This is a genomic window from Streptomyces sp. NBC_00414, assembly GCF_036038375.1.
Classification (GTDB): Bacteria; Actinomycetota; Actinomycetes; order Streptomycetales; family Streptomycetaceae; genus Streptomyces.
Map to the genome: position 1 here is coordinate 9,171,195 of NZ_CP107935.1, position 56,142 is coordinate 9,227,336.

51 protein-coding genes and 1 pseudogene (2 of these 52 running past the window's edge) are annotated in these 56,142 nt (G+C 71.7%); 26 read left to right on the forward strand and 26 right to left on the reverse strand.

Annotation, left to right across the window (positions count from 1 at the left end; translation table 11 throughout):
• Positions 1 to 149: the start of a lysophospholipid acyltransferase family protein gene (locus OHS59_RS39370; protein ID WP_328498102.1), read on the reverse strand. The gene continues 580 nt to the left of window position 1, outside the view; 149 of the gene's 729 nt are visible here — the first part of the coding sequence; it begins with the start codon at positions 147 to 149; its stop codon lies off the left edge, out of view.
• A 191-nt stretch (positions 150 to 340) separates the two neighbouring features.
• Positions 341 to 757, reverse strand: coding sequence for a DUF4395 domain-containing protein (locus OHS59_RS39375; RefSeq protein ID WP_328498103.1), 417 nt, complete (start codon positions 755 to 757; stop codon positions 341 to 343).
• A 74-nt stretch (positions 758 to 831) separates the two neighbouring features.
• Between OHS59_RS39375 and OHS59_RS39380 the strand changes: the two genes are divergently transcribed.
• From OHS59_RS39380 to OHS59_RS39395, 4 genes are all read left to right on the forward strand, one after another.
• Positions 832 to 1,254 carry a TlpA family protein disulfide reductase gene (locus OHS59_RS39380; protein ID WP_328498104.1) on the forward strand — a complete coding sequence of 141 codons (423 nt, stop codon included), beginning with the start codon at positions 832 to 834 and terminating at the stop codon, positions 1,252 to 1,254.
• Positions 1,255 to 1,572: 318 nt separating this feature from the next.
• Entirely contained in the window at positions 1,573 to 2,082 is a 510-nt protein-coding gene (locus OHS59_RS39385; protein ID WP_328498105.1) for a flavin reductase family protein, read from the forward strand.
• A 243-nt stretch (positions 2,083 to 2,325) separates the two neighbouring features.
• A complete protein-coding gene (locus OHS59_RS39390; RefSeq protein WP_328498106.1) occupies positions 2,326 to 3,111 on the forward strand; it encodes an electron transfer flavoprotein subunit beta/FixA family protein in 786 nt (261 codons plus the stop codon).
• 107 nt (positions 3,112 to 3,218) lie between these two features.
• A complete protein-coding gene (locus tag OHS59_RS39395) occupies positions 3,219 to 4,193 on the forward strand; it encodes an electron transfer flavoprotein subunit alpha/FixB family protein (RefSeq protein WP_328498107.1) in 975 nt (324 codons plus the stop codon).
• A gap of 72 nt (positions 4,194 to 4,265) precedes the next feature.
• On the opposite strand, the gene OHS59_RS39400 is transcribed toward OHS59_RS39395, so the two are convergent.
• Positions 4,266 to 5,168, reverse strand: a complete 903-nt coding sequence (locus OHS59_RS39400; RefSeq protein WP_328498108.1) for an endonuclease/exonuclease/phosphatase family protein — start codon at positions 5,166 to 5,168, stop codon at positions 4,266 to 4,268.
• Positions 5,169 to 5,509: 341 nt separating this feature from the next.
• Between OHS59_RS39400 and OHS59_RS39405 the strand changes: the two genes are divergently transcribed.
• Positions 5,510 to 6,814: a DUF6986 family protein gene (locus OHS59_RS39405; RefSeq protein WP_328498109.1), complete on the forward strand. Its 1,305-nt coding sequence runs from the start codon at positions 5,510 to 5,512 to the stop codon at positions 6,812 to 6,814.
• Between the two features lie 96 nt (positions 6,815 to 6,910).
• Complete coding sequence (locus OHS59_RS39410) at positions 6,911 to 8,761, forward strand: protein kinase domain-containing protein (protein WP_443061574.1); 1,851 nt, start codon at positions 6,911 to 6,913, stop codon at positions 8,759 to 8,761.
• 63 nt (positions 8,762 to 8,824) lie between these two features.
• Here OHS59_RS39410 and OHS59_RS39415 read toward each other — a convergent pair whose 3' ends face one another.
• A complete protein-coding gene (locus OHS59_RS39415; RefSeq protein WP_328498110.1) occupies positions 8,825 to 9,862 on the reverse strand; it encodes a LacI family DNA-binding transcriptional regulator in 1,038 nt (345 codons plus the stop codon).
• 220 nt (positions 9,863 to 10,082) lie between these two features.
• Here OHS59_RS39415 and OHS59_RS39420 point away from each other — a divergent pair, with 220 nt between their 5' ends.
• Positions 10,083 to 11,042, forward strand: coding sequence for an ROK family protein (locus tag OHS59_RS39420; protein ID WP_328498111.1), 960 nt, complete (start codon positions 10,083 to 10,085; stop codon positions 11,040 to 11,042).
• Positions 11,043 to 11,395: 353 nt separating this feature from the next.
• Here OHS59_RS39420 and OHS59_RS39425 read toward each other — a convergent pair whose 3' ends face one another.
• Positions 11,396 to 13,483 carry an NPCBM/NEW2 domain-containing protein gene (locus OHS59_RS39425; protein WP_328498112.1) on the reverse strand — a complete coding sequence of 696 codons (2,088 nt, stop codon included), beginning with the start codon at positions 13,481 to 13,483 and terminating at the stop codon, positions 11,396 to 11,398.
• A 370-nt stretch (positions 13,484 to 13,853) separates the two neighbouring features.
• Between OHS59_RS39425 and OHS59_RS39430 the strand changes: the two genes are divergently transcribed.
• Both OHS59_RS39430 and OHS59_RS39435 read left to right on the forward strand, forming a co-directional pair.
• Complete coding sequence (locus OHS59_RS39430; protein ID WP_328498113.1) at positions 13,854 to 14,057, forward strand: hypothetical protein; 204 nt, start codon at positions 13,854 to 13,856, stop codon at positions 14,055 to 14,057.
• 168 nt (positions 14,058 to 14,225) lie between these two features.
• The gene (locus tag OHS59_RS39435) at positions 14,226 to 15,269 is read left to right on the forward strand and encodes an NUDIX hydrolase (protein WP_328498114.1); all 1,044 of its coding nucleotides are present in this window, start codon (positions 14,226 to 14,228) and stop codon (positions 15,267 to 15,269) included.
• Positions 15,270 to 15,425: 156 nt separating this feature from the next.
• Here the strand turns inward: OHS59_RS39435 and OHS59_RS39440 are convergent, their stop codons facing one another.
• Positions 15,426 to 16,784: a dipeptidase gene (locus OHS59_RS39440; RefSeq protein ID WP_328498115.1), complete on the reverse strand. Its 1,359-nt coding sequence runs from the start codon at positions 16,782 to 16,784 to the stop codon at positions 15,426 to 15,428.
• Between the two features lie 176 nt (positions 16,785 to 16,960).
• Here OHS59_RS39440 and OHS59_RS39445 point away from each other — a divergent pair, with 176 nt between their 5' ends.
• The 3 genes from OHS59_RS39445 (at position 16,961) to OHS59_RS39455 (ending at position 20,333) form a co-directional block, all read left to right on the forward strand.
• Positions 16,961 to 18,163, forward strand: coding sequence for a geranylgeranyl reductase family protein (locus OHS59_RS39445; RefSeq protein WP_328498116.1), 1,203 nt, complete (start codon positions 16,961 to 16,963; stop codon positions 18,161 to 18,163).
• A 152-nt stretch (positions 18,164 to 18,315) separates the two neighbouring features.
• Entirely contained in the window at positions 18,316 to 19,671 is a 1,356-nt protein-coding gene (locus tag OHS59_RS39450; RefSeq protein WP_443061575.1) for a sensor histidine kinase, read from the forward strand.
• Positions 19,668 to 20,333, forward strand: a complete 666-nt coding sequence (locus OHS59_RS39455) for a response regulator transcription factor (RefSeq protein WP_328498118.1) — start codon at positions 19,668 to 19,670, stop codon at positions 20,331 to 20,333. The genes OHS59_RS39450 and OHS59_RS39455 overlap by 4 nt, the downstream gene beginning before the upstream one ends.
• Here the strand turns inward: OHS59_RS39455 and OHS59_RS39460 are convergent.
• Positions 20,294 to 20,578 (reverse strand): DUF6332 family protein, encoded by a 285-nt coding sequence (locus OHS59_RS39460; protein WP_328499531.1) that lies wholly within the window; start codon positions 20,576 to 20,578, stop codon positions 20,294 to 20,296. The genes OHS59_RS39455 and OHS59_RS39460 overlap by 40 nt on opposite strands.
• A gap of 136 nt (positions 20,579 to 20,714) precedes the next feature.
• On the reverse strand, positions 20,715 to 22,232 hold the full coding sequence (locus tag OHS59_RS39465) for an MFS transporter (RefSeq protein ID WP_328498119.1): 1,518 nt from the start codon (positions 22,230 to 22,232) through the stop codon (positions 20,715 to 20,717).
• An 85-nt stretch (positions 22,233 to 22,317) separates the two neighbouring features.
• On the opposite strand from OHS59_RS39465, the gene OHS59_RS39470 reads away from it, so the two are divergent.
• Positions 22,318 to 22,728 carry a MarR family winged helix-turn-helix transcriptional regulator gene (locus tag OHS59_RS39470; RefSeq protein WP_328498120.1) on the forward strand — a complete coding sequence of 137 codons (411 nt, stop codon included), beginning with the start codon at positions 22,318 to 22,320 and terminating at the stop codon, positions 22,726 to 22,728.
• A 55-nt stretch (positions 22,729 to 22,783) separates the two neighbouring features.
• Here the strand turns inward: OHS59_RS39470 and OHS59_RS39475 are convergent, their stop codons facing one another.
• Complete coding sequence (locus OHS59_RS39475) at positions 22,784 to 23,707, reverse strand: NAD(P)-dependent oxidoreductase (RefSeq protein WP_328498121.1); 924 nt, start codon at positions 23,705 to 23,707, stop codon at positions 22,784 to 22,786.
• 182 nt (positions 23,708 to 23,889) lie between these two features.
• On the opposite strand from OHS59_RS39475, the gene OHS59_RS39480 reads away from it, so the two are divergent.
• A complete protein-coding gene (locus OHS59_RS39480) occupies positions 23,890 to 24,135 on the forward strand; it encodes a hypothetical protein (protein ID WP_328498122.1) in 246 nt (81 codons plus the stop codon).
• Between the two features lie 45 nt (positions 24,136 to 24,180).
• Positions 24,181 to 24,927 (forward strand): carbonic anhydrase, encoded by a 747-nt coding sequence (locus OHS59_RS39485; RefSeq protein ID WP_328498123.1) that lies wholly within the window; start codon positions 24,181 to 24,183, stop codon positions 24,925 to 24,927.
• A 104-nt stretch (positions 24,928 to 25,031) separates the two neighbouring features.
• On the opposite strand, the gene OHS59_RS39490 is transcribed toward OHS59_RS39485, so the two are convergent.
• The 4 genes from OHS59_RS39490 to OHS59_RS39505 form a co-directional block, all read right to left on the reverse strand.
• A complete protein-coding gene (locus OHS59_RS39490; protein ID WP_328498124.1) occupies positions 25,032 to 25,871 on the reverse strand; it encodes a PRC and DUF2382 domain-containing protein in 840 nt (279 codons plus the stop codon).
• Between the two features lie 104 nt (positions 25,872 to 25,975).
• A complete protein-coding gene (locus OHS59_RS39495) occupies positions 25,976 to 27,487 on the reverse strand; it encodes a tripartite tricarboxylate transporter permease (RefSeq protein WP_328498125.1) in 1,512 nt (503 codons plus the stop codon).
• 1 nt (position 27,488) lies between these two features.
• Positions 27,489 to 28,025, reverse strand: coding sequence for a tripartite tricarboxylate transporter TctB family protein (locus tag OHS59_RS39500; protein WP_328499532.1), 537 nt, complete (start codon positions 28,023 to 28,025; stop codon positions 27,489 to 27,491).
• Between the two features lie 17 nt (positions 28,026 to 28,042).
• Entirely contained in the window at positions 28,043 to 29,026 is a 984-nt protein-coding gene (locus OHS59_RS39505; protein ID WP_328499533.1) for a Bug family tripartite tricarboxylate transporter substrate binding protein, read from the reverse strand.
• Positions 29,027 to 29,373: 347 nt separating this feature from the next.
• Here OHS59_RS39505 and OHS59_RS39510 point away from each other — a divergent pair, with 347 nt between their 5' ends.
• Positions 29,374 to 31,236 carry a sensor histidine kinase gene (locus OHS59_RS39510; RefSeq protein ID WP_328498126.1) on the forward strand — a complete coding sequence of 621 codons (1,863 nt, stop codon included), beginning with the start codon at positions 29,374 to 29,376 and terminating at the stop codon, positions 31,234 to 31,236.
• Entirely contained in the window at positions 31,233 to 32,006 is a 774-nt protein-coding gene (locus OHS59_RS39515; RefSeq protein ID WP_328498127.1) for a response regulator, read from the forward strand. Before OHS59_RS39510 ends, OHS59_RS39515 begins: the two co-directional genes overlap by 4 nt.
• 81 nt (positions 32,007 to 32,087) lie before the next feature.
• On the opposite strand, the pseudogene OHS59_RS39520 reads toward OHS59_RS39515, so the two are convergent.
• The 3 genes and pseudogenes from OHS59_RS39520 to OHS59_RS39530 all read right to left on the reverse strand — a co-directional run.
• Positions 32,088 to 32,294 (reverse strand): annotated as a pseudogene (locus OHS59_RS39520) (alkaline phosphatase); the annotation flags it as partial.
• Positions 32,295 to 32,310: 16 nt separating this feature from the next.
• Entirely contained in the window at positions 32,311 to 32,640 is a 330-nt protein-coding gene (locus OHS59_RS39525) for a hypothetical protein (protein WP_328498128.1), read from the reverse strand.
• Positions 32,637 to 33,416: a phytanoyl-CoA dioxygenase family protein gene (locus tag OHS59_RS39530; RefSeq protein WP_328498129.1), complete on the reverse strand. Its 780-nt coding sequence runs from the start codon at positions 33,414 to 33,416 to the stop codon at positions 32,637 to 32,639. The genes OHS59_RS39525 and OHS59_RS39530 overlap by 4 nt, the downstream gene beginning before the upstream one ends.
• 197 nt (positions 33,417 to 33,613) lie before the next feature.
• Here OHS59_RS39530 and OHS59_RS39535 point away from each other — a divergent pair, with 197 nt between their 5' ends.
• Positions 33,614 to 34,411: a helix-turn-helix transcriptional regulator gene (locus OHS59_RS39535; protein WP_328498130.1), complete on the forward strand. Its 798-nt coding sequence runs from the start codon at positions 33,614 to 33,616 to the stop codon at positions 34,409 to 34,411.
• A 6-nt stretch (positions 34,412 to 34,417) separates the two neighbouring features.
• On the opposite strand, the gene OHS59_RS39540 is transcribed toward OHS59_RS39535, so the two are convergent.
• On the reverse strand, positions 34,418 to 35,575 hold the full coding sequence (locus OHS59_RS39540) for a methyltransferase (protein ID WP_443061576.1): 1,158 nt from the start codon (positions 35,573 to 35,575) through the stop codon (positions 34,418 to 34,420).
• A gap of 96 nt (positions 35,576 to 35,671) precedes the next feature.
• Between OHS59_RS39540 and OHS59_RS39545 the strand changes: the two genes are divergently transcribed.
• From OHS59_RS39545 to OHS59_RS39565, 5 genes are all read left to right on the forward strand, one after another.
• Entirely contained in the window at positions 35,672 to 36,349 is a 678-nt protein-coding gene (locus OHS59_RS39545) for an alpha-ketoglutarate-dependent dioxygenase AlkB family protein (RefSeq protein ID WP_328498131.1), read from the forward strand.
• Positions 36,350 to 36,443: 94 nt separating this feature from the next.
• A complete protein-coding gene (locus OHS59_RS39550) occupies positions 36,444 to 37,685 on the forward strand; it encodes an ROK family protein (protein ID WP_328498132.1) in 1,242 nt (413 codons plus the stop codon).
• 262 nt (positions 37,686 to 37,947) lie between these two features.
• The gene (locus OHS59_RS39555; RefSeq protein WP_328498133.1) at positions 37,948 to 38,265 is read left to right on the forward strand and encodes an SHOCT domain-containing protein; all 318 of its coding nucleotides are present in this window, start codon (positions 37,948 to 37,950) and stop codon (positions 38,263 to 38,265) included.
• Positions 38,262 to 39,152 (forward strand): ABC transporter ATP-binding protein, encoded by an 891-nt coding sequence (locus OHS59_RS39560; RefSeq protein WP_328498134.1) that lies wholly within the window; start codon positions 38,262 to 38,264, stop codon positions 39,150 to 39,152. The genes OHS59_RS39555 and OHS59_RS39560 overlap by 4 nt, the downstream gene beginning before the upstream one ends.
• On the forward strand, positions 39,149 to 41,710 hold the full coding sequence (locus tag OHS59_RS39565; RefSeq protein WP_328498135.1) for an ABC transporter permease: 2,562 nt from the start codon (positions 39,149 to 39,151) through the stop codon (positions 41,708 to 41,710). The genes OHS59_RS39560 and OHS59_RS39565 overlap by 4 nt, the downstream gene beginning before the upstream one ends.
• Positions 41,711 to 41,913: 203 nt before the next feature.
• Here the strand turns inward: OHS59_RS39565 and OHS59_RS39570 are convergent, their stop codons facing one another.
• Positions 41,914 to 42,465: an ATP-binding protein gene (locus OHS59_RS39570; protein WP_328498136.1), complete on the reverse strand. Its 552-nt coding sequence runs from the start codon at positions 42,463 to 42,465 to the stop codon at positions 41,914 to 41,916.
• Positions 42,466 to 42,682: 217 nt separating this feature from the next.
• Entirely contained in the window at positions 42,683 to 43,006 is a 324-nt protein-coding gene (locus OHS59_RS39575; protein ID WP_189774020.1) for a hypothetical protein, read from the reverse strand.
• Positions 43,007 to 43,403: 397 nt separating this feature from the next.
• Here OHS59_RS39575 and OHS59_RS39580 point away from each other — a divergent pair, with 397 nt between their 5' ends.
• Positions 43,404 to 44,537 carry a PLP-dependent cysteine synthase family protein gene (locus tag OHS59_RS39580; protein ID WP_328498137.1) on the forward strand — a complete coding sequence of 378 codons (1,134 nt, stop codon included), beginning with the start codon at positions 43,404 to 43,406 and terminating at the stop codon, positions 44,535 to 44,537.
• Between the two features lie 57 nt (positions 44,538 to 44,594).
• Here OHS59_RS39580 and OHS59_RS39585 read toward each other — a convergent pair whose 3' ends face one another.
• Both OHS59_RS39585 and OHS59_RS39590 read right to left on the reverse strand, forming a co-directional pair.
• Positions 44,595 to 45,080 carry an SRPBCC family protein gene (locus tag OHS59_RS39585; protein ID WP_328498138.1) on the reverse strand — a complete coding sequence of 162 codons (486 nt, stop codon included), beginning with the start codon at positions 45,078 to 45,080 and terminating at the stop codon, positions 44,595 to 44,597.
• A gap of 128 nt (positions 45,081 to 45,208) precedes the next feature.
• Positions 45,209 to 46,051 carry a DeoR/GlpR family DNA-binding transcription regulator gene (locus OHS59_RS39590; RefSeq protein WP_328498139.1) on the reverse strand — a complete coding sequence of 281 codons (843 nt, stop codon included), beginning with the start codon at positions 46,049 to 46,051 and terminating at the stop codon, positions 45,209 to 45,211.
• A 317-nt stretch (positions 46,052 to 46,368) separates the two neighbouring features.
• On the opposite strand from OHS59_RS39590, the gene OHS59_RS39595 reads away from it, so the two are divergent.
• Positions 46,369 to 48,726 carry a hypothetical protein gene (locus OHS59_RS39595; RefSeq protein ID WP_328498140.1) on the forward strand — a complete coding sequence of 786 codons (2,358 nt, stop codon included), beginning with the start codon at positions 46,369 to 46,371 and terminating at the stop codon, positions 48,724 to 48,726.
• An 18-nt stretch (positions 48,727 to 48,744) separates the two neighbouring features.
• Here OHS59_RS39595 and OHS59_RS39600 read toward each other — a convergent pair whose 3' ends face one another.
• The 4 genes from OHS59_RS39600 to OHS59_RS39615 form a co-directional block, all read right to left on the reverse strand.
• Complete coding sequence (locus OHS59_RS39600; protein ID WP_328498141.1) at positions 48,745 to 51,180, reverse strand: right-handed parallel beta-helix repeat-containing protein; 2,436 nt, start codon at positions 51,178 to 51,180, stop codon at positions 48,745 to 48,747.
• 179 nt (positions 51,181 to 51,359) lie between these two features.
• On the reverse strand, positions 51,360 to 51,965 hold the full coding sequence (locus OHS59_RS39605) for an Rv1733c family protein (RefSeq protein WP_328498142.1): 606 nt from the start codon (positions 51,963 to 51,965) through the stop codon (positions 51,360 to 51,362).
• 161 nt (positions 51,966 to 52,126) lie between these two features.
• Positions 52,127 to 52,951: an MOSC domain-containing protein gene (locus OHS59_RS39610; RefSeq protein ID WP_328498143.1), complete on the reverse strand. Its 825-nt coding sequence runs from the start codon at positions 52,949 to 52,951 to the stop codon at positions 52,127 to 52,129.
• Positions 52,952 to 52,997: 46 nt separating this feature from the next.
• Positions 52,998 to 53,435 carry a DUF6643 family protein gene (locus tag OHS59_RS39615; protein WP_328498144.1) on the reverse strand — a complete coding sequence of 146 codons (438 nt, stop codon included), beginning with the start codon at positions 53,433 to 53,435 and terminating at the stop codon, positions 52,998 to 53,000.
• A gap of 293 nt (positions 53,436 to 53,728) precedes the next feature.
• Between OHS59_RS39615 and OHS59_RS39620 the strand changes: the two genes are divergently transcribed.
• The gene (locus OHS59_RS39620; protein WP_328498145.1) at positions 53,729 to 55,021 is read left to right on the forward strand and encodes a TerD family protein; all 1,293 of its coding nucleotides are present in this window, start codon (positions 53,729 to 53,731) and stop codon (positions 55,019 to 55,021) included.
• A gap of 19 nt (positions 55,022 to 55,040) precedes the next feature.
• Here the strand turns inward: OHS59_RS39620 and OHS59_RS39625 are convergent, their stop codons facing one another.
• A protein-coding gene (locus OHS59_RS39625; RefSeq protein ID WP_328498146.1) for a glycosyltransferase crosses the window boundary here: on the reverse strand, positions 55,041 to 56,142 show its 3' portion. It continues 71 nt past the right edge of the window; the window shows 1,102 of its 1,173 coding nt (coding positions 72-1,173); the start codon falls outside the window, past its right edge; its stop codon occupies positions 55,041 to 55,043.

Sequence of the window (56,142 nt, forward strand, 5' to 3'; positions counted from 1 at the left end):
AAGTCGAGATAGCTGATGTGGTTGCTCACCAGCACCGCACCGCCCGTGCGCGGGATGTTCTCCGTCCCCTTGAGATCGATCTTCAGGTCCCAGGCCTTGAACAACGTCTGGGCGAGACCGATGGCGGGACGGTAGGCAAGCTCAGCCATGAACGGAGTGGACCCTTCTCTCTGTTCTGCCTGGGAAGGGGTGCTCCCGGCGGGAAACTTACGCTGCCGTAGGTTTACGGCATTGCGCAGATCGTGCCCGAAGAACGGACGAGTGACCAGTCCTGGTGCCGCAGATTGGCGAGATCCTCGTCACGTCACCCCTTGATCCACCTCGGCGTTTTACGTCGCCTTTACTCTGCGCGAACCGCCACCCGCCGTACGAGCAGGTACATCTCGCACCCGAGGCAATACCCGAACGCCGCGTTGAGAAACGCCGCCGCGAGCGCCGCCGCGGTCGCGGCGAGCCCCAGCCATTCGGGGCCCACCGTGTAGCCGAGAAGACCCACCACCGCGAACCCGAGTCCGACCGCCTGGGCGAACCGCGGCGGCTCGGGCGCCTCGAACTCCGTCGGCGGCCCGATCCGCGGACGGACGACCTTGCGGAACAGCAGGCCGTACGGGGAACGGCCGACGCCGCCCACCGCGCCGAGCGCGAACGCCAGTGTCTGCCAGGCCAGCAGCCAGGCGCTGCCGGTGATCAGTACGGCCGCCAGGACCACGGTCGTCACGGCAGCTCCGAAGCGCGGCCCTCGTGCGTCTATGTTCATGAATCAAGTATTCCGCAGGGAGGACTTCCGGGGGCACGGGAATCTTTGCAGCCTCGTGAATGCTGAAGTCGGGGATGACCGGACTTGTGGTGTGTGTGCTGGTGCTCGCGGCGGCGAGCGCCTACGGAGTGCTGAACCGACGGCGGAGCGGGAGAGTCGGAGTGCGTGGGCGGGACGGTGGAAAGCGGCTGGGTGCGGCCGAGTTGGGCGAGGACCTGGGCGAGCGGGCCACCCTCGTCCAGTTCTCCAGCGCATTCTGCGCACCCTGCAGGGCGACCCGCAGGGTGCTCGGCGAGGTGGCCGAGCTGGTCCCGGGCGTGCGGCACGTCGAGATCGACGCCGAGGCCCGCCTCGCACTCGTCCGCGAACTGGACATCCTCAAGACGCCGACCGTGCTCGTGCTCGACGCCGACGGTCACATCGTGCGCCGCGCGACCGGGCAGCCGCGCAAGGCGGACGTGATCGCCGCGCTCGGTGAGGCGGTCGGAACCCCCTGACCGTCCGGAACCCCCTGACCGGATCGTTCGGAACCCCCTGACCGTTCAGAACCCCCCTGATCACCCGGAAGTCCCTGATCATGAGGCTGGAGGCCATCGGTGACGCATCTCCCATATGGCGGGACGCACTTGACTGCATCCACCACCTATCGTCAGTCTGACCGTATGTCCACGGAACTCCTTCTTTCCGGGCTCTCCGAGCCCTTCGAGTGCGAACGCCTTCGGACCGGGGCTCCCGTCCGTAGCGCGAGCGGGCGCTGTCCGGGCTGCTGAACAGCCCAGGACCCCGCCGCCGGCTTCGCGCAGAAGGACGACCCCATGACGGCCACGCCCGATCTCAGCACTTCCCGACTCGCCTCCCCGGACCTGCTCCGCTCCGTCTTCCGGCAGCACGCGGCCGGTGTCGCGGTGATCACCGCGCGCGGCGACGAGGGTCCCGTGGGCTTCACCGCCACCTCGCTCGCCTCGGTGTCCGCGGAGCCCCCGCTGATCTCCTTCGGTATCGGCACCGGCGCCTCCAGCTGGCCGGCGATCTCCCGGACGGACCATGTCGGTGTCCACGTACTGGGCGAGCACCAGCAGGAGCTGGCGGCGACCTTCGCGCGCAGCGGCGCCGACCGGTTCGGCGAGCCCACCGCCTGGCGGGAGGGCCCCGAAGGCGTTCCCGTCCTCGACGACGTCCTCGCCTGGCTCGTGTGCCGGATCGTCACCCGCGTGCCCGCCGGGGACCACCGTGTCGTCCTGGCCGAGGTGCTGCTCGGGGACCCCGCCGGTGCCGGGCGCCCACTGCTGTACCACCAGGGGCGGTTCAACGCGCTGCGGGAATGACGTGCCGGGCCGTCCGGCCCACCGCGTCTGCGCGGACGTCGAGTTCCGATTACGCTGCGTTGCGAAGGTCACAGTTCAAAGCGCTTGCTTAGAGGGAACCAGCTACGGGAGCGTAGAAGCGCGTACTGGCGAGTAATATTTCGCTCGGAGCGCGGGTCGCCCCCACCGGGAACGGCCGCTTCAGGCGCCTATGCTGCCCGTAGGCAGGCAGCCCAGAAAAGACGATGCAGTAGGAGAGCCGGCGTGAGCTTGAGGATCGTTGTCACTGTTAAGTACGTGCCCGACGCCACTGGCGACCGGCACTTCGCCGAGGACCTGACCGTCGACCGTGACGACGTGGACGGCCTGCTGTCGGAGCTCGACGAGTACGCGGTCGAGCAGGCCCTGCAGATCGCCGACGAAGCGGACGACGCGGAGATCACCGTGCTGACCGTGGGCCCCGAGGACGCGAAGGACGCGCTGCGCAAGGCGCTGTCCATGGGCGCGGACAAGGCCATCCACGTCGAGGACGACGATCTGCACGGCACCGACGCGGTGGGCACCTCGCTGGTGCTGGCCAAGGCGATCGAGAAGGCCGGTTACGACCTGGTCATCTCCGGCATGGCCTCCACCGACGGCACCATGGGCGTGCTCCCGGCCCTGCTCGCCGAGCGCCTGGGCGTCCCGCAGGTCACGTTGCTCTCCGAGGTCTCCGTCGCGGACGGCGTCGTCAAGGGCCGCCGTGACGGCGACACCGCCTCCGAGCAGCTTGAGGCCTCCCTCCCCGCGGTCGTGTCGGTCACCGACCAGTCGGGCGAGGCGCGTTACCCGTCCTTCAAGGGCATCATGGCCGCCAAGAAGAAGCCGGTGCAGTCCTGGGACCTGGAGGACCTGGAGATCGAGGCGGACGAGGTCGGTCTCGAAGGCTCCTGGACCTCGGTCGACTCCGCCACCGAGCGCCCCGCGCGCACCGCGGGCACGATCGTCAAGGACGAGGGCGAGGGCGGCAAGCAGCTCGCCGAGTTCCTGGTGGGCCAGAAGTTCATCTAGCGGCTGGGGGTCCGGGGGGTCGTCCCCCGGGCTGACGCAGCATCTGAGCCCCGCCGAGCAATTGCCGCCCGCCCCTCATCTTTCGCAAGCAGGAGAGAAGAAGTCCCATGGCTGAAGTTCTCGTCTACGTCGACCACGTGGACGGCGCCGTCCGCAAGCCCACCCTGGAACTGCTGACGCTGGCCCGCCGCCTCGGCGACCCGGTCGCCGTCGCGCTCGGCGCTGGCGCCGCGAACACCGCCGCGACGCTCGCCGAGCACGGCGCCGTCAAGGTGCTCACCGACGAGGCCGCCGAGTACGCGGACTACCTCGTCGTACCGAAGGTGGACGCGCTGCAGGCCGCCGTCGAGGTGGTGTCCGCCGCGGGCTCCCTCGCCGCCGTGCTGGTCCCCTCGTCCGCAGAGGCCAAGGAGATCGCCGCCCGTCTCGCGCTGCGCATCGGCTCGGGTGTCATCACCGACGCCGTCGACGTCGAGGCCGGCGACGAGGGCCCGGTGGCCACCCAGTCGGTGTTCGCCGCCTCGTACTCCACCAGGACCCGGGTGTCCAAGGGCACCCCGGTCATCACCGTCAAGCCCAACTCGGCTCCCGTCGAGGCCGCCCCGGCCGCCGGCGCCGTCGAGGCGCTGTCCGTGACCTTCTCCGCGCAGGCCACCGGCACCAAGGTGACCGGTCGCACCCCGCGCGAGTCGACGGGCCGCCCGGAGCTGACCGAGGCCGCGATCGTGGTTTCCGGCGGCCGTGGCGTCAACGGCAGCGAGAACTTCGCCGTCATCGAGGCGCTCGCCGACTCCCTCGGCGCGGCCGTCGGCGCCTCGCGCGCCGCCGTGGACGCCGGCTGGTACCCGCACACCAACCAGGTGGGCCAGACCGGCAAGAGCGTGTCCCCGCAGCTGTACATCGCCAACGGCATCTCCGGCGCGATCCAGCACCGCGCCGGTATGCAGACCTCGAAGACGATCGTGGCGGTCAACAAGGACGCCGAGGCCCCGATCTTCGACCTGGTCGACTACGGCGTGGTCGGCGACCTCTTCGAGGTCGTCCCGCAGCTCACCGAGGAGATCAAGACCCGCAAGGGCTGAGCACCCCCGCAGCAGTACGAGGCCCCCTCGACCGTGCCGGTCGAGGGGGCCTCACCTCGTTCGGGGCCCCGCTCAGCCCAGGGTCAGCGACGCCTGCACGGGCAGGTGGTCGCTCGGGAACTGTCCGTCCACGGAGAAGGTGTTGATCGACGCCCGGTGCGCACTCACGCCGGGTGTGGCGAGGATCCAGTCGATGCGGTCGCCGTCCGGGACCAGGGGCCGGTAGCCGTGGAACGTGGCGTACAGCCTGCTCCGCTCGGCCGCCGTCTCCCAGGTGTCGACGAGCCCGGCGCCCAGCATCGTGTCGTAGACCGGGTTCCTGTGGGCGGCGACGTTGAAGTCGCCGGTCACCACCAGCGGCAGGGAACGGTCGAGTCCGGCGATCCGTTCGGAGATCAGGGCGGCGGCACGCGCGCGTGCGTTCTGACTGGCGTTGTCGAGGTGGGTGTTGAGGAAGTGGAACTCCCGCTGACCGTCCCGCAGATCGCGGAAGCGGACCCAGGTCACCATGCGGATGGAGCCCCCGCCCCAGGTGTTCGAGCCGATCACGTCGGGCGTGTCCGAGAGCCAGAAGTGGTCGTAGGCGACCGGGGCGAGTCTGCGGGTGTCGTAGAACACCGTCATGAACTCGTCCCGGCTGCCGCCCGCGCGGCCCGTGCCGATCCAGTCGTAGTGCGCGCCGAGGTCCGTCGCGATGTCGAGCACCTGCTGGTAGAGCCCTTCCTGGGTGCCTATGACGTGGAGCGGTTCCCGGCGCAGCAGTTCACGGGTGACGGGACGGCGCACGGCCCAGCTGTTGGGTTCGGCGGTGCTCGCGTAGCGCAGGTTGAAGGACATGACCTCCAGGTGGCCACGGCGGTCCGCCGCCGAGGCGGGCGACCTGGAGAGCGCCGTACTGGACAGGGGCAGGGCGACCGCGGCGGTGAGCGCGGTCTTGAGTCCCAGGCGGCGCGTGACTCGGCTGTGACGGGGCACGGGATGCTCCTTCTGTGGCCATGCCGGTCCGTGGTGCGGGCCGGTTCTGCGACGGATGCCGGTCGAGTCGTGCGCCTCGCAGTCTCGAAGTCGGGCGTGAACATGTCGAGATGTCGGGATGGATCCCTGGGGAAGTCCGCGCGTGTTCCGGGAGGGGTTCAGGGGGAGGCGGAGGGCGAGCGGGGTCGACCCGGAGCCGCTCCAGGGCGATTCCGGGGCTGAGCGAACCGGATTCCGGCGCCGGTCCGGCGAGGATGAGGGTGTTGACCAGCCGGAAGGTCACGGATAACTTCGTTCTACGGAATGTTGATTCCGAGAAGCGGAAAACCGGAGGGTGTGGAATGGGTCAGGGTCAGCAGGAGAAGGTGGCGACGAGCCTCGCCGGCGCCGTCGGCGAGGAGATCAGTGCCTCACTCGCCCCGGTCGACGCCGAGTTGGAGCGCCGCTACCCCGGAGACCCCGGAACCCGCCAGCCCGTCCACACCGTGTACGTCCCGGGCGACGCCTTCGCCGCGGACACCATCCGCTCCTGGGGCGACCAGGCACTCACCGCCCTCGACCGGCACGCGCCCGACGCCTCCTCCCTCGCCGCCGTCCTCGGCCTCTCCGACGACCTCGCGGAGCCCGTGTACGCCCGCGTGCGCGCCAAGCTGGAGCGGGAACCGATCGAAGACCTGCGCGTCGACTTCGAGGACGGCTACGGACCGCGCCCCGACGCCGAGGAGGACGAGGCGGCCGCCCGCGCCGCCCGGCTGATCTCGGAGGCGTACCAGGACGGCACAGCGGCCCCGTACATGGGCATCCGGATGAAGTGCATGGAGGCGCCGGTCCGCGACCGGGGCATCCGCACGCTCGACATCTTCCTCACCGGGCTGATGGAGGCCGGCGGGCTGCCCGGCGGACTGGTGCTGACCCTGCCGAAGGTCACGTACGCGGAGCAGGTCACCGCCATGGTGCGGCTCCTGGAGGAGTTCGAGAAGGCCCACGGACTGGAGCGGGGCCGGATCGGGTTCGAGATCCAGATCGAGACCAGCCAGTCCATCCTCGCCACCGACGGCACGGCGACCGTCGCCCGCATGATCCAGGCAGCTCAAGGCCGCGCCACCGGACTGCACTACGGGACCTTCGACTACAGCGCCTGCCTCGGCGTCTCCGCCGCCTACCAGGCCAGCGACCACCCGGCCGCCGACCACGCCAAGGCGATCATGCAGGTCGCGGCCGCCGGCACCGGCGTGCGGGTCTCGGACGGCTCCACCAACGTGCTGCCGGTCGGCCCGACGGCGAAGGTCCACGACGCCTGGCGCCTGCACTTCGGGCTCACCCGCCGCGCCCTCGCCCGCGCCTACTACCAGGGCTGGGACATGCACCCCGGGCACCTCCCGACCCGGTACGCGGCCGTGTTCGCCTTCTACCGCGAGGGGTTCGAGCAAGCCGCGGCGCGCCTCGTCGCGTACGCCAACCGGGCCGGCGGCGACGTGATGGACGAGCCCGCCACCGCCAAGGCGCTCAGTGGTCATCTGCTGCGCGGCCTGGACTGCGGGGCCCTCGACATCGCCGAGGTGGCACGGGCGACGGGGCTCACGCGCAAGGACCTCGAGGGCTTCGCGGTGCCGAGGCGCGCGGACCTGACTGTCTCGGCCAAGTAGCGGACCTGTCACAGCCGCCGCCGTCGGCCCTCGCCGTCACCTCTGCCCCGTACTCTGGGCGGCACTTCATTGACGTGTCACAGGAACGGGGCAGCGGTGTCTGCGGGGGAGAACCAGCAGCCGGGGGAGCACGACCGGCCCGGGGAGACGGAACAGCCGGACGGCATAGGGCGGCTCCTGGCCGGCCGCTACCGTGTCGTCGCCCAACTGGGGCGCGGCGGGATGGGCGTCGTCTGGCGGGCCCTCGACGAGGTGCTCGGCCGCGAGGTGGCGGTCAAGGAACTGCGTACCTACACGGACGCGGGCGGACCCGAACTCGCCGACCTGGGGCTGCGTATGCAGCGCGAGGCGCGCGCGGCGGCCAGGGTGCGCCACCCCGGCGTGATCGCAGTGCACGACGTGGCGGAGGTCGACGGCCGCCCGCTCATCGTGATGGAACTGGTGGACGGGCCGTCCCTGGACGACGTCCTGCGCGAGCGCGGCACGATCGACGCCCGTGAGGCCGCCGGGATCGGCGCGAAGGTCATGGACGCGCTCGCCGCGGCCCACCGGGCGGGAGTCCTGCACCGCGACGTGAAGCCGGGCAACATCCTGCTCGACCGCTCGGGACGGGTCGTCCTCACGGACTTCGGCATCGCCACGATGGACGACCCGGGCGACGGCTCCACCGCGCATCTCACGCGCAGCGGCGAACTGGTCGGCTCCCTGGACTACATGGCCCCCGAACGGGCCCAGGGACACGAGCCGGGCCCGGCCTCCGACATCTGGGCCCTGGGCGCCACCCTCTACGCGGCCGTCGAGGGGTCCTCGCCCTTCCGCCGCACGTCCACGTGGTCCACGCTCACCGCCATCGTCGTCGAACCGCTGCCCGAACCGCGGTATGCCGGGCCGCTCGCTCCCGTACTGCGGCAGCTGATGCACAAGCAGCCCGAGGCCCGCCCGGAGGCCGGCCGGGCGCGTGGACTCCTGGAGAGGGTGGCCGAGGCGACCGAACAGGAATCGGCCGACCAGGACGCGATCGGCAAGGACCCGACCGGCAAGGACTCGGCGACCCGTGGGCTGAGGGCGCCCGCGCGTCCGGCACGGGCCGCCACCGAGCGGAGCGTGCCGGTGATACCGCCCGGGTTCGGGCCGCCGCCGCGGAGTCACTCGGCACCCGCAGGATCACCCGGCGCCGGCGCCTTCGGACCCGGCGCCTTCGGGCCCCCGGAACCGATGCCGCAGACGGCCACTCCCGTCGCTCCGGCCGCCCAGGTCACGCCGACCACGCCCGGCCCGGCCGCTCCCCGCCGCCGCAGGGGGCGCGTCCTGCTCGTCGGTGCGGCCGTCGCCGTCGTGCTGGCCTCGACCGCCGTGATCGTCGCCCAACTGACGGACTCCGACGCGTCCGGGTCCGCCGCCGGGACCGAGGCCTCCCGGGGCGTGGGCGCGACCGCGTCGCCGGGTGCCGACCGCGGCTCGGTCGACCTGACGGACGACAAGGAACCCACGGAACAGGACGACAAGAAGAACTCCTCGCCGCCGAGCGAGAAGCCCGACCGCACCGAGGACGCCGAGCCGACGGACAAGGCCCCCTCTCCCTCGCCCGAAGCCACCAAGGGCGGTACGACGGGCGGGAGTTCGGGCGGCGGCACCACGGGCGGAGCGGAGAGCCCCAGCGCCGCACCGGCCTGCCGTGCCATCGGCGGCGGCAAGTACAACTGCCAGGTCTGGAGGACCGCGACCTCCTACACCGCCGCGGGAGCGCGGGCGGGCACCCTCAACGCCGGCACCAACTACTTCTACTGCCAGCAGGACCTCGGGCGCCGCGAGACCTACGGGAAGTGGACGAACACCTGGTGGGCGAAGACCGACGACGACAGCGGCAACAGCGGTGTCTACGTCAGCGACGTCTACGTCCAGGGCGGCGACAACGACTCGCCGGTGCCCGGTCTGCCCGTCTGCTGACGGCGTACGGCCGGGCGCCGGGGCGGACCGGGGCGCCCCGTGTGTCCGGGGCGCCGCCAGGTGTCAGACGGAGGGCGGCAGTTCGCCCGAGCCGCGGGTGATCAGACGTGTCGGGAGCTCGATGCGCTCGGGCAGGACGAGCGAGCCGTCGAGCTGGCGGAAGAGGCGGTCGGCGGCGGTGCGGCCGAGCTGGGCGGCGTCCTGGGCGACGACGGTCACTCCGGGCTGGAGGAGGTCGGCGAGCTCGATGTCGTCGAAGCCGACCAGGGCGACCGGCCGGGCCCGCTCGGCGATGACGCGTACGACCGTGACCGTCACGCGGTTGTTGCCCGCGAAGACCGCGGTCACGGGGGAGGAGCCCGACAGCATGGTCTCGGCCGCCAGCCGGACCCGCTCCGGGCCGGTGACGCCCAGCGACATCCAGTCGTCCTCCACCGGGATACCGGCGTCCTCCATCGCGGCGCGGTAGCCGCGCAGGCGCTCGGCGGCGGTGTGGATGCGGGGCATGTCCCCGATGAACCCGATCCGGCGGTGGCCGTGCGCGATGAGGTGCGCGACGCCGTCGCGGGCACCGCCGAAGCTGTCGGAGAGCACGACGTCCGCGTCGATCTGCCCGGCGGGGCGGTCCACGAACACCGTGGCGACGCCCGCCTTTATCTCGGGCTCCAGATAGCGGTGGTCGTCACCGGCCGGGATGATCACCAGCCCGTCCACGCGGCGCGCGCACAGCGCGAGGACCAGTTCCTGCTCGCGGTCCGGGTCCTCGGCGCTGGAGCCGTTGATCAACAGGGCGCCGTGGGCGCGGGCCACCTCCTCCACCGCGCGGCTCAGCGGACCGTAGAACGGGTCCGCCAGGTCCTCCAGGACCAGACCGATGCTCGCGGTGCTGCCCTTGCGGAGCACGCGCGCGCTGTCGTTGCGCCGGAAGCCCAGCGCGTCGATGGCCTCCTGCACCCGGCGCTCGGTGTCCGGGGTCACTCCGGGCTCGCCATTGACTACACGCGATACCGTCTTCAGGCCGACCCCGGCACGCGCGGCGACGTCCTTCATCGTCGGGCGGTTGCCGTAGCGGCTCTCGGTTCGGCGGGCGGTCTCGGCCACGATGCGCTGTCCTGTCCTGTAGTCCTGTGGGGCCTCGTCGGTCCTGACGGGCCCGGTGGGCACCCGGATCGGGATGTGGCGTCGAGCATAGAGCCTGGACAACGTTGTCAGATGCGAGAGAGACTGTCCATCGCTTTCTCCGGCCCGCTCTCCCCACCGCGCGACCGGCCTGCCCTTTCCTCATGGTCCAATCGGGATCCGATCGGGAGAACTGACACTGATGCACACCGACCTCGTGGCCGCGCTCGACATCGGCGGCACCAAGATCGCCGGAGCGCTGGTGGACGGCCACGGCCGGATCCTGCTGCGCGCCCAGCGGCCGACGCCCGCGCAGGAGCACGGCGACGTCGTCATCCGGGCCGTCGAGGCCGTACTCGGCGAACTGACCGCCTCCCCGTTGTGGAGCAGGGTCGCGGCGGTCGGCATCGGCAGCGCCGGGCCCGTGGACGCCTCGGCGGGCACCGTCAGTCCGGTGAACGTTCCCGGCTGGCGCGACTTCCCCCTCGTCGAGCGGGTCCGTGCCGTGACGGACGGGCTGCCCGTCGAGCTGATCGGTGACGGCGTGGCGATCACGGCGGCGGAGCACTGGCAGGGAGCCGCCCGCGGCCACGACAACGCGCTCTGCATGGTCGTGTCGACGGGGGTGGGCGGTGGCCTGGTCCTCGGCGGGAAGCTGCACCCCGGGCCCACGGGGAACTCCGGCCACATCGGCCACATCAGTGTGGATCTCGACGGGGACCTGTGTCCGTGCGGGTCCCGCGGGTGCGTCGAGCGCATCGCCAGTGGGCCGAACATCGCGCGCCGTGCCATCGAGGCCGGTTGGCGGCCGGGGCCCGAGGGTGACGCCTCCGCGGCCGCCGTGGCCGCCGCCGCGCGTGCCGGTGACCCTGTCGCGACGGCTTCCTTCGAGCGGGCCGCGCAGGCGCTGGCGGCGGGCATCGCGGCGACCGCGACCCTGGTGGAGATCGACATCGCGGTGATCGGCGGGGGAGTGGGCAAGGCGGGCGAGGTCCTGTTCGCGCCGCTGCGGGCCGCTCTGCGGGACTACGCGACACTGTCGTTCGTGCAGCGGCTCACCGTGACGCCCGCGCAGATGGGGACGGACGCGGGGCTCGTGGGCGCGGCGTCGGCTGCGCTGAGCCTGCGGCCGAGCGGCACGGTGGCGGGGGTCGGTGGCTGAGCCACCGACGCTCTTGGCTGCGGGGCTGCGGGGCCGGTCGGTGGGGGCGTGTTGCGCAGTTCCCCGCGCCCCTGAGGGGTTGGGGCGCGGGGGCTGTTCGGTGGACGCGTCCAGGGGTGCCGCGACACGGCCTCGCGCATCCCGGCCCCGTGAGGGGCGCGGGGAACTGCGTGCTCGGCCACGACGGGCCGGTACTCGGCCGAGCACCGTGGGTTGTTCGGTTTGTTGTGACGTGGCGGTCGGTGGGGGTTGGCCGCGCAGTTCCCCGCGCCCCTGGCGGGGCTCTGCAAGGGGCGGGGGAACTGCGCGGCCGGCCAGGGTGGGCCGGTACCCGACGAACTGGCGGGGCGCCGTCAGCAGGTGAGGCGGGCGGATGCCCAGTCGCCGTGGTCGGACGTGATCCCGTCACCGCCGTCCGTGACGACGAGGCGCACCACCTGCGCCCCGCTCACGTCGGCGACGAGAGACTGCGCGGCATCGGCGTTGGTGAGGACCCCGGTGGAGGCGACCTTCGTGCCGTCGGCCCAGATCTCGAAGGCGACGGACCCGTCGCCCCCCTCCTCGTCGTCGACACCCACCTGCGCGCCGACGGTCTCGCAGGCCTTGCCCGTGTAGAACTCGACCGTGCTGTCAGCGTGGACGCCGAGCCCGGTGGCGTACACGACACCGTTGATCGTGAGCGGGCTCCCGTCGCCCGCCGCACTCTCGCCGTTGCTGGTGTTGCGCTCGACCGGCCCCCAGCCGTTGGTCGCCGACAGCCAGGGAAGATCGCCGAGATTCGACGCGCCCGAGGGCGGAGCCACCACGACGGACGCCGTAAGCGGCAGCACACTCTCGGCCCGCACCCCGCTCGGCGAGCGGTAGGTCGCCTTGAGCGTCAGGTCGTACGACCCCGTGGGCGTCCCGGCGGGCGCGGTCACCGTCCACTCGGTGCGCAACGCCCTGCCGGTCGGGAGGGAGCCCGCCGTGGTCGGCGACGTGGCCCGTACCCACCAGCCCTCGGGGCCGGTCAGGGAGACGGAGACGCGTTTCGCGGGCGTGCGGCCCAGGTCGGTGACCGAGGTCGTCAGCGCGGTCCGCCTGCCCGCCTCGATCAACGTGCCGCCGTCCAGGCCGATCTCGACGGCGGGCGGGTTCTGGGCCCACCGGCCGTCGGCCGAGACGCGGACGAGGACCGTGCCGTGTGCGGGGACGGTCGCCGAGATGGCGCCCGCCGTGTTGTAGCTCTTGTGCCGCCACAGGTCGCGCAGCGTGTAGGCGTCCGCCTCGGGCAGTCCGACGGCCTTCGCGCTCGTGGCGATGCGCTGCGGACTGCCGGTCTCGTTGAAGAGGGCGACCGCGCGGCTGCCGTCCTTCATCTCCTTGGCGACGACCCATCGACCGCCCTCGGAGGAGAGCACGGCGCCCTGCTTGCCCAGCGGGTCCTGGTCGACCGCGATGACCTCCTTGTTGTCGAGGATGTCGAAGGTCGCGTCGGACGCGGAGCGCAGGTCCGAGCCGATGAGCAGCGGCGCGGCCATGATCGACCACATCGAGAAGTGCGTGCGGTACTCCGTGTCCGTCATCCCGCCGTTGCCGACCTCCAGCATGTCGGGGTCGTTCCACCGCCCGGGACCGGCGTGCTGCGCGAGCGGCAGGTTCTGCTTCATGATCGAGAGCATCGAGCCCCAGTTGTCACTGATGTCCCCGGTCGTACGCCACAGATGGCCGACGTCCGCCGCCCACTCCCACGGCTTGTTCTCGCCCCACTCGCAGATGCTGTAGACGATGGGGCGGCCGGTCGTCTGCGAGGCGGCCTTCAGGGCGTCACGCATCGTCGTGTAGCGCAGCTTGGCGTCCACGCCCTGGTTGTTGCAGTTGTCGTACTTCAGATAGTCGACACCCCAGTCCGCGAACTGCTGGGCGTCGCTGTACTCGTGGCCGAGCGCGCCCGGGAAGCCCGCGTCGTTGCACGTCTTCGTGCCGGCGCTGGTGTAGATGCCGAGCTTGAGCCCCTTGGCGTGCACGTAGTCCGCGACGGCCTCGATCCCGCCGGGGAAGCGGACCGGGTCCGGCACCAGCTTCCCGTTCGCGTCACGGGCGGGCAGAGCCCAGCAGTCGTCGAGGTTGACGTACTCGTACCCGGCGTCCTTGAGCCCCTTCTCGACGAAGATGTCCGCGATCCCCTTCACCATCTCCTCGTCGAACTCCGCACGGCAGTGCGTGGAGTTCCAGTTGTTGAAGCCCATGGGCGGGGTGAGGGCGAGGCCGTCGTCCAGGGCGGGTCCCGTCGGTGCGGCAGGCGCCGCAGAGATCGCGGCCGGTGCTCCGATCGGAGCATTGGCCGGTGCGTCGGCGTAGGCGGTCGGGACCGGCCCGGTCAGCCCCAATGCGCCGAGCAGTCCCGCGGCGAGTGCTCCGACCGCTCTTCGGCGAGTTGTGCGGGTGGGAAGGTGACGCATCGTTACGTTCCTCCGTACTCGCGAAAGGTTGGATGTCCGCATGTCCGCGTCATCCATGCGCGTTTACGGTAGGACCTGTTGCTCTGTGGTGGAAGAGATGCGGTCGTGGTTGTTCGATATCCCGTCAAAACCCTTGACCCTGCTTGACCATGTCTCTATTGGGGCATGGGATCGAGCCTCGCGTGCGGTTGTGTTGGGTTGCGTGGCGGGGGGAATTGCCGGCGCAGATACGGACCGAGGGATTCCCGATGCCTGGCAGTGCGTCAGAACATCCGATGTCACTCGGCGCCATCCGACGGAACCGGGCTCGGTCCGGAGGCGTCGGCAAGCCCGACCGTGACTCATCGGCGGGTGGGGAGTTGAATCGGGCATGAAGAAGCGCAGCATGCTCGCCATCGCGTCCCTCGCCACCGGTTTCGTCGTGGCGGCCGTCACCCCGTCCCACTCCCTCGACGGCGACGCCCTCAACAGCCTCAGCACCCTCGACGTCCAGGACACCCTCGGCACCGTCGACCAGACGATCAGTGACGGCAGCCTGGCGCCGGGCGAGAACCCCTTGGGCCTGGAGGGCTGACCGGCCCCTTCCCGCCTGTTCCGGCCTGTTCGGACCGCGAGCCCGGCCCCGCCCAGGGCCGGGCTTCCGTGTGTGTTCGACCCATCGAACGCGACCTCATCAGGACCTGGTTTCCGTGGCAGGGTGGAGCGGGCAAGCCTCAGGGGGCCAACAGCAGAGGGGGGAACCGTGATCGTCTGGATCAACGGTGCGTTCGGTGCGGGGAAGACCACCACCGCACGGGAACTGATCGACCTGATCCCGAACAGCACACTCTTCGACCCCGAGCTCATCGGTGCCGGGCTGGCGCAACTGCTGCCCGCCAAGCGCCTCGCCGAGGTCGGCGACTTCCAGGACCTGCCGATCTGGCGGCGGCTCGTGGTCGACACGGCCGCCGCGATGCTCGCCGAACTCGGGGGCGTCCTCGTGGTTCCCATGACACTGCTCCGGCAGGACTACCGCGACGAGATCTTCGGCGGACTCGCGGCCCGCAGGATCGCGGTACGCCATGTGCTTCTCGCCCCGGCGGAAACGATCCTGCGCGAGCGAATAGCCGGCCGGGAGGTCCCACCGGACCTCCCCGACGGGGAGATACGGGTACGGCAGTGGTCGTACGACCAGATCGAGCCCTACCGTGCCGCCCTCGCCGGCTGGCTCACCGCGGACGCCCACCCCGTCGACAACAGCACACTCACCCCGTACGAGACCGCCGTGCGCGTCGCCGAGGCCGTGAGCAGCGGGTCCGTGCCGGTCTGCGACATCGTGCAGACCCCCGAGCCCACCTCGGAGACCGTCGCGGCGGGCGTGCTCCTCTTCGACGAGCAGGACCGGGTGCTGCTCGTCGACCCGACGTACAAGGCCGGCTGGGAGTTCCCCGGCGGTGTCGTCGAATCCGGCGAGGCGCCCGCGCGCGCGGGCATACGCGAGGTCGCCGAGGAGACCGGCATCCAGCTCACCGACATCCCCCACCTGCTGGTCGTCGACTGGGAGCCTCCGGCGCCCCCCGGCTACGGCGGTCTGCGCCTCCTCTACGACGGCGGCCGGCTCGGCGGCGGCGAGGCCCGGCGGATGCTGCTGCCGGGCCCCGAACTGCGCGACTGGCGCTTCGTCACCGAGGAGGAGGCCGCCACACTCCTCCCACCCGTCCGCTATGAGCGTCTGCGCTGGGCACTGCGGGCACGGGAACAGGGGGCGGCCCTGTACCTGGAGGCAGGGGTGCCGCAGGGTTCTTAGCCTCTCCGGCGTCGCTCTTCAGGCTCGTCCGGCGTCAACCTCCCAGCCCGTCCGGCGTTAGAGGACGAGGCCGTTCAGGCCGATGGGGGCCCGGGGGCGCAGCCCCCAGAAACCCCGGCCACGAGCGTGCCCGGCAGAACGCGGACGCGGCTCCGCTCAGCTCGCCGCGTAGTTCCGGAGGAACAGCGCCTCGGCGACAGCGAGCCGCTCCAGCTCGTCGGGCGACACACTCTCGTTCACGGCGTGGATCTGCGCCTCGGGCTCGCTCAGCCCGATCAGGAGGATCTCCGCCTGCGGGTACAGGGTCGCGAGGGTGTTGCACAGCGGGATGGAGCCGCCCTGCCCGGCGTACTGCATCTCCGCGCCGTCGTACGCGACCCCCATCGCCTCGGCCATGGCCGCGTACGCCGGGCTCGACGTGTCCGCGCGGAAGGCCTGGCCCTGACCGGTCTGCTCGGTGGTGACCCGCGCTCCCCACGGGGTGTGCGCCTCCAGGTGGGCCTGGAGCAGCTTGGTCGCCTCGACGGCGTCCGCGCCCGGCGGCACCCGCAGGCTGACCAGCGCGCGGGCGCCGGCCTGCACGGACGGGGTGGCGCCGACCACCGGCGGGCAGTCGATGCCGAGCACGGTCACGGCGGGCCGCGCCCAGATACGGTCGGCGACCGTGCCCGAGCCGATCAGCTCCACACCGTCGAGCACCTTGGCGTCCTTGCGGAACTGCGCCTCCTCGTACTGCAGCCCCTCCCACCGGGAGTCGCCCGTGAGCCCGTCGACCGTCGTCGAACCGTCCTCGGCGCGCAGGGAGTCGAGTGCGCGGATCAGCGCGCCCAGCGCGTCGGGTGCCGCGCCGCCGAACTGTCCGGAGTGCAGATTGCCTTCGAGGGTGTCGACCTGGACGCGGACGAGCGTCATGCCGCGCAGCGCGGTGGTGACCGTCGGCACACCGACCCGGAAGTTCCCGGAGTCGCCGATGACGATCGCGTCGGCCGTCAGCAGCTCCGGGTGCTCCTCGGCGTACCGCTCCAGACCGCCCGTGCCCTGCTCCTCCGAGCCCTCCGCGATGACCTTGACGCCGACCGGGACGCCGCCGTTCGCCTTGAGCGCGCGCAGCGCCAGCAAGTGCATGATCAAGCCGCCCTTGCAGTCCGCGGCCCCGCGCCCGTACCAGCGGCCGTCCTCCCGCTCGGTCAGCTCGAAGGGGGGCGTCGTCCAGCCGGCCTCGTCGAGCGGCGGCTGCACGTCGTAGTGCGCGTACAGGAGAACGGTCTTCGAGCCCTCGGGGCCGGGCAGGAAGCCGTACACCGACTGTGTGCCGTCGGGGGTGTCGAGCAGGGCGACGTCCTGGAAACCCTCGGCGCGCAGCGCGTCGGCCACCCAGTTCGCGGCGCCCTCGCTCTCGCTCCGGGGGAACTGGTCGAAGTCGGCCACCGATTTGAAGGCCACCAGCTCGGTGAGCTCCGCCTTCGCCCTGGGCATTGCTGAGGCGATGGTCTCGGCGACCGGATTCGACGACATGGGCACGCTCCTCGTGGGTGCGACGTTGTAAGTGTGGGTACGGCTGCGGATGCGCGTGCGAACGGGTGTGCGCGCTGCATACGCTGCCGATCCTCCCACAGCGGTCTTCACCGGACGCCGCCGTAGGATGCGTGGAGTACGTGCGGCAGGCGGCTGGATCGGAGCAGCAGACCATCGTGAGCAGCGAGAACTCTTCAGACGACGGACAGCAGGTATGGGACGTCGTCGTGGTCGGCGCGGGGCCCGCGGGCGCCTCGGCCGCCTATGCGGCAGCGGTCGCGGGGCGCCGCGTCCTCTTGCTGGAGAAAGCGGAGTTGCCCCGCTACAAGACGTGCGGCGGCGGGATCATCGGACCGACCCGTGACGCACTGCCGCCCGGTTTCGAGCTGCCGTTCCGGGACCGGATCCACGCGGTCACGTTCTCGCTGGAGGGCAAGTTCACGCGGACGCGCCGCTCCAAGCAGATGCTGTTCGGGCTCATCAACCGGCCGGAGTTCGACCACCAGCTCGTCGAGCACGCGCAGAAGGCGGGCGCCGAACTGCGTACGGGGGCGACGGTCTCCCGGGTGGAACAGCACGGCTCGGCGGTCCCCGACCGGCGCTCGGTGGCCGTCGTCCTCCAGGACGGCGAGACGCTGCTGGCGCGGGCGGTGGTCGGCGCGGACGGCAGTGCCAGCCGGATAGGAGCGCACGTCGGGGTGAAGCTCGACCAGGTCGACCTCGGCCTGGAGGCGGAGATCCCGGTGCCGGAGACGGTGGCGGAGGACTGGAAGGGCCGGGTCCTCATCGACTGGGGCCCTCTTCCCGGCAGTTACGGGTGGGTGTTCCCCAAGGGCGACACCCTGACCGTCGGAGTGATCTCGGCGCGGGGCGAAGGCGCCGCCACCAAGCGGTACTTGGAGGACTTCATCGCCCGCCTCGGACTGGCGGGCTTCGAGCCGAGCATCTCGTCCGGGCACCTGACCCGCTGCCGCGCCGACGACTCGCCGCTGTCGCGGGGCCGGGTGCTGGTGTGCGGCGACGCGGCGGGGCTCCTGGAGCCGTGGACCCGTGAGGGCATCTCCTTCGCGCTGCGTTCGGGGCGGCTCGCGGGGGAGTGGGCGGTGCGGATCGCCGAGGCCCACGACGCCGTGGACACGCGCCGGCAGGCGCTGAACTACGCCTTCGCGATCAAGGCGGGCCTCGGTGTGGAGATGAGCATCGGCAGGCGCATGCTCACGATCTTCGAGCGCCGGCCCGGGGTGTTCCACGCCGCGCTCACCGGCTTCCGGCCGGCCTGGAAGGCGTTCGCGGGGATCACCCGCGGCTCCACCTCGCTGGGCGAGATGGTGCGGTCGCACCCGATGGCGGAGCGCGCCCTGAGCAGGATCGACCGCTGACCGCTGACCGCTGACCGCCGGCCGCTGACCGGCGGCCGGGGGACCAGGGGTTCGGGACATGGGGCGCGGGGCGCGCCCGAGTGCGTACTCCGCCGGGAGTACGTGTGATCACCACGCTCGGCTGACGCCTCCGACGGGCCGTGGCGTCTAGCGTGGCGGGCATGGAAGAGCAGCGCACACGCCGGTGCGGTGGACCCCCCTGGGCCAGGGGCGGTCCACCGCGGAACCGGTGGCACGTGCCACCGTGGTGGAACCACCGCGACGAGGACGAGGAGGGCGCCGGCCGCCCTCGACGGCCGTGGCGTTCGACGTTCTTCCTCACCGTGTTCGTCCTCGTGGGCAGCAACTTCGCCGCCCGGGCACAGCCCGACCGGGAGCAGCTCGACGCCCTCGCGCGTGCCCTGCTGCTCGGCGGCGGTCTCCTGCTCCTGTGGCGGCAGCGGTACCCGGCCCTCGTGATGTGCGGCACCGCGGTCTCGGCCCTTGTCTACTTCAGCGCGGGATACCCGTACGGACCCGTATTCCTCACGGTCGCGCTCGCCTGCTTCAGCGCGGTCGTCGCCGGGCACCGCAGACTCGTCTGGGCCGCCCTCGGCACGCTGTGGACGGTCCATCTCCTGGTGGGGCACTGGCTCTACCGATGGCTGCCGCCGGAGGGCGACCCGGCCTCCTCGTGGGGCGAGGAGGTGGCCATCGCCACCTGGATCGTGGCGATCCTCGCGGTCTCCGAACTGGCCCGCGTCCGCCGGGAGCAGTGGGACCGCGACCGGGCGGAACGCCGTCGGGCGGCCGGACGGCGCGCCGACGAGGAACGGCTGCGCATCGCCCGCGAACTCCACGACGTCCTGGCCCACAGCATCTCGGTCATCAACGTCCAGGCGGGAGTCGGTCTCGCGCTGCTCGACTCCGACCCGGAGCAGGCGCGCACCGCGCTCACCACCATCAAGGCCGCGAGCAAGGAGGCGCTGGGGGAGGTGCGCCAAGTGCTCGACACGCTCCGCACGCCCGGTGACGCGCCCCGCGCGCCGGCGCCGGGCCTCGACCGCCTTCCCGAACTGGTGGAACAGGCCGCGGGCGCCGGTCTGACCGTCGCCGTGGAGAACCGGGGCGGGAGCAGGAAGCTCGCGCCGGGCGCGGATCTCGCGGCCTTCCGTATCGTCCAGGAGGCGCTGACCAACGTCGTACGGCATTCCGGGTCGCGGCACGCGCGCGTGCGGGTCGACCGCACGCGCGACGCCCTGCGGCTCCGTGTCGACGACGACGGCCCGGCGACCGGCGAGGACGCGGGCGGCAGCGGCAACGGACTGGCCGGAATGCGGGAGCGCGCCGCGGCGCTGGGTGGCACCATCGAGGCCGGGCCGCGGGAGGACGGAGGTTTCCGGGTGCTCGCCGTACTTCCGCTGAGGAATGTGCTCGGGGTGCCGGGACCCTCGGAGGCCGGGAAGTCCCACCACCCCGAGAAGTCCCACCACCCCGACAAGGCTCGCAACCCCGAGGAGGACCGGTGATCCGCGTACTGCTCGCCGACGACCAGTCACTGGTGCGTGCGGGTTTCAAGGCGCTCCTGGACGCCCAGCCGGACATCGAGGTGGCCGGGGAGGCGGCGGACGGGGCGGAGGCGCTGCGGGGAGTACGTCGACTGCGGCCCGACGTCGTCCTGATGGACATCCGTATGCCGGTGCTCGACGGCCTCGTCGCGACGCGCCGCATCACCGACGACCCGGACCTGACGGACGTCAGGGTCGTCATGCTCACCACCTTCGAACTCGACGAGTACGTCTTCGAGGCGATCCGTTCCGGCGCGTCCGGCTTCCTCGTCAAGGACACCGAACCGGAAGAACTCCTGCGTGCCGTCAGGGCGGTGGTCGAGGGGGACGCGCTGCTCTCGCCGGGCGTGACACGGCGCCTGATCGCGGAGTTCGCGGCCCGCTCGAAGGAGCCGGCCGCCGCCGACGCGCTCGCCGAACTCACCGAGCGGGAGCGGGAGGTGATGGCGCTGGTCGGCATCGGACTGTCGAACGACGAGATCGCGCGGCGTCTTGTGGTCAGCCCGCTGACGGCCAAGACCCACGTCAGCCGGACCATGGTCAAGCTGGGTGCCCGGGACCGGGCCCAAGTGGTCGTGCTGGCCTACGAGTCGGGGTTGGTGCGGCCTGGCTGGCTGGGCTGAGACCCCTGCCGGAAACGAACCAGCACCGAGACCACCCGCACGAAGAAGAGGATGGCCGCGAGCGTCGTCCCGGCGGCGAGCAGGACCTTCTCGACCGTCGTCGGCAGGTCGAAGAGCAGCGCGGGACCGGCGAGACCTCCGAACACCACGGCCGCGGCGAACACGGCGCTCGCCAGCGCGTATCCGATCTCCACGGTGATCGCGTCCCGCTCGGACTGGATCCGTCGTCCCCCGGTGTGTTCCATACGTCCCCCCGCGTGTTCCATGCGGGGAGTGTCACAGGTGTGCGCCCGGCGGGGCAAGGAAGCCCGCCGGGCGCACGAGACCGGGGTGCACGGCGCCGGGCCGGGATCGGGGCGACGACAGCGGCCGTGGCCGGGATCAGTCGCGGACTGTCACGCGCTCGCCCTCCGGGGCATGGCTGGACACCTGGGCCGAACCGTCCCCCGTGTACTCGGACTTGGCGACCAGGACGGTCGTCTGCGGCGTACGCCGCCCGCGCCGCAGCCCGGTGGCCGTGATGAGCAGGCCCGCCAGGGCGACCACGGTCACCACGACGAGACCGGGCCGGTAGCTGTCGAGGACCGCCTGCGGCGAGGAGTCGCCGGAGGCGTTCGCCGCCACGACGGCCGTCACGATCGCGAGGAAGATCGCGCCGCCCACCTGCACCGAGGTGTTGAGCAGACCCGAGACCATGCCCTGCTCGTGGTCGTCGACGCCGTTGGTGGCCTGGATGTTGAGCGACGGGAAGACCAGTGCGCAGGCCGCGCCGATCAGCAGCATCGACGGCAGGATCACCGCCGCGTACACCGGGTCGAGGTCGACGCGCAGGAACAGCGCGTAGCCGACGACCATCAGGGCGAAGCCCAGTACGAGGAGCCGTGGCGTCCCGAACCGATCGACGATCGCGCCCATCTTCGTGGCCGAGAGCGCCACGAGCGCCCCCGCGGGCAGGAAGGCGAGCGCGGTGTGCAGGGCCGACCAGCCCAGCAGCGACTGCATGTACAGCGTGACGAGGAACTGGAAGCCGACGTACGAGCCGAAGAACATCATGGCGCCCAGCTGGGCGCGGACCTGGTCGCCGGAGCGCAGCACACCGAGCCGGATCAGCGGGCTGGCGCTGCGCAGCTCGACCCGTACGAAGACGGTGAGCAGGACCGCGACCGCGAGGAACGACAGCAGTGTACGGGCCGAGGTCCAGCCCACCTCGGGTGCCTGCACGACGGTGAAGACGAGCAGCAGCATCGAGGCGGTGCCGATGACGGCGCCGGGGATGTCGTAGCCGCGGTGGGTCCGGTCGCGCTCGCTGCGCGGGATGAGCTTCAATCCTGCGAGCAGGGCGGCGACCGCGATGGGGGCGGGCAGCAGCATGGTCAGCCGCCAACTGGCCTCGGTGAGAAGGCCGGAGAGGACGAGGCCCATCGAGAAGCCGGTGGCTGCGCAGGTGGTGTAGATCGAGAGGGCGCGGTTGCGCAGCGGGCCCTGCGGGAACGTCGTGGTGATGATCGACAGCCCGGCGGGGGCGGTGAACGCGGCGCTCAGGCCCTTGATGAACCGGCTCGCGATCAGCAGCGGTCCGGAGTCGACGAGGCCGCCGAGCAGGGAGGCGAGGGCGAAGACGCCGAGGGCCACGAGGAACACCTGGCGGCGGCCCAGGAGGTCGGCGGCGCGGCCGCCGAGGAGCAGCAGCCCGCCGTAGCCGAGTATGTAACCGCTGACGATCCACTGCAGGGTCGAGGTGGAGAGATCCAGTTCGGAACCGATGGACGGCAGGGCGACGCCGACCATCGACACGTCCAGCGCGTCCAGGAACATCGCGGCGCAGAGCACCAGGAGGGTGCCCCACAGGCGCGGGGTCCAGCGTCCCTGGGACGCGGGGGTGGTGAGCGGAGAGGTCATGCGCCACACAGTACATGCACATGCATTCAATGCAACTGCATTTAATTCCGATGCAACAAAGTGGGTTTCTTGCTAGGGTGCGGCCATGGCGGCTGTGGAGAAGGCCGAGCAGGGGCTCGTGGATCAATGGCGTGACATCCTCGCGGTGCACGCGCGCACACTGTGTGAACTCGATCGTGCGCTGCATCAACACGGCCTGGGCGCCAGCGACTTCGAGGTCCTCGACGTACTGGCCGCGGGTGCGTCGGCGGACGGCGGGATCGTGTACCGCGTCCAGGAGATCGCCGAACGGGTGCATCTGAGCCAGAGCGCGCTGTCCCGGCTGATCGGCCGCCTTGAGAAGGACGGACTCGTGGAGCGCTGCATGTGCCCCGAGGACCGGCGCGGCGTACGCGTGTCCCTCACGGCGAAGGGGCGTGCCCTGCACGGCGAGGTGCTGCCGCTCCAGCGCGCCGTCCTGGGGCGGATGCTGGCGGACAGGGCGACGAAGGACTGACCGGCGCCCGCCGCCCGGGCGGTCCGGCTCCGGTCAGGTCCCTGCGTCGCGGCGCTCAGCCGCCGGAGCTGTCGTCCGACCGGGATGCCGCGTGCCCGGAGTGCTCGTCGAAGCTCGCGAAGTAGGCGGCGGCCATGTCCTCGTCGGCGTGGCCCTGCGCGGCGGCCCGGGCGAAGCGCTCGGCGCTGGCGGCCGCCACATCGAGGCGGACCCCGTGCTGCTCACCGGCCTCGACGATGAGGCGGGCGTCCTTCGCCGCGGTGGACACGGCGAAGGCGGCCGGCGACAACCTGTCCTCAAGGATGAGGGCGCTCTTGGCGTGCAGGTACCCCATGTCGAGCGGGCCGCCGGCGATGGCGTCGAAGAAGCTCCGCGGATCCACGCCCAGCGCCTTGGCCAGGGCAAGGGTCTCGCCGGTCGCGCTGGTGGCGGCGAGGACCCAGCTGTTGGCCACGAGCTTGAGACGGGTGGCGCCGGCCGCCGCCCCGTCCTCACCGGTCCACACCGTACGGGTGCCGACCGCGTCGAAGACCGTCGAGACGGCGTCCCGGCCGTCGCTCGGTCCGGCCGCGAGGACGAGCAACTGCCCTGCCTCGGCGGGCTGCCGGGTGCCGAGCACGGGCGCGTCGTAGAACACCAGGCCCTTCTCGCGGGCGAAACCGGCCAGCTCGCCGACGCCTTCGATGCCCGCCGTCGTGGACTGGATCCACGGCGTGCCCGCGCGCAGTGCGGGCGCGGCCTGCCGCATCACGTCCAGCGTGGCGGGGCCGTCGTACAGCATGGTCAGCACGACATCGGCGCCCTCGACCGCCTCGGCCGGCGTGCCGGCGACGTGCGCACCGTCGACGGCGAGCGGTTCGGCCTTGTCGCGGCTGCGGTTCCAGACCCGGACGCCGTGTCCGGCACGGGCGAGGTTACGGGCCATCGCGGCGCCCATGATTCCGGTGCCCAGGACACTGACAGTGAGCTTGTCGGTCATGACATCAACTTCCTGATCGCTTCGGAACGGTGGGTACCCACTGTGCCGTTGAATCGGGCGGACCATACTCAGCCACTTGGCGAGCAGCCCCGATCAGTAACTCACCAACAAGGGACAGTGGACCTCAGGACATACGGGGACGTAGTTACGTTGACGCTTTCCCGCGCAACCCTGGGGCCGCAATGAGAATCGCACTCTGGATCGTCCTTGCCGGCCTTCTCACCTACGTCACCGGGGCCGCCCTCAACAACGCGGCCCGCAGTGACGACAGGGAGACCCTCATCGGCAACATGCTCCTGAGCTGGTCCGTCGGCTGGTACATGGTCAGCAGCTGGCGGCGCGCGTACGGCGCCGCGCGCACACGCCTCGATGTCTCAAGGGTTTCTCTCGGGGCCGCCAAGAATCGTCCAACACCTGATCATGATTGAGCAACCCGAACGGAGGGGCGGCGAGCCGGACATACGTTCCCCTCCGTGAACTCTGACCCAGCACCCCACATAGCCGCCGGCGCGACACCCCCCGCCCGGCGTTCCCTCCTCCGTGCCGCGCTCACCGGGACCGCCGTCCTCGGCGCGGGGCTGGCCGTAGGCGCCGGGCCCGCGGCGGCCGCGTCCCCCGTCGCAGCGCGCAAGCGGCCCACCACCGCCGAGGAGGCACTGCGGGAGCTGGCGGCGGGCAACCGGCGCTGGCGCACCTTCCGCGAGCGGCACCCCGACGAATCTGCCGCCGTCCGGCAGGCGCTGACGACCGGTCAGCACCCCTTCGCGCTCGTGCTCGGCTGCATCGACTCCCGGGTGCCCCCGGAGCTGGTCTTCGACCAGGGCCTCGGCGATCTGATGACTGTGCGCAGCGCGGGCCAGGTCCTCGACGAAGCCGTGCTCGGCAGCCTCGCGTACGGCGTGCTCGAACTGGGGATCCCGCTGCTCATGGTGCTCGGCCACCAGTCGTGCGGAGCGGTGAAGGCGACGGTCCAGGCCGACGAGTCGGGTGAGGAACTGCCCAACCACATCCAGTACCTGGCCGACCGGATCAGCCCGGCCATCGACCGCGGCAAGGAGGGTGACGCCCGGGTCGACGCGACGATCGACGCCAACGTACGGCTCGTCCGCTCACAGCTCGCGGCGGAGCCCGATCTCGCCGCCAAGGTGGACTCGGGCGCGCTGGCCGTCGTCGGCGCCCGCTACGAGCTCACCACCCAACTGGTGCACCGCATCGGCTGATCCCCACGCGACCGCGGGCCCGAGTCCTCGGTGGGACCCGGGCCTGCGGCCTGGACCGGCACCACCGGCTCACGGGTCGGCCGGCGGTGTGAGGGCGCTGCGCACTACCGGCGCGGGTGGCTCTTCTCGTCGTCCTCGACGCCTTCGACGGCGATCTGCTCCTTGCGGACCTGGCCGGTGACGGTCTCCTCCTCGGTGAGCTCCTCGGTGCTGAGCCGCACCCGCTCCACCGGAACGGCCTCGGTCTCCACGACGGGACGTTCGGCGTGCAGGGTGACTTCGCGTTCGGCCTCGGAGATGTCCGTGCCGGTCATGGCGTCACCGCGGTTCGCGTCCGTGATCGGCTCGCGTACGACGCGTACCTCCTCATGGCGCAGGGGCACCGTCTGCTGGACCTCCTCCGTCACCACGTACTTGCGCAGTCGTGCCCGGCCCGACTCGTACCGTTCGGTGCCGACGTGCATCTGCTCCTCGGAGCGGGTCATCGCCGTTTCCTCGGACACACCCATGTCCCGGCCGGTGGAGCCGACCGCCGCGGCCGTGCCCGCGGCACCGGCGGCACCTGCGGTGCCGGAGTGGGCCCAGCCCTCTCCGCCGGGCTGGTTGGCCTGCTGCCAGGCGTCGTCCCAGGCGATGCCGTAGTGCTCGTACAGCCGGACTTCCTCCGACTCGGACAGGTGTCCGCCGTTGTCGACGTCGACGTTGGGAGCGTCCTTGACCATGCCCTTGGCGTAGGGCACCTCAAGGTGGTCCTCGACCATGACCGCTTCCCGGATCGGCACGAACGACTCACTGGTGCCGAACAGGCCGGTCTTGATGCTGACCCATTCAGGTTGGCCGGTCGCGTCGTCGAAGAAGACGTGGCTCGCGTCCCCGATCTTGTTGCCCTCGGCGTCGTACACGGGGTGTTCCAGTACTGCCGGTATCTGCTCCTGGGTGATCATCCTTCAGCACCCTCCTTCTGGGTCCGGTGTCCTTTCCGGGTCACCGCGACAGAAGGGGTGAAACATCGCAAATGCGACAATAAATATAGAAAATGTAACTAACCTCAAGCCTTTTCATGCGTGTGGGCCCGGGTGCGCGCGCGGGTCACGAGCTTCCGCAGCAGGGGCCAGACCAGCAGCAGCGCCGTCACCGCGTACACGGTCACCGCGAACGGCGTGTCGACCAGCCCCGTGACACTGCCGTCGCTGATCTGCAGGGCGCGCCGCAGCTGCTGCTCGGCGTTGGGCCCGAGGATGACGCCGATGACGGCGGGCAGCACCGGCAGGCCGTACCGCCGCATGCCGAAGCCGATCAGGCCGATGACCAGGAGGATCACCAGGTCGATGACCTCGCCGCCGACCGCGTACGCGCCGACCGCCGCGAAGAACAGGATCCCCGCGTACAGATACGGACGGGGGATGCGCAGCAGCTTCGCCCACACCGGGGCCAGCGGCAGGTTGAGCGCGAGCAGCAGCACCATGCCGACGAAGAGGGAGGCGATCAGGCCCCACACCAGGTCCGGCTCGCGCTCGAAGAGGAGCGGGCCCGGCTGGATGCCGTACTGCTGGAAGGCCGCCAGCATGACGGCCGCGACCGCCGTGGTCGGCAGACCCAGGGTCAGCATGGACACCAGCGTGCCCGCCGCGGAGGCCGAGGCCGCCGACTCCGGCCCCGCCACACCCTCGATCGCGCCCTTGCCCCAGTCGTCCTTGTGCTTCGACAGCCGCTTCTCCGTGGCGTACGACAGGAACGTGGGGATCTCGGCGCCGCCGGCCGGGATCGCGCCGAACGGGAAGCCGATGAGCGGTCCGCGCAGCCATGACTTCCAGCTCCGCCGCGCGTCGTCACGGCCCAGCCAGGGGCGGCCCACCGGGATCGGCTCGCCGGGGCTGCGCCGCAGGTGCGCCGCCACCCACAGGGCCTCGCCGATCGCGAACAGACCGACCGCCACGATCACCACGTCGATGCCGTCGGCGAGTTGCAGCGAGCCGAAGGTGAGCCGCTGCTGGCCGGTCATCTGGTCCAGGCCGACGAGGCCGAGGGTCAGGCCGATCAGCAGCGAGGCGAGACCTCTGATCCGGGACGAACCCAGCACCGACGTCACGGCGATGAACGCCAGCACCATGATGGCGAAGTAGTCCGGCGCGCCGATGTCCACCGCCAGGTCGGCGACCGTCGGGGCGAGCGCGACGAGCAGGATCGTGCCGATCAGGCCGCCCGCGAAGTGGCCGATGGCGGCGGCCGCGAGCGCCTGCGCGCCCCGCCCCGCCTTGGCCATCGGATTGCCCTCCATGGCCGCGACCACGGCAGCGCTCTCGCCGGGTGTGTTCAGCAGGATCGAGGTGGTCGAACCGCCGAACATCGCACCGTAGTAGATCCCCGCGAACATGATGAACGCGCCGATCGGCTCCAGCCCGTACGTCACGGGCAGCAGGAGTGCGACGGCCATCGCGGGGCCGATGCCGGGCAGGACGCCGATCGCGGTGCCGAGGAGTACACCCAGGGCCGCCCACAGCAGATTGACGGGCGTGAGCGCCGTACCGAAGCCGTCCATCAGGGAGTTGAGGGCGTCCATGTCACAGCACTCCCATCAGCGGGCCGCCCGGCAGCGGCACCCCGAGCAGGTTGTTGAAGACGGCGTAGGTGGTGAGGGACAGGACGGCCGCGATGAGTGGGTCCCGGTCGATCCGGCGGCTGCCGAGCGCGAAGGCCGCTCCCCAGAAGAGGAGTGCGCCCGCGACGGGGAAGCCGAGCGGTTCGATGAGGACGGCCGCGCCGAGGAACACCCCGGCGAGCAGCGACACCGTGCGCCAGTCGGCGGGTTCGGACAGATCGACGTCCTCGCCGCCCTCCGCCTCGCCGTGACCGCCGCGCAGGACGTCGACGGCGAGCAGCGCGGCGATCACGAGGAGCCCGATGCCGACCACGATCGGCACGGTCTTCGGCCCGACGGGGCCGCGCTGGGTGATGTCGACGTCCATGGTCAGCGCGTCGGTCAGGACCAGCGTGCCGAGGGCCAACAGCAGTACACAGACGCCGAGTTCGGAGTGCTCACGCAGCCACGCGCGCCGCCGGTCCGCGGGTGTCGGAGGCGTGGGGGGCGTCTCGGGCATGTCGGTGGTCCGCGTCGTCACAGTCCCAGCTCCTTCAGCACCGAAACCACACGCTCGTCCTGCTCGTCGAGGAAGTCGCCGAACTTCGCACCGGTCATGAAGGCGTCGTCCCAGCCGTTCTGCTCCAGGGACTTCTGCCACTCGGGGGAGTCGTGCAGCTCCTCGACGAGGCGTACGAGCTTGTCGCGTTCGGCGTCGGAAAGTCCCGGCGGGGCCACGATGCCGCGCCAGTTGGTGAAGTCCACGTCGTAGCCGGACTCCTTCAGGGTGGGCGCGTCCAGTTCGTCGACCCGCTCGGGCCCCGTCACTGCGAGCACCCGCAGTTCGCCCGCCTTGATCTGGTCGAGGTACTCGCCGACGCCGGACACCCCGAAGGCGACCTTGCTGCCGAGGATCGAGGCGAGCAGCTCGCCACCGCCGTCGAAGGGGATGTAGTTGACGTCCTTCGGGGCGATGCCCGCGGCCCGCGCCATCAGCATGGGCGCGAGATGATCGGGCCCGCCGGGCGAGGAACCGCCGCCCACCGGAAGCTTGCCGGGGTTCGCCTTCCAGGCGTCCACGAGCTGGTCGACGGACTTGTACGGGGAGTCCTTGGAGACCACGACGACGTCCTGCTCCTCGGTGAGCCGGGCTATCGGAGTGGTGTCGGCGAGGCTCTTGGGCGCGTCGTTGGAGCGCACCGCGCCCACCACACCGAGGCCCATCGACATGGCGAGCTTGCCGTTGCCGTGCTCGCTCACCAGCCGGCTCAGTCCGACGGTGCCGCCGGCGCCCGGCAGGTTGAACACCTCGATGTTGTGGGTGAGTTCGGCGTCCTCTGCGTTCTTCGCCGCCGTACGGGCCGTGATGTCGTAGCCGCCGCCGGGCGTGTTGGGGACCATGAAGCGCAGGCCGGGGATCTGGGTGCCGGTCTCGGCGCCACCGCCGGTCGTGAGCAGCGGAGGTCCCACGAGCACGAGCACGGCGGCCCCGAAGAGGGCGAGGGGAGTGCTCAGGCGCACGAGTTCCACCACCTGTCGTCGATACGTCGATACGCGGATGCGCGGATGCGCGAAGGATGCGGATACGTCGATACGCCGATGCGCAGAAGAGATCCGGGAGGGGGGGAGGGGCGTCCCCGTACAGGAGCCGGGGGATACGGGGACGCCCTGGATTGGGGGGAGGGTGACGTGCGCCACATATTGCCCGCGTCCTTGAGGCCTGTCTCTCTTCCGGAACCAACGGAGGTTGTGGTCTTTGTGTCAGCCCCCGTCCCCTCCCTTTTCCCGGCCGCGGTCGGAGGCCATGATGGTGCGACCCGGCAGCTGGGCCGTACAACGCCGTGTCAGCACGAGAGATTGAGTCCGTCGTGGTCGCCGCCTTCCGTCGTCAGACCCTCGCGGGCGAGATGCTGGTGCTTCAGCTCGCCATCGTGGTGGTGGTGCTGGTGGCCGTCGCGGCGGTCTCCCTCAGACAGTCGGAGGCGACCTTCAACCGCGTCGAGGGACGCCGGGTCATCGCGCTCGCCGAGCAGTTGGCCGCCAACCCCCTGACCCGCAGCCAACTCGTGCGGTCCGCGCCGCAGCAGACCCTCGCCCCGCTGGTGAACTCCACGCAGACTCAGTCCGGGGTCACCTCGGTGACGGTCGCCGACGCCGACGGCCGGATCGTCAGCTCCACCGACCCCACGGCGATCGGTGGCCGGCTGTCCCTCGGCGAGGGTGTCGCCGAGGGCCGCGGCTGGTCCGGCTCGCTGACGCTGGACGGCAGCCGCGAACTCGTGGCCCAGGTACCGGTGCTCGGCGCGACGCCGGAGAACCTCGGGCAGCCCCTGGGTACGGTGATGATCGGCGAGGCCGACCCGACGGCGTGGCAGCGGCTGAGCGGGGCGTCCTCGTACCTCCTCGCCTATCTGGGCATCGCCAGCGGGCTCGGGCTGGTCGGCTCCTGGCTGCTGGCCCGGCGCGTCAAACGGCAGACCCTCGGCCTGGAACCCCGCGAGATCGCCGGCCTCGCCGAGCACCGGGAGGCGATGCTGTACGGGATCGCCGAGGGCGTGATCGCCCTGGACCCGCAGCACCGGCTCACCCTGGCCAACGACATGGGAAGACGCCTCCTCGACCTGCCCGCGGACTGCGTGGGCCGCAGCCTCGCCGAACTCGGGATCGAGGGACGGCTGCGGGACGTCCTCGCGGGGAACGAGGCGGGGGGCCGGGCGGGTGGCTCCGCCGAGCGCGCAGAGCGCACGGAGCGCGGTCGTGCCGACGGGCGCGGCGGAGCCGGTGAACGTGTGAGGAGCGGCGGGCGTGCGGGGACCGGTGGACATACCGGGACCGGCGGGCGTGCGGGGACGGGCGAGCGCGACGAGGTCGTCGTCCGGCACGGCCGGGTGCTGGTGATGAACCGGATGACCGTCACCAAGGACGGCCGCCCGCTCGGCTCGGTCACCACGTTGCGCGACCGCACCGAACTGGCTCGGCTGGAACGGGAGATCGGATCCTTCCGCAGCTCCTCCGAGACGCTGCGCGCGCAGGCCCACGAGTTCGCCAACCAGTTGCACACCATCTCGGGGCTGATCCAGATCGGTGAACAGGAAGAGGTCGTGCGCTACATCCGCGCGTTGAACCAGCGCCGACAGTCCCTCGACGTCACCCTCAGCCGTCGGGTCCGCGACACCGCGGTCGCCGCCCTGCTCATGGCGAAGTCCTCCCTGGCGGCCGAACGGAAGGTCAGCCTGCGCATCTCGGACGGGACCGCCCTCGACCGGCTGACCCCGGAGGACGCCGCCGACGTGGCGACGGTGGTCGGCAACCTCGTCGACAACGCCGTGGACGCCGCGTCGGTCGCGGCGACCGGCCGCGACCCCGACGAACACGAGGAACACGAGGAACGCGAGGAACGCGAGGAACGCGAGGAACGCGACGGTCATGAGGATCACAAGGCGTGGGTCGAGGTCGAACTGAGGCAGGATGCTTCCAGTGTGGAGATCGTGGTCCGCGACTCGGGGCCCGGCGTCGCACCCGAACTCGCCCGGGAGGTGTTCTCGCACGGCTTCACCACCAAGGCCGCGCAGGAGGGCGAGCGGGGGATCGGCCTGGCACTCACCCGGCTGGTCTGCGAGCGTCACGGTGGCGAGATCTCGGTGACCAACACCCCCGACGGGGCGATGTTCACCGCACGTATGACCGTCAGCCACCTCACCGACGCGGTGGCGGAAGGAGCGACACGATGAACGGGGCGCCCCGTGGGGCAGACACGGCCGCGGTGACCGGCACGGCCGACACCATCGACGTACTCGTGGTCGACGACGACTTCATGGTGGCCCGGGTGCACCGCGCTTTCGTCGACCGCGTCGAGCCGTTCCGGGTCGTCGGTGTCGCCAGCACCGGCGAACAGGCCGCCCGCGCCGTCGACGAACTGCACCCGGATCTCGTCCTGCTCGACCTGTATCTGCCGGACGTCTTCGGGCTCGACGTCATCCCCCGGCTGCGTACCGCCGGCCACGACTGTGACGTCATGGTCATCAGCGCGGCCCGGGAGACCGACGCGGTCCGCGGCGCCGTCCGCCACGGCGTCGTCGACTACCTGCTCAAACCGTTCGAGTTCGAGGATCTGCGGGTCCGGCTTGAGCGGTACGCAGTCCAGCGGGGCCGGCTGCTCGCCACCGTCGTGCACGGGCAGGCCGATGTCGACCGGGTGCTGGCCGGAGCGGCCGGGCCGGCTTCGGCGCCCGCCACGTTGCCCAAGGGCATGAGCGTGGAGACGGCCGCGCTGATCGAACGCACGCTGCGGACCGCGGAGAACACCCTGTCCGCCGCCGAGTGCGCGGCCTTGGCCGGCATCTCCCGTGTCAGCGCCCGCCGCTACCTGGAGCACTTCCACGCCGTCGGCCGCGCCGAGGTGACCCTGCGCTACGGAGCTGCGGGTCGGCCCGAGCGCCGTTACCGGTTCCGCGGACACGCGAAGACACACCTGCGGCCCGGCGACGAGGCTCGCGCGTAGCGGCGATCACCGGTGTTCGAGGAGGCTGCGCCGTTCCCCGCGCCCCTGGTACCGGAAGCTCAGACGGTGACCACTCCGATGCAGGGCGCGGGCCACCTTCGTGGTGGTCGTGCCACCGGTCAGGCCCACCACCTCGCCGGGGGCCACGAGGTCCGCCACGGCCTTCGCGATGCGGTGCCTCTCCGAGGCGTGGCGGGCGGTCTTGTAGCGCAGGGGCAGTTCGTACGACACGCCGTGCACGACCGCGCCGTCCCGGGTGCGTACCAGCATCTGCTGTTCCGCGAGCTGGTGGATCAGCGGGGTCCTACTGGGTGCCCGCTGACCCGTCTCCTGATCCGTCTCCTGCCCCGCCCCCTGGCCCTGGCATGTCGACGAGCTTCTCGAAGAAGAACTCGTGCTTGAGGAAGGACACGTCGTACTCGCCGCCCGGGTACGGCGGGATCAACTGGGCCGCCTGGAACAGCCGCCAGCCGTCCCGCAGCGCGTCCACGCCCGAGGCGTACGGGGGCTCGTCGCCGTCCCCGGTCGTGGGCGACGTGCGGCCCGTACCGTCGTACACCGACCAGCCGACCACCGGGGAGTCCAGCGCCGACGTGCCCAGGTAGAGGACCAGTACCTGCTGACGGATGCTCATGCGACCTCCCTCTGAGGGCGGTTGGAGACACGGGTGACCCAGTGCTCCAGATCGAAGGACTCGTCGCCCGTGAGCGAGCGCCACAGCAGCACGCGGTTGTAGAGCTCCAGACGGCCGGTGGCCGGTTCGTACCACGGGAACGTCGTGGAGAGTTCCCCGGCCACCCGTGGGTCGGCGAGGTCGGAGGTGTCCCACAGTCGGCGCTGCCGTACGGCCGGGTTGAAGCGGATCTTGAACATGTACCGCGTCACGTCGCCGTCGTTGCGCCGCCCGCCGTGCCAGAGGCCGTGGTGCAGAAACACCACGGTGCCCGCCGGGCAGACCAGCCGTGACTGGCCGAGCAGGTTCTGGTAGCGGCCGGTGTCCGACTCGTTCGTACGTCGCAGATGGCTGCCCGGCACGCTCAGGGTGCCGCCCATGTCCAGGGTCACGTCCTGCGGGTAGTACATCAGCTGGACGTCGAAGGCGTCCGTGCGGACATCGATGATGGCGTCGCCGTGCAGCGGCTGAGCCGCACCTTCACGCGGCTCGCGGACGTGCACCGCGTGATGGTCGACGAGCGGACCGGGACCGACGAGACCGCGCAGCACCCCCGCCACCGCCGGGACATCGAGCAGCCGTCGCACGAAGGAACCCTCGGGATAGGCGTCCGCGACCGTGCTGCCGTACGGCACGTCGGGCACGCCCCGCCCCAGGAAGCCGATCGCCTCGGCGTTCATCCCCGCCGGGACCACCGCGTCCAGACGCAACGAGCCGTGGGCCACGAAGCGGGCCATCCGCACCGAGTCCAGGAGCGGGGGGTGTTCGGGATCTCCCGGAGGACGCCCGGGGTCGGCAGGAGGACGCCCGGGGTGGGCCGGAGGATGCTCGGAGTGTGCCGGAGGGCGCTCGGGAGGCGTCATGGCATCGACCGTACGGAGCCGCGCCCCTCCGGCGCGTTGGTCCCTTTCACCACCACTGGTAGTTTTTCACCATGCTGGAGACGAGCGTCCACCTGGGCGAGCCGCCCCTCGTGGCCAACGCGGGCGTCGGCGTGCACGGTGTCGCGAGCCGCACGGACGTCTTCAGGCTGCCCGAGCTGTGGCAGCTGCACCTGTACCAGTACGAGGCCGAGCTGACCGTGGACGGCACCCCGCACCTCATCCGGCCGGGCAGGGTCAGCCTCGTACCGCCGGGCGCGACGGTCCGCTACCGCTACCAGGGCCGCTCGGAACACCTGTACGCACACCTGCGCATCGCCGCCTCCGGGACGCCGCGCAGCGTGCCCGTGCTACAGGACGCCGGAGCCGAACTCCCCATGCTGACCGGCCTGTTGCTACAGGCGGTCGCCTCCGCGCCGGGCGAACCCGAGCGCACCAGGGCCGAGATCTGGACCGCTCTGTGGCGCGTCGCCCACCTGGCTCCGGGTGCCGACCGTCCCGGCCCGCACCCGGCCGTCACCGCCGCGATGGCGTACGTCGAGGGCAACCTCGCCGCCCCGCTCACCGTGCCCGCCGTGGCCCGGGCCGCGGGCGTCTCGCACAACCACCTGACCCGGCTCTTCCGCGCCACCACGGGCGGCACCGTGGTCGCGTACATCCGCCGACGCAGGCTCGATCGCGCCCGCCACCTGCTGCGGGCCTCGACCCTGTCCATCCCGGCGGTCGCCGCGTCGGTCGGCATTCCCGACCTGCAGGCCTTCAACAAGGCCTGCCGACGTGAACTCGGCGGATCACCGCGAGCCCTGCGCGGTGAGACCGGCACGGCCCCCGACCCCCTTGCCGCCGCCTGAAGGCCGTTACTGCTTGACGGCCTTCAGGACGACGAACTTCGCGTCGCTCGCGACCAGTTCACTGTTGCCGAAGAGCCGCCGCAACTTCACGTGGTAGCCCAGATGGCGATTGCCGACCACCCACAGCTCGCCGCCCGGCCGCAGCGCGCGCCGCGCCCCGGTGAACATCCGCCACGCCGTGGCGTCGGTCGTCGCCTGGTGCGAGTGGAAGGGCGGGTTGGTCAGGACCAGGTCGACGCTGTCCTCCGGCGTCCCGTTCAGGCCGTCGTCGACGCGGAACTCCGCCTTGCCGTGCTCCGCCGCGTCGTCGGTGTTCACCCGGTACGTCGCCTCGGCCGAGGCCACCGCCTGGTACGACTCGTCCACGAACAGCACCTCGGTCTCCGGCCGCGCCAGCGCCACCGCGGTACCGACCACGCCGTTTCCGCAGCCCAGGTCCACGACACGCCCGGCACCCCGCCCGTACGGCAGATGCTGAAGGAAGAACCGGGTGCCGATGTCCAGGCGCTCGGCGCAGAACACACCCGCCTCGTTGACGACGGTACGGCCCGAGACGGGGCCGATGCCGTCGGGCAGCGTGTAGCTGAGCGGCCAGGGGTTCACCGACGGCACGAGCCCGGGGTTCGGCGTGCAGAAGATGAGCCGCGCCTTCTTCTCGGCCAGTGACGTCCTGGTCGGCCCGATGATCCGCTCGAACAGCTTCAGCGTCGAGGTGTGGATCTCCTTGACCATGCCGGTGCCGACGACGACCGTTCCCTCGTGCACGGAGGGTGCCAGCCGCTGCAACTGGTCCTCCAGGAGCGCGAGGCTCTTGGGTACGCGCACCAGCAGCACGTCGACACGCTCGGGCACCGCGTCCTGCGTGGTGAGAAGACGCACGGAATCCTGGTCGGCGCCGTTGCGCGCCAGATTCGCCCGGGTCGCCTCGCGGGTGAGGAACGAGTCGGTGATCTGCACCGGTCCATGGGCCTGCAGGGCCGTGGTGAGGGCACCCCAGCGGTCACCGACCACGACGACCGTGCCGTCGAGCGCCTGCCCGTCGGCCGCGAGATGCTTCAGCAGGTACTCGTCGGAGGCGTCCCACGCACGGAGCTGGTCACGGGAGTCCTCGGGGAAGCGCGCCAGCATCAGCTCGGCCGAGGGGGTCGTCATACGGTCGGTCATTGGGTCCAGGCTAACTGAGGTGCAGATCAGCGACTCCCGGCGTCCACGTGCGGACACGGCGGGAGCGCGTGCGGACCCTGCGCGAGGATGGGAGCCATGGACGCCGAACTGTTTCCCAGGAGCCGTACGGAGATCGCGCCGGGCGCCGTGCACCTGCCGGACTGGCTGACGTCCGAGCGCCAGCGCGTGCTCCTGGAGGCATGCAGGGACTGGGCCCGCCCGCCCGCCGGACTGCGCACGGTCCGTACACCCGGCGGCGGCACGATGACCTCCCGGCAGGTCTGCCTCGGATGGCACTGGTATCCGTACGGGTACGCGACCACGGTCGTCGACGGTGACGGGGCGCCCGTGAAAAAGTTTCCCGAATGGCTCGGGGACCTGGGCCGCCGGGCGGTACGGGACGCCTTTCGGGACCACGCCACGACGGCGGGGACACCGCCGCCCCCGTACGAGTACGACATCGCGCTGATCAATTTCTATGACGCCGACGCCCGTATGGGTATGCATCGCGACAGCGACGAGAAGTCCGACGACCCCGTGGTGTCGCTGAGCCTCGGTGACACCTGCGTCTTCCGGTTCGGCAACACCGGGTCGAGAGGCCGCCCCTACACGGACGTGGAGCTGCGCAGCGGCGACCTGTTCGTGTTCGGCGGCGCGTCCCGGCTCGCCCACCACGGTGTGCCGCGCGTGCACGCGGGCACGGCCCCGCCCGAGTTGGGGCTGACGGGCCGCCTGAACATCACCCTGCGGGTGAGCGGCCTCCAGGCCGTCTGACCGGTCACCGACCGACTCCCGACCGGCCACTGACCGACTCCCGCCCGGCTACTGGCCGGTCACCCGGCCTCCGGATCATGGGAGACTCGCCCTCATGAGCGGCAATGCGGCCCCCGGAGCGGTGGGAGAAGGAAGCACCAGGACGCGGCTGGACCGAGGGCGCGGTGCGCTCGGGCCCGCGTTGGAACTCGTGCACACCGGACGCGCGCCGACCCGGGCCGTGCTCACCGCCGAGCTGGGCGTCACCCGCGCGACGGCGGGAGCGGTCGCCGCGGAGCTGGAGGCGCTCGGCCTGATCCGCGTCGACGCCCGCCCCGGCGCCGCGGCCGGTTCGCAGGGCCGCCCCTCACATCGGCTCGAACTCGCCGAGGACGGCCCGGTCGCCCTCGCCGCCCAGGTGCACGCCGACGGCTTCCGCGCCGCCCTGGTCGGCCTCGGCGGCCGGATCGTGGCTACCGCACCCGGCTGCGAGACCGTGGACGCCGACCCGGCGAAGGTGCTCAGCTCGGTCGTGGAGGCGGGCGCCGAACTGCTCCGGGAGACCGGCCGCCGCTGTGTGGGCGCCGGAGTGGCCGTCCCGTCGGCCGTCGCCGAACCCGAGGGCACCGCGCTCAACCCGCTCCACCTGGCCTGGCCGGCCGGCGCGCCCGTGCGGGAGATCTTCGCGGAGTGCGTCCGCGCGGCCGGCATCACCGGTCCGGCGTTCGCCGCCAACGACGTCAACCTCGCCGCGCTCGCCGAACACCGGCACGGCGCGGGGCGCGGCTCCCGAGACCTGCTCTGTGTCGCGACCGGGCACCGGGGAGTCGGCGGTGCGCTGGTCCTCGACGGGCGCCTGCACACGGGCAGTTCGGGCCTCGCGCTCGAAGTCGGACACCTCACGGTCAACCCGGAGGGCCGCCCCTGCCACTGCGGCAGCCGGGGCTGCCTGGACGTCGAGGCGGACCCCCTGGCGTTCCTGACGGCGGCCGGCCGTGACCCCGGCCCCGAGGTGTCACTGCTCCAGCAGTCCAACGAGCTGATCCGCGACCACCGCGCCGACCCGGGCGTACGCACCGCCGTCGAGGCACTCATCGACCGGCTGGGCCTTGGCCTCGCGGGCCTGGTCAACATCCTCAACCCGGACCGCATCATCCTCGGCGGCCTGCACCGCTCCCTCCTCGACGCCGACCCGGAGAGGCTGCGCGCCGTGGTGGCCGACCGGAGCCTGTGGGGGCAGAGCGGGGGCGTACCCATCCTGGCCTGCACGCTGGACCACAACAGCCTGGTGGGCGCGGCCGAGCTGGCGTGGCAGCCGGTGCTGGACGACCCGATCAGGGCCCTGGCACAGGCCTGAGACCTTGGCACGTGACGGCCCGTCGAAAGCCGGGCAGGCCACCGGGCCCGGCTGCCTGCCGGAGCGCCACCGGGCCGGGGGCCGGTCACGGAAACCAGGGGCAGCCGAAGCAGCGAGGAGCAGCTGAAGTCCCCGTTCGTACTCCCACGGAGGTACGCGTACTGCCGCTGGCCGTACGACGACCCGGACCCCCTCACGGCGTGAGCCTCGAAGCATCACCGGAACACCGGAATTCCCGGAACACCCGAGGAGATGACTTCAGATGCAGACCCTGGCGCACTGGGACGGCGGGCCCGGCCCGTGGATCCTGTTCTTCCCGCTGATCTGGGCGGCCGTCGTGATCGGCGTCGTGACCCTTCTGCGCCGCACGGTGTGGCGTGGCCGCCGCGGCCCCTGGCACGGCCCGGACCCCACCCGCCCGTCCGGCGACTCGCCGATCGCGATGCTCGGCCGGCGCTTCGCCTCCGGCGAGATCGACGAGGACGAGTACTGGCGCCGCCTGTCCGTCCTGGAGGAGCAGTTCGGACGGACGACCGCGGACGAGCGCTTCGGACGTACCGGCAAGGGCGGTGCGGCATGAACGCGGCACCCCCGGCAGCCTCGGCGACCGTCACCAGGACCACGCGGACCGCGGCGCGCGTCGCCGAAGCGGTGAAGGTGTACGGCGGTGGTGGCACCGCCGTACGGGCCCTGGACGGGGTGAGCGTCACCTTTCCGGCCGGACGCTTCACCGCGATCATGGGGCCCTCGGGCTCCGGCAAGTCCACGCTGATGCACTGCGCGGCGGGCCTGGACACCCTGACGTCGGGTGCCGCCTTCATCGGCGACACCGAGCTGGGCACGCTCGACGACCGCCGTCTCACGCTGCTGCGGCGCGACCGCGTCGGTTTCGTCTTCCAGGCCTTCAACCTGGTACCCACGCTGACCGTCGCGGAGAACATCACGCTGCCCCTGGACCTCGCCGGCCGCAGGGGCGGCGGCTCTTCGAGCGGGTCCGACGGTTCCGGCGGGTCGGACGAGTGGATCGACGCCCTCGTGGACGTCGTCGGACTGCGTGACCGGCTGCACCACCGGCCCGCCGAACTCTCCGGCGGTCAGCAGCAACGCGTCGCCGTGGCAAGGGCGTTCGCAGGACGTCCCGAGGTCGTCTTCGCCGACGAACCGACCGGCAACCTCGACTCGCGCTCGGGCGAGGAGGTCCTGAACCTGCTCGGCCGGGCCGTACGCCAGATGGACCGCACCGTCGTCATGGTCACCCACGACCCGGTCGCCGCGGCCCACGCCGACGAGGTCGTCTTCCTCGCCGACGGCCGCCTCGTGGACCGCATGGAGTCCCCGACGGCCGACCGGGTCCTGGACCGGCTGAAAGCCTTCGACAACAAGGCCGACGGCAGGGCCGACAGCAAGGCCGACGGCAGGGTCCATGGCGAGTTCGACAGCTTCGACAGCAAGGGGGCCCCGTCGTGAACGCGTCGGTACGGATCAGCGTCTCCTCGCTGCGCGCCCACAAGCGCCGCTTCGCCGGTACCTTCCTGGCGGTGCTGCTCGGTGTCGCCTTCCTGGCGGGCACCCTCGTCATGGGCGACACCCTGCGGGCCGGCTTCGACACGATGTTCGGCAACGCCACGAGCGGCACCGACGCCGTGGTCCGCAGCGCCGACACCATCACCACACCGGGCGAGAGCCAGGGCGTACGGCAGCCCGTGGACACCGATCTGGTGGCGGCCGTCGAGAAGACGCCGGGTGTCGCGGCGGCGGCGCCCGACATCCAGGGCGCGGGCCAGCTCGTCGGCGCGAACGGCGAGCCCATCGGCGGCCAGGGCCCGCCCACCCTCGCGGGCAACTGGATCGACGACCCCGAGCTGAACGCCTACCGCCTGGCCGAGGGCCGCGCCCCCTCGAAGTCCGGCGAGGTCGTCGTCAACCGGGGCGCGGCCGAGAAAGGTGACCTCCGGATCGGTGACACGACGACCCTGCGGACGCCCGACCCCGTCGAGGTGACCGTCGTCGGCCTCGCGACCTTCGGGGGCGAGGACGGCATGGCGCAGGTGACCTTCACCGGTATGACGCGCTCCGACGCCGAGAAGTACCTGACCGCCAGGCCCGGCGAGGCCGCGAGCATCCTCGTACGGGCCGGACCCGGCACCGGTCAGCGGGAACTCGTCGACGCCCTGACGCCCGTACTGCCCAAGGGTGTCGAGGCGATCACCGGTCAGCAGCTGGCCGAGGAGAACACCGACATGATCTCCGGCCAGTTCCTGACGCTGTTCACCACGTTCCTGCTGGTGTTCTCCGGTGTGGCGCTGCTGGTCGCGACCTTCTCCATCCACAACACCTTCGCGATCGTCGTCGCCCAACGCACCCGTGAGAACGCCCTGTTGCGCGCCCTCGGCGCCTCCCGCCGCCAGGTCACCGCGTCGACCCTGGTGGAGGCGAGCGTGGTCGCCGTGGTCGCGTCCGCGGCCGGTCTCGCGGGCGGCATCGGTGTCGCCGCCGGGCTGCAGGCCCTGTTCCCGGCCATCGGATTCCCCTTCCCCGAGGGAGACTTGGTGATCGGCGCACTGTCCATGGTCCTGCCGCTCTCGGTCGGCGTCGTGGTCTGCCTCGGCTCCGCGCTGCTGCCCGCCGTACGCGCCGGACGCACCGCGCCACTGGCCGCGCTGCGCGAGACGTCCGTCGACCGGTCCGGCGCGTCCCGGACCCGCGCCGTCGGGGGTACCGGACTGGCGGCGCTGGCGGTCGCCGTCACCCTGACCGGCGTCGTCGTCAGCCCGTCCCTGTGGCTCGCGGGAGGAGGCGCGGTCCTGGCGCTCGCCGCCTTCGTGGTCCTCGGCCCGGTCGCCGCGACCACCGCCGTACGCGTCCTGGGCGTCCCCCTCGACCGGCTGCGGGGCGTCACCGGCGCGCTGGCCGGGCGCAACGCGCTGCGCAGCCCCAAGCGCACCGCGGCCACCGCGAGTGCCCTGATGATCGGCGTCGCCGTCGTGTCCCTGTTCACGGTCTTCGGCGCCTCGCTGAAGGCGACCATGGACCGGACCGTGTCGCGGTCCTTCGCCGGTGATGTCGTCGTGAGCACCCCGTCGTTCGGCGCGGGCGGCAGCGGACTGAGCCCCGCGCTCGCCGGTGCCATCGCGGAGCGGCCGGAGATCGACACGGCGGTCGGGCTCGGCCGCGGGGTGGCCGAGGTCGACGGCAGGGGACGGGCGTTGACGGTCACGGACCCGGTCGCGCTGCAGCGCACCTTCGACCTCGGCGACGTACGGGGCTCGATGCGCGACCTGGGCGACGACGGTATCGCCGTCACCGAGCAGGAGGCCGACAAACAGGGCCTCAGGACGGGCGACACCACCCGGCTCGCCTTCACGGACGGCACGACGGAAACCTTCACCGTCCGCGCGGTCTACGGCCGCTCCGAGCTGGCGGGCGAGTACGTCATCACCCGCCGGGCCTGGGCCCCGCACCGCACCCAGGACTCCGACACGCTCGTCGCCGTGAGCTTCGACGACGGCGTGAGCGCCTCCGAGGGCAAGGCGGCGGTCGAGAAGGTCGCCACGGCGTACGGCAACCCCGAGGTGCAGACCCGTGACGAGTACGCCCGGTCCTCGGCCGGAGCCATCGACATGATGCTCACCCTGGTCTACGCGCTGCTCGCGCTCGCGGTGCTCATCGCGCTGCTGGGCATCACCAACACACTCACCCTCGCGGTCCACGAACGCACCCGCGAACTGGGTCTGCTGAGGGCCGTCGGACAGACCCGGTCGCAGTTGCGCGCCATGGTCCGCTGGGAGTCGGTGCTGGTGGCCGCGTTCGGCACGGTGGGAGGGCTCGCGCTCGGCGGGTTCCTCGGCTGGGTGCTCGTCAAGGCGTCCGACGGGGCGTCGAACAGCGCCTTCGCCTTCGCGGTGCCGCCGGTCCAGCTGCTCGTGGTAGCCGCGGTGGGCCTCGCGGCCGGCGCGCTCGCGGGCCTGCGCCCGGCTGGACGCGCAGCACGCCTTGACGTGCTGCGGGCGATCGCCGTGGAGTGAGGCCCGCCCCTGGGGCTGCGCCCCAGACCCCCTGTCGCGCTCGTCCTCAGACGCCGGACGGGCTATTCATGGCCCGTCCGGCGTCTGAGGACCGGGGGTTCGGGGGCGGAGCCCCTGAGTACGTGACGGGAACGGGTAGGGGCGGCGGGGGCGAAAGACCCGACCCCCACCCCCGCACCGCAGAGCAACCTGTCACCGCCCGGTCAGCCGGCAACGGCCGACCGGGCGGGAGCGTGTCCGCCCCCCAGGGCAGACGCGGACCCCAGCGCGGCACCCGCATGCTCCACCTCCGCGAAGCCACGCGCGGGCGACTCGGCGACCGCCGCGTACGGCGGGCACACGGGCATCGGCGCAGTGGGAGAGGGCGCGGTCAGCGTGAACCACACGACCTTGCCCGACTCGCCGTTCGGCCGCACACCCCAGCTCTCGCTCACCGCGGCGACCATGGAGAGGCCGCGCCCGCAGGTCGCGGAGGCGTTGGCGTCCCGCACCTCGGGAAGGCGTGGGTCGCGGTCGTGCACCGAGACCGTGAGCCGGTCGAGCAGGAGCTCGATCTCGACGGTGCACAACTTGTCCGGCCGGGCGTGCAGATGGACGTTGGTCAACAGCTCGGTCACGCCGAGTGCGGCCCGGTCTATCAACGGATCCAGATGCCAGTAGCGCAATTGCGCAGATACGATTCTGCGGACCTGGCCGATCCGCGACGGCAGAGCGTGAAGCTCTACCGTGCAATGCCTGCTTGGCTGGCTGATCACGGCTGCGACTCCCCGAATTGAGGTCCGGAAGAAGACGAGTGCGGATCCAGCGGGCTGCCTGCGCGCGCCGACCGCCTGCTGTCGGTGGCCGGCGGGCTGGTTCGCAGCGTTATCGCCGGTAAACCCAGAGTGACGTGACAACAGAGTGGCTCAGGAGGTGCGCTCCCGCAACTCGCGGCGATCTCGGCGGCCGGGCGGACCGCGGCCTGCTCGGGGCTCAGCGCACGCGCCCCGCCGCATTGCGCACGGCCTCGATGAACCGGCGGGCCGCCGGCGGACCGGGCTCTCCCGGGGCCGGATCGTGGTCGCCCAGGGTCAGCAGATAGCGGGTGCCGTTCACGTCCGCGAGCGCCCGGTCCTCGTGGGCGAACCAGGGCTTCGACGCCCGGACCGCCTGCACCGGCGCGCTGTCGATCTCACTGCCGTAACTGGTGAGCAACTCCAGCCTGCCGTCGCTGATCCGGACCTGCCCGGCCCGGGTGAGCGAACGCAGCCGCTTCCCGATCCGCACGCCTGTGGCTGTGAACTCCGGCTCCGCCATGTGCCCCGCCCCCTTGTGCGCTTCGGTCGTGCCCCGTCATGCATACGGTCGTGAACAAGGGGCGTGCCCCGTGGTGAATCCGGGACGTGCCCCGTCGTGCGCACGGCGCGCGCGCCGTTCCGCTGTCCCATTGTGCGTCCCGCCGGGACCTGCGTCCTGTGCGTGCAGTCTGCCCGCGCAGGACGTCGAGCACCAGTGCGCATCACGGCGTGGCACATGCCCTTCGGCGCACTCGCGTGAATGCGCCCCCCGACCCCTCCGTGACCGACTGCACCAGCAGTCCCTTTGAGGTCCTCAAAGGAGTGTTTATGCAGGTGAGAAGCGTGCGCAAGGGTGCCTATGATCGAGGTGTCCGACGGTGCGACCCGACGTCGGCACCACCCGAAGGAGCCCCGCCGTGACCACCCCACAGCAGGCCCGCCCCCACGAGCCGACGGCCACACTCGATGTCGATCACAGCGACGCGGAGTACCGGCACTGGCTCAAAGAAGCCGTACGGAAGGTGCAGGCCGACGCGAACCGATCGGCCGACACCCACCTCCTGCGCTTTCCCCTGCCCGAGCGCTGGGGAATCGACCTGTACCTCAAGGACGAGTCCACCCATCCCACCGGCAGTCTCAAGCACCGGCTGGCCCGCTCGCTCTTCCTGTACGGCCTGTGCAACGGCTGGATCCGGCAGGGCCGCCCCGTCATCGAGGCGTCGAGCGGCTCCACGGCCGTCTCCGAGGCGTACTTCGCCAAGCTGATCGGGGTGCCGTTCATCGCCGTCATGCCCCGCACCACGAGCCCCGAGAAGTGCCGCCTGATCGAGTTCCACGGCGGCCGGTGCCACTTCGTCGACGACCCGCGGACGATGTACGCGGAGTCGGCGGCCCTCGCGGCTCAGAGCGGGGGTCACTTCATGGACCAGTTCACCTACGCGGAGCGGGCCACGGACTGGCGCGGCAACAACAACATCGCCGAGTCGATCTACCGTCAGCTGGAGCTGGAGCGCTATCCGGAGCCCGCGTGGATCGTGGCGACCGCGGGGACCGGCGGCACCTCGGCGACCATCGCCCGCTATGTGCACTACATGCAGTTCAACACCCGTATCTGCGTGGCGGATCCGGAGAACTCCTGTTTCTTCGAGGGGTGGACCACGGGCGACGCGGAGGTCACCACCGACTGCGGTTCGCGCATCGAGGGCATCGGCCGGCCGCGCATGGAACCGAGCTTCGTACCCGGCGCCGTGGACCGGATGATGAAGGTGCCGGACGCGGCGAGCGTGGCGGCCGTGCGGGCGCTGGAACAGGCCATCGGACGCAAGGCGGGCGGCTCGACCGGCACGGGCCTGTGGAGCTCGCTGAAGATCGTGGCCGAGATGGCGGCGGCGGGGCGGACCGGGAGCGTGGTCACGCTGCTGTGCGATCCCGGGGACCGTTATCTGGACAAGTACTACTCGGACGACTGGCTGGCCGGTCAGGGACTGGACATCGCGCCCTACGCGGCCACGATCGACTCGTTGCTGGCCACCGGGATCTGGCCGGACTGAGCGCCCGCGCGGCGGCCCGATGAGCAGCCGCGTCGCCTCCTCCGGGACGGGTGTGCGTCAGAGTGCCCGCGTCGAACCGATCCGCCGGTCCAGCTTCCCCACCGCGTCGCGGAACGCCCGGCCCAGGCCTGCCCGGCTCACCTTCATCACCAGGCGGAACGCCGCCGTGCCGTCGGCGGCCAGGGTCCACCGCACCCGCGTACCGGAGGCGCCGTCCGGAGTGAGTCGCCACTCCTCGATCAGGGCGCGCACACCCGGGGCGTTCGTCACGTCGACGCGGTACGCGTACACCTCGTGGGGCTCGGCCGCGACGATCGTCTCCTCGAAGCGCGTGCCGCCCCTGAGACGGATCCGCCGTCGGGAGCCGTCATCGGCCAAGTGCGCCGACGAGACGGCGGAGAACCACTCCGGCCAGCCTTCGACATCCTCGACCAGCGCGCGGTAGACCGCTTCGGGGGACGCGGCCACCCCTCTCGCGAAGACCAGACGCACGGGAGCGGTCTCGACGAAGTCGAGCTCCACGGAGCGCAGCCGACGGACCATGCGTACGACCCCCTCGCGGGAACGAGTCCGGAACGCGGCCCCGCGACACGACCGTCGGCGAGGCAGGGCCACCATAACCGGCGGTACGTCAGATGTCTGTACTGCTCATGGACGCCCCGGGGGACACGTCAGGCGTCCGGCGCGTCCTCGTCCTCGGCCTCGGGTTCGCCCGCCACCACCAGGCGCCGCAGGTGCTCGGAGATCTCCGAGCGCGCCTCGGCGGGCAGTCCGTCGTCCGTGACCAGCGTGTCGACCTGCTCCAGCGCGGCGAACGAACTCAGCCCCACCGTGCCCCACTTGGTGTGGTCAGCGACCACGACGACACGCCGTGCGGACTGCACGAGGCGCCGGTTCGTCTCGGCCTCCGCGAGGTTCGGTGTGGACAGGCCCGCCTCCACCGATATGCCGTGCACCCCGAGGAACAGCACGTCGAAGTGGAGCGCCTCGATCGCCTGGTCCGCGACCGGACCCACCAGCGAGTCCGACGGCGTGCGCACCCCGCCCGTCAGGACGACCGTCGCCGCACCCTGCCGCTGCCCCGACGTGCGCTGCGCCGAGTGGAAGACGTCGGCCACCCGCACCGAGTTGGTCACCACCGTCAGATCCGGCACGTCGAGAAGCTGATGGGCGAGCGCGTACGTCGTCGTGCCACCGGACAGCGCGATCGCCGTACCCGGCGCCACCAGCGCCGCGGCAGCCCGCGCGATGTCCTCCTTGGCCGTCAGCTCCAGACCCGACTTGGCCTCGAAGCCCGGCTCGTGCGTACTCGCCTCGACCACCGGGACCGCGCCGCCGTGCACCTTCTCCACCACACCCTGGCGGGCGAGCGCGTCCAGGTCGCGACGGACCGTCATGTCGGACACGCCGAGCTTCCTGGTGAGCTCGTTGACGCGGACGCCGCCCCGCCGTCGGACCTCGTCCAGGATCAGAGCACGCCGCTGCTCCGCGAGCAGGTTCTGATTCTCGCTCACGTCCGCTCCGGTTCCCTTCGCCTCGACCCGCTCGACATGCTGCCGAACCCCCTCCGACAAGGACTTTCCCCTCACCTGTGGACCACGGGACGCCCCATCCTCGCACGGGCCACAGGGCGTCGCGCCACTGCCTGTGGCGACGCGCACACGTCACGCTGCCATCTACCGTCCGGCCCTGTCACACGGATCGGGGAGATTCGGTGACGAGTGGTGCGCGGAGCGTCAGCAGAGGAGATCCTTGTATCTGGACATGACACATGTCGTACGGGCAGTACGGGGGAAACACTGCAGTGGAGCGTCTACAGGGGCACGCCCCGATGAACGAGGCGAACGGTTCCGAGCGGCGGCCGGCGGCCGACACCGCACTCGAACTCCTGGTCCACGGCGTCGGTGGCACGACGCCCCAGGAGATGCTGAACGATCCGCGCACGGTGCGGATCACCGGCGACGACACGGCCGCGGTCTTCCGCCGCGCCGACGACGTCGAGGCGGAGACGAACGCGGTACGGCGGCCCGCCGACTACCAGGGGAAGCCGGTTCCCGAGGCGTACGTCTGGTGCAACCTCACCTCGGGCAACGGCTCCCGGGCCCTGTGGCTGCTGCTCCTGCCGTTCATGGTGGTCAACCTCGCCCACTGGATGCGGCCCACGGTGAGCGACAACCGAAAGCCGGCGGTGCGCCTCTACGGCATGATCGTGCGCCTGGCCGGACTGACCCTCACGGTGCTGCTGGTCGCCGCGGCCTGCGAGGTCGCCCTCGACCTGGCCGCCTGGCAGTGCGCGGGCACGCGCGCGTGCGCCGAGGAACACTCCTGGCTCGGCTTCCTGTCCCCGGCGGTCTCCGACGGCGGCTGGTGGAGCCAGCCCGGCCGCCGCCTCGCCCTCGCCTCACTGGTACCGGCCGCCCTCACGGGTCTCCTCTGGTACCTCTCGCACCGCACCTGGACCGCGTACGAGTCCCAGCAGCCGAGGCAGCGTGAGAGCGATCCGGAGGAGGAGACCAGCAGGGCCGGACTCGGCCGCCCCGGCTTCTGGTACGGGCGCCGGCTGGTCGCCCGGCTGCGGGTCGCGCACACCGCCGCGGCTCTGCTGACGGTCACCGCGGCGGTCGGCACGGCCGCCGCCCGCCACGACCGCGAGAGCGGCGGGCCGGCCGTCCTGGAGGCACTCGGGTGGCTCCTCAGCGCAACGTGCGTACTGGGCGCGGCCGTTGTGGTGTGGGTCGTCTGCAGCCGGGGCCGCAGTGAGCACCGGCTCGACCGCCGTCTCGACGCGGCCCTGGTACGCAGGCTGCCCCTCGGTTCGCTCGCCCTGCTCGTCCTCACCCTCGTGTACGCCGGCTGGTCGCGCCCCGGCTGGCAGTCGCGGGCCCGGCTGCCCGGCGACACCACCTTCGGCACCATCGCACTGGTCGAGTGCCTGCTCGTGATCGCTCTCGGCGTCGTGGCCCACGTCCTCTACCGCGCCCAGCCGGACCCCCGTACCGCCATGCGCGGCCTTGCCGGGCCCGCCGTCGCGATGCTGGCCTGCGCGCTGGGCGGGGTGATGTCCGGGGGAGTCTCCCAGCGGGTCGCCGACTGGCTGGACGGCACCGGCGGCACGATCCCGGGACCGCCCGTGCTGCTGACCTGGCAGGCGTCCGTCATCCCGCCCCTGCTGCTCGTCCTCGTGGTTCTCGTCGGCTGGCTGGCCCGGCGCACGGTGGTGCTGCGCCGCACCGAGTCGGCCGCGGTGGAGCTCGCCTACGAGGACCAGCCCAAGGACGAGGCCACCACCCGCCGTATCGCGGGCATCCGCGCGATGGCCTCCCTGACCGACCGGGCGCCCCGGATCATCGGCGTCACCTCCGTCGTGACGCTGATCCTCGGCGGGCTGGCACTCGCCGGCGCCATGGCCACCGGAGACGCCCCGGGCGAGGCGGCCCACGGCACGTACCCCGTCGTACGGGGCGCGGCCGAGACCGCGCAGGCGCTCGGCTCCTGGCTGATCGGCGTCGGCTTCATACTGTTCGTCACCTGGGGCCGCCGCGCCTACAAGGACCGGACCGCCCGCCGCACCATAGGCATCCTGTGGGACGTCGGTACGTTCTGGCCGCGCGCGGCACATCCCTTCGCGCCCCCGTGCTATGCCGAGCGCGCCGTACCCGACCTGACCTGGCGCATCGCCGGCTGGACCCGCGAGACGGGCGGACGTCTCGTCCTCTCCGGGCACTCCCAGGGCAGCGTTCTCGCCGCCGCCGCGGCCTGGCAGCTCGAACCATCGGTGCGCAAGCGGGTCGCGCTGCTGACCTACGGCTCACCGCTGGAGCGGCTCTACGGGCGCTGGTTCCCGGCCCACTTCGGCCCCGCCGCGCTCGGCGGCCTGCACCGGGACGTCGACTGCTGGCGCAACCTGTACCGGGCCACCGACCCCATCGGCGGTCCCATGCGGCTGCCCGGCGACTGCGGCCCCGAGGTCGACCGCGAGGCACTGGAGGACCCTCTCGCGTACTGCCGGTCGGAGAAGCACCCACTGCCCGCGCCGATCCTCGGACACTCGGACTACCAGGCGGATCCCGTCTTCGCCGAGGAGCGGGAGAAGCTTCTCGCGCGGCTCAGGCCGGACATCCCGGCGCCGCGGCCGGGCGCCGAGGCCGAGGAGCCACCGGGCCCCGGGGCGGAGCAGTCCTCGGCGTAGGCCGGCGGGACCCGGCGCTCAGGGAAGCTCCGGCAGGTCCTCCGCGTACAGCAGGGTGAGGTCGTCCGTGCTCGTCTCGGCGAGCTGGGCGACCCGCCCCGCGTGCCGCTCCACCATCGCCTCGAAGGTCTGCCGCGCGGTGCGGCCGTTGCCGAACGCGGGCCCCTTCGGGATCGCCGTGAAGTACTTGAGCAGCGCCTGGTCCGCACCCGGCGCGAGCCGGTACTCGTGCTCGTCCGCCTGCTGCTCCACGATCCGCAGCAGTTCCTCGGAGCCGTAGTCGTTGAAGGTGATGGTCCGTGAGAAGCGGGACGCCACACCGGGGTTGACCGACAGAAAGCGCTCCATCTCGGCCGTGTAGCCCGCGACGATCACGACGACCGCCTCCCGGTGGTCCTCCATGAGCTTCACCAGCGTGTCGATCGCCTCACGGCCGAAGTCGCGCCCCGAGTCCTCCGGCGACAGCGCGTACGCCTCGTCGATGAACAGGACGCCGCCGCGTGCCTTGTCGAACGCCTCCTGCGTACGGATCGCCGTGGACCCGATGTGCTCGCCGACCAGGTCGACACGGGACACCTCGACGAGATGCCCCTTCTCCAGGACACCGAGCGAGGCCAGGATCTCCCCGTACAGGCGGGCGACCGTCGTCTTGCCGGTGCCGGGGGAGCCGGTGAAGACGAGGTGGCGCCGGGCGGAGGCCGCCTTGAGACCGGCCTGCTGGCGGCGGCGGCCCACCTCGATCATGTCGGTGAGCGCCCGCACCTCGCGCTTGACGCTGTCGAGGCCCACCAGCAGGTCCAGCTCGCCGAGCACGGCCTCCGAGGAGCGCACGGGCTCCTCGGGCCCGGTGGCGGCCACCAGCGGCTCCTGCTCGGTGACGCGCTGGCCCGGGATGACCCCGAGCAGACCGGAGGACTGGCCCGAGGTCTGTACGGCGGGCTCCGGGGCCGGGGTCCGCGCGTGGGCGCTCTCGTCGCTCGTGCAGTCCTCGACCAGGGGCCCGGTGCCGGACGCCTGGTCGCCGCCGGCGTCGGCGAACTCGTAACCCCCGCGCGCGCACCGCTCCGTGCGGCACTTCTTCAGGGTGGCCCGGCAGCCGTCTATCACGTGGAAGCCGTAGCCGCCGCTGCCGGTCACCCGGCAGCCGTGGAAGCTGCCGCGGCCGCCGGCCGACACGTAGAAACCCGCCTCCGCGGGCGAGGTGACGGTGCATCGCTCGATCGTGGGATCGGCGCCCTTGGTGACGATCACGCCCGTCTGCGTGCCGTCGATCGTGCAGGCGGAGAGCGTCCCGCCGCTGCCGTGGTCGCGGAACCAGGCGCCCGTCGCGGCCTCCCGGATCCGGCAGTCGTCGAGCTGCGCGGTGGCGCCGTCGCTCACCGACACGGCCGTGTTGCGGACCTGCGAGATGTCGCTGTCGACGACGTCCGCGCGCGAGCCGCGGTCGAGCACGAAGATGGCGTCCGGCACGTCGTGCACCCGGCAGGAGTCGAGGACGACCGTCGCGCCGTCGCTGACCCACACCGCGGGGTAGTCGCCCGTGCTGTCGTGGATCTCGCACTGGTTGGCGTCCACGCGGGTGCCGGGATCCCAGACCGACAGGCCGTTGCGCCCGAACCGGCTCACGGTGGAACGGGTCATGGTGAGGACCGAGCGGGAACGCAGGTCGACCGCGTTCTCCGGGATGTCGTGGATGCGGCAGTCCGCGAGCGTCAGCACGGCGTCCGTGTCGAGCGTGACACCGTCCGAGGTCGTGCGGTGCACGTCGCAGTCCGTGAGGTGCGCCGTGGCCCGCGCGGAGATCTGTACGCCGCTGCCCCTGACCTCGTACACCTCGCAGCCCACCGCTTCGAGGGCGGACTGCTCACCGGTCACCGACAGGCCCGCGCCCGCCGTGTGGTGCACCCGGCAGCGCTCCAGACGCGGATGGGCACCGCCGCGCACCGAGACGCCCGACTGACCGGCGGCCACGACCTCGCACTCCTCGAAGACCCCGCCCCCGCCGTCGAGCACGGAGATGCCGACGCCCGCGGGATTGTCCACCGTGCACCGCCGCACCGTCGGGCGCGCGCCGCCGCGCACCTCGATGCCGGCCGCGGACCGCGTGACGATCCGGATGTCCATCAGTTCGGGCGTGCCCTCCTCCACGAGCAGCGCCGGGGCGGCCGAGTCCTGGCCCTCCACGAGCAGGTCCTGGACCACGGCGGACGCGCGCACGGTCAGCGGCACTCCGTCGACGGGCGCGATGCGCACGGAACCGGCCGATCCCTCGGGGCCGCGCAGTGTCACCGCCCGCTCTATGACGAGGTTCTCCCGGTAGGTTCCGGCGGCGATGGTGAGCACGTCACCGTCGGCCGCGGCCTCCAGGGCGGCGGCGAGCGATGCGTACTCACCTGTGCGGCGCCGCCACCGCGACGTGCCGGTGTGCGTCACCTGGACCGTGCCCTGTGCCATGGCGCTGCTGTGCCCCCACCTCGTGTACGCGGGTCCTGAGAAGCGGTGTTCCCGACACGCGGCCGCGTCAACTCGGCTCGCGGGGAACGAGAAACAGCCTCTCATGACGGTGCCGAACACCTCGGCCGGTCCACCGTAGCGTGCGCGGGGCCGCGCGGTTGACCGGAGCGCGGAGGCCGTCAGCTGCCCGTGCCTGTCCTGCCCCAGTCCGGCCCGGCCTGGGACCAGGCCTGGTCCCAGCGCTCGTACCTGCGCCGCACCATGCGCCAGACCAGCAGACGCCGGGTGCCCTCGACGAGGCCCACGCAGGCCGCGCCCGTGCCGAATCCGGCCAGGACGGCATGCGTCGCGGCGGTCGCGGTGTCCAGCGGCCTGCCCACTATTCGGCCCTGCTCGTCCGTCCACACCGTGAAGCGGTCGCCGCGCTGCGGGGCCTTGAGGTCCGCCATGGCCGTACCGTGCCGCGCGGCACCGTCCGGAGCCGTCCAGTGGGCGAACACCCGGCTGTGGGAGTCACGTCCGGAGGCCGTCTCGGGGTCGGGGTCCAGCGGAGTGCGGTCCGCTTCCCTGTCGACGACCGCGACCACCGGGTGGCGCTGCTCGCGCTGCTCCCGCACCGACTGCTGGAGGACGTCCTCGGCGAGCCCGCCGACCAGGCAGCCGACCAGCGGCGCCGCGACCAGGATCAGCAGAAGTGCCCCGAGCGCGAGCCATGCCTCGACGAGATCCGTCGTACGCCGAAGCGGGTTGTGCCGCCACCGCCAGAGTCCCCGGATTGCCCGCACCGCTCCGCACCCCCTTCCGCGTCCGTGATAACCCCCACCGGAGCCGTTCACGCGCGGGGCCGGGCAAGAGAGAGCGAAATCACCTCTCCTGTCGGCCTCTCATGAACTTCTCACACAGGCTCAACGGCCGCGCCCGGCGTGGGTGTTCCCCGGCCGAAGGCCTATTCGAGGATCCGCACCGGATCGCCGATCCGGACCGAGCCGGGAGACTCCGGTACGAGATTCTGCCCGAAGATCAGCTTGTCGCCGAAACGGCGGTGACGTGCGAGGGTGCGCAGCGGCTCCCTGCCGCGCTCGGCCGTCGTCTGGTCGGTGGTGGTCACGACACAGCGTCCGCACATCTTGGCGACGCGGAAGGCGACCTCGCCGACGGCGATCCGGGACCAGCCGTCCTCGGCCCAGGCGCCGGTGCCCCCGACCACGATGTTGGGCCGGAAGCGGTTCATGGGGAGCGGGCCCTCTTCGGGCCGGTCTCCCTGGGCGATCAGTGTGTTCAGAGCCTCGAGCGAGGCGAGGGTGGTGACGAGCAGGGGGTAGCCGTCCGCGAAGCTGACGGTCTCGCCCGGCCGCGCGAATCCGGGATCGATGGGCCTGCGGGTGGCCGGGTCGTCGAGATGCGCGAGCCTCACGGCGATGCCGAGGAAGTCGCTGAACCAGGCGTCCGCCGTGACCCCGGCGGGGACCGCCTCCACCTTGTCGTTCCAGATCTCCACCGTCGTGGTGCCGCCGGGTCCGGGCACGGGGACGCTCAGCGGCTCACGGCCGGGCGCGGACACCAGGATCGCGCCGCCGGCCGCCACTTCGACCGAGACCGACACCATCCGCGGGTGCTGGCGTTGGGTGATGATCCTGTTCTTCTCGTCGGTCAGCACCCAGCGCCGGTCGCCCGCCAGACCCCATGGCTCCACGACGGCCTCGCGCGGGGCGTGCCCCGCGGCCGCCTTCAGCGGATAGACGTGGATCGAGTGCAGTACCGGCTTCGACATGAGGTCATCCTGCCGGAGGGCACCGACAACCTCCGCCGGATCGCCCTCAGTAGCCGCGGTACTGCTGGTTGTTGTACGGGTCCTGGTACGGCGCGGGGGCCGGACGAGGTGCCGCGGGACGCATCGCCTCGTAGCCGGTGCCGCCGCCGGGCATGGGGCGCTGCTGCTGAGGTGCCTGGGGACCGGGGTAGCCACGCGGCGCGTTCTGCTGAGGGATGTACGGCGCCGCGGCCTGCTGCAGCGGAGCGGGTTGCTGGGCCTGCGGGTAGCCGTACTGGGGGGCCTGCGGGGACGGTGCGGCGGGCAGAGCGGGCAGCGCCGACTGGAGCGCGGGCAGGTTGCCGCCGGTGTCGTAGGCCGCGGGGACCCGGATCGGGGCGATCTGCGGGGTTCCCCGCTCGGCCACGAGGGAGTCGTAGATCGGGGTGTCCGGGAAGGAGGCGGAGTAGTAACCGCCGCCATAGGTGGAGCGGGGGGAGGTCATGGCACATAAGTTAAGCCCACGATCTGCCGGTTGGGGAGACCGATAAGAGGGTTGTTTTCCGTGTCGGCAGTGACGTGGGACCCTCAATGTGAGCGAACTTGGCGAAAAAGGGCAGCGGGAAGTGCACGGATCGTGTAAAGGCCGAGTTCCGGGTGGGTTACCCGCGGGTCGGCCACCGATCTCCCGGGTCCGGTCATGGGCGTTCGCCGCTCGGGGGATTAGGTTGGCGCAGAACGGACGAACGTACCGAGACACGGTCGTCGCGGAGACACCCGATGGGGGCGGACATGTCAATGCCTAAAGGATCGAACGTTCCGGTGCCGACGACCGGACTCCGTGTCGAGCTGGGCTGGCGGGCGGGTCCCGGAGTCCCCGACGCGGACGCCTCGGCGTTGCTGCTGACGTCCGGGAAGGTCCGCTCCGACGCGGACTTCGTGTTCTACAACCAGCCGGCGCACTCCTCCGGCGCGGTGCGCCACGAGGGGAAGAACAACGCCGGCGGCCAGGTGAACGACACGTTGTTCGTCGACCTCGCGCGCGTGGAGCCCGCGATCGAGACGGTGGTGCTCGCCGCCTCCTCGGACGGCGGCACGTTCGGACAGGTCCCCGGGCTCTACATCCGCGTCCTCGACGCACAGGCGGGCACGGAGGTCGCCCGCTTCGACAGCGAGGGCGCGAGCGTCGAGACCGCCTTCGTGCTCGGCGAGTTCTACCGCAGACAGGGCGCCTGGAAGTTCCGTGCGGTCGGACAGGGCTACGACAGCGGACTCATGGGCCTGGCCACGGACTTCGGCATCACCGTCGACGAGCCGCAGCAGCCGGCGCAGCCCGCCCCCGCGGCCCCCGCGCGACCGGCCCCCGCACCCGTCGCCCCGCCGGTCACGGCCGCCCCGCCGATGACGCCGCCGCCCGCCCCTCCGACACCCCCCGCCCCGCCCGCGGCCCCGGTACGCCTGACCAAGGTCACGCTCACCAAGGAGACCCCGTCCGTCTCGCTGACCAAGCAGGGCGGCACCTCGGGCGTGATGCGGGTGAACCTGAACTGGACGGTGCGCAAGCAGTTCTCGGGATGGCAGGCCAAGCTGGGCCGGGCGGTCGCCATGCACGCGGACCTCGACCTCGACCTGTGCGCCCTCTACGAGCTGTCCGACGGAAGCAAGGGTGTCGTCCAGGCCCTCGGCAACGCCTTCGGAGCGCTGCACCAGCCCCCGTTCATCCACCTCGACGGCGACGACCGCACCGGCGGTTCGTCGAGCGGCGAGAACATCAGCGTCAACCTGGACCACGTCCAGTACTTCCGGCGCATCCTCATCTTCGTCACCATTTACGAAGGGGCACGTTCCTTCGCCGACCTGGACGCCACGGTGACCCTCCAGCCGCTGCACGGCGCGCCCGTCGACTTCTCGCTCGGCGAGTGCACCGTCCCCTCGACGGTGTGCGCCCTCGCCCTCATCACGAACACCGGCAACGACCTGGTCGTCCAGCGAGAGGCACGTTTCCTCGTCCCCGACCGGGGCGTGAGCCCGCAGCGCACCGTGGACTACGCCTACGGCTGGGGCATGAACTGGACCCCGGGCAGGAAGTAGGCCGGCCCGGGGGGTCCGCTCAGGGGCCGGGGGCCGCGTCGGGGCGGGCGTAGGTGCGGCCCTTCCAGGCCGCGCCGCGCCCCCTGTAGTGCTGCACCGACGAATCCACCGTCATGAAGAGGTACATCAGGGCCGTGAACGGCAGCAGCGGGGCGAGCAGGAGCGGCTGCCGGTAGTACCGCAGCATCGGCAGATACGTCGCGGTCATGATCAGCCACGCCAGTCCTCCGGCCGCCGCCGCCAGGTGGGCGCCCGCCATGAGGCCCACGACGAGCGCCACCGGCGGCACCAGGTACACCACGGCGAGGCCGGCCACGGTGCCGGCCAGCAGCAGCGGGTTGTGCCGCAGCTGGGCGTACGCGCTGCGCGAGACCATCCGCCACAGATCGTGCAGCCGCGGATAGGGCCGCACACTGTCCACGCGCTCGGCGAGCCCGAGCCAGATGTGTCCTCCGGAGCCCTTCACGGCCCTCGCCATCGCCACGTCGTCGATGACGGCCTGCCCGATGGCGTCCGGAATCCGGGCCCGCTCGGCGGCCGTGGCGCGCAGCAGGACACAGCCGCCCGCCGCGGCGGCGGTCCGCGAGCCCTTCTTCGCGATCCACCGGAACGGATACAGCTGCGCGAAGAAGTACACGAACGCCGGCACCACGAGCCGCTCCCAGGTGCTCTCCACGCGCAGCCGGGCCATCTGGGAGACGAGATCGAAGTCCCCGGTCACGGCCGAGGCCACCAACTCCCGCAGACTGTCCGGCGCATGGGCGATGTCCGCGTCCGTGAGCAGCAGAAACTCGGGTGCGCGCGTGCGTGCCAGGCCGATGCCGTGCCGTACGGCCCACAGCTTGCCGGTCCAGCCTGCGGGGGGCTCTCCGGGCGAACCGACGGTCAGCGGCAGTCCGCCGTGCCGCCGTCCCAGCTCACGGGCCAGCTCCCCGGTGCCGTCCGAACTGCCGTCGTCGACCAGGAAGACCTCGGCCCGCCCCGGATACTCCTGCGCGAGGAGCGACGGCAGGCTCTCGGGCAGCACGGCGGCCTCGTCGCGCGCCGGTACGACGACACACACGGACGGCCAGGTGTCCGGCTCCCCGCGCGGCGGCAGCCGCAGGTCCGTACGCCAGAAG

What these genes read in the sequence shown, in the direction of transcription:
- OHS59_RS39375 (WP_328498103.1), bottom strand. Translation starts at nt 757, where the DNA reads ATGAACATAGACGCACGAGGGCCGCGCTTCGGAGCTGCCGTGACGACC.
- OHS59_RS39380 (WP_328498104.1), top strand. Translation starts at nt 832, where the DNA reads ATGACCGGACTTGTGGTGTGTGTGCTGGTGCTCGCGGCGGCGAGCGCC.
- OHS59_RS39385 (WP_328498105.1), top strand. Translation starts at nt 1,573, where the DNA reads ATGACGGCCACGCCCGATCTCAGCACTTCCCGACTCGCCTCCCCGGAC.
- OHS59_RS39395 (WP_328498107.1), top strand. Translation starts at nt 3,219, where the DNA reads ATGGCTGAAGTTCTCGTCTACGTCGACCACGTGGACGGCGCCGTCCGC.
- OHS59_RS39405 (WP_328498109.1), top strand. Translation starts at nt 5,510, where the DNA reads ATGGGTCAGGGTCAGCAGGAGAAGGTGGCGACGAGCCTCGCCGGCGCC.
- OHS59_RS39420 (WP_328498111.1), top strand. Translation starts at nt 10,083, where the DNA reads ATGCACACCGACCTCGTGGCCGCGCTCGACATCGGCGGCACCAAGATC.
- OHS59_RS39425 (WP_328498112.1), bottom strand. Translation starts at nt 13,483, where the DNA reads ATGCGTCACCTTCCCACCCGCACAACTCGCCGAAGAGCGGTCGGAGCA.
- OHS59_RS39430 (WP_328498113.1), top strand. Translation starts at nt 13,854, where the DNA reads ATGAAGAAGCGCAGCATGCTCGCCATCGCGTCCCTCGCCACCGGTTTC.
- OHS59_RS39440 (WP_328498115.1), bottom strand. Translation starts at nt 16,784, where the DNA reads ATGTCGTCGAATCCGGTCGCCGAGACCATCGCCTCAGCAATGCCCAGG.
- OHS59_RS39460 (WP_328499531.1), bottom strand. Translation starts at nt 20,578, where the DNA reads ATGGAACACACCGGGGGACGACGGATCCAGTCCGAGCGGGACGCGATC.
- OHS59_RS39465 (WP_328498119.1), bottom strand. Translation starts at nt 22,232, where the DNA reads ATGACCTCTCCGCTCACCACCCCCGCGTCCCAGGGACGCTGGACCCCG.
- OHS59_RS39470 (WP_328498120.1), top strand. Translation starts at nt 22,318, where the DNA reads ATGGCGGCTGTGGAGAAGGCCGAGCAGGGGCTCGTGGATCAATGGCGT.
- OHS59_RS39475 (WP_328498121.1), bottom strand. Translation starts at nt 23,707, where the DNA reads ATGACCGACAAGCTCACTGTCAGTGTCCTGGGCACCGGAATCATGGGC.
- OHS59_RS39480 (WP_328498122.1), top strand. Translation starts at nt 23,890, where the DNA reads ATGAGAATCGCACTCTGGATCGTCCTTGCCGGCCTTCTCACCTACGTC.
- OHS59_RS39490 (WP_328498124.1), bottom strand. Translation starts at nt 25,871, where the DNA reads ATGATCACCCAGGAGCAGATACCGGCAGTACTGGAACACCCCGTGTAC.
- OHS59_RS39495 (WP_328498125.1), bottom strand. Translation starts at nt 27,487, where the DNA reads ATGGACGCCCTCAACTCCCTGATGGACGGCTTCGGTACGGCGCTCACG.
- OHS59_RS39500 (WP_328499532.1), bottom strand. Translation starts at nt 28,025, where the DNA reads ATGCCCGAGACGCCCCCCACGCCTCCGACACCCGCGGACCGGCGGCGC.
- OHS59_RS39515 (WP_328498127.1), top strand. Translation starts at nt 31,233, where the DNA reads ATGAACGGGGCGCCCCGTGGGGCAGACACGGCCGCGGTGACCGGCACG.
- OHS59_RS39525 (WP_328498128.1), bottom strand. Translation starts at nt 32,640, where the DNA reads ATGAGCATCCGTCAGCAGGTACTGGTCCTCTACCTGGGCACGTCGGCG.
- OHS59_RS39530 (WP_328498129.1), bottom strand. Translation starts at nt 33,416, where the DNA reads ATGGCCCGCTTCGTGGCCCACGGCTCGTTGCGTCTGGACGCGGTGGTC.
- OHS59_RS39535 (WP_328498130.1), top strand. Translation starts at nt 33,614, where the DNA reads ATGCTGGAGACGAGCGTCCACCTGGGCGAGCCGCCCCTCGTGGCCAAC.
- OHS59_RS39540 (WP_443061576.1), bottom strand. Translation starts at nt 35,575, where the DNA reads ATGACCGACCGTATGACGACCCCCTCGGCCGAGCTGATGCTGGCGCGC.
- OHS59_RS39545 (WP_328498131.1), top strand. Translation starts at nt 35,672, where the DNA reads ATGGACGCCGAACTGTTTCCCAGGAGCCGTACGGAGATCGCGCCGGGC.
- OHS59_RS39550 (WP_328498132.1), top strand. Translation starts at nt 36,444, where the DNA reads ATGAGCGGCAATGCGGCCCCCGGAGCGGTGGGAGAAGGAAGCACCAGG.
- OHS59_RS39555 (WP_328498133.1), top strand. Translation starts at nt 37,948, where the DNA reads ATGCAGACCCTGGCGCACTGGGACGGCGGGCCCGGCCCGTGGATCCTG.
- OHS59_RS39560 (WP_328498134.1), top strand. Translation starts at nt 38,262, where the DNA reads ATGAACGCGGCACCCCCGGCAGCCTCGGCGACCGTCACCAGGACCACG.
- OHS59_RS39575 (WP_189774020.1), bottom strand. Translation starts at nt 43,006, where the DNA reads ATGGCGGAGCCGGAGTTCACAGCCACAGGCGTGCGGATCGGGAAGCGG.
- OHS59_RS39585 (WP_328498138.1), bottom strand. Translation starts at nt 45,080, where the DNA reads ATGGTCCGTCGGCTGCGCTCCGTGGAGCTCGACTTCGTCGAGACCGCT.
- OHS59_RS39595 (WP_328498140.1), top strand. Translation starts at nt 46,369, where the DNA reads ATGAACGAGGCGAACGGTTCCGAGCGGCGGCCGGCGGCCGACACCGCA.
- OHS59_RS39600 (WP_328498141.1), bottom strand. Translation starts at nt 51,180, where the DNA reads ATGGCACAGGGCACGGTCCAGGTGACGCACACCGGCACGTCGCGGTGG.
- OHS59_RS39610 (WP_328498143.1), bottom strand. Translation starts at nt 52,951, where the DNA reads ATGTCGAAGCCGGTACTGCACTCGATCCACGTCTATCCGCTGAAGGCG.
- OHS59_RS39615 (WP_328498144.1), bottom strand. Translation starts at nt 53,435, where the DNA reads ATGACCTCCCCCCGCTCCACCTATGGCGGCGGTTACTACTCCGCCTCC.
- OHS59_RS39620 (WP_328498145.1), top strand. Translation starts at nt 53,729, where the DNA reads ATGCCTAAAGGATCGAACGTTCCGGTGCCGACGACCGGACTCCGTGTC.